Source organism: Veillonella sp. ICM51a (genome assembly GCF_000524355.1).
In the GTDB taxonomy this organism is placed as follows: Bacteria; Bacillota; Negativicutes; order Veillonellales; family Veillonellaceae; genus Veillonella; species Veillonella atypica.
In genome coordinates this window covers 1-57,671 of sequence record NZ_JAPX01000045.1, presented here as the reverse complement: position 1 = coordinate 57,671, position 57,671 = coordinate 1, and the positions used below count along the sequence as shown (strand labels likewise).

Here is a 57,671-nt window from a genome sequence, read left to right as displayed (position 1 = left end):
AAGACATATAATACACCTTATAGGGAATACCATTGTAAATACCGCTTGTATTAGTACTCAATGTATCTACATTTTCTCTCTTCTGAACATTTCTAATACGAATATTCTCTACGTTTGAGGTTTTTATAGATACAGGTGAATAAAATGGATCTTTACATGATTCATCTAATTGGATGAGTGTATCATCTATATAAGCACCATCCATATCAACAATATGAACAATCCTATCTATGTCTGACTTCTTAAATTTATCTTTTGTAATCCATGATTTAACCTTATTTCCCAAGTGTGCTTTTATTTTTGATTGATCAATATTTTTATCAGTAGTAATATCACCATGTATTATCTTTGTTACAATACGATCACTATCAAAATATTTAACAAAATACCGTTCTAATGCAGAAGCATCTGATGGACCTTCTACGATTACTAGCACTATTTTTTTTCGTGCCACTTATATCCACCAGCTTTCTTGAAAGCATATGAAATTTCAGCATTTTGTGTTGGTTTATAAACTTCTTCTGCTTGCTCACCTAATGTAATATCCCGATAATAAAAATCTCTTAAATTATTAGATGGTTTCACATTTTTAGGCCGAATATAACGATTAGTTGGATTTGTTGTAGTAAAGGCAATACATTCCTTATCTAAGGTTTCTAAAGGACGCAAATTATGAGATGTAAAAATCAATTGACCTTTACCTTTTTCAGCTATAATTCGAAGTAGTTCCCCTAGCAAATATTCAAAAATACCTGCATCTAATTCATCAACAGCAATGGTAACAGATGGACGATTATATACAGCAATTAATAGGCTTAAAATAGAAATAATTTTACGTATACCTTCTGACTCATATTTTAAAGGTATACTTTTATCATTTTTATTAGAAACTAGCATTAAACGTTTACCGTTTTCACCATTTTCTAATAATTCAACGCCTAAATCAGAAGCTGAAATCCGTAAGCCTGGAATAATTTCAGATAAAACTAAATTCATCATACTAATAATATTATGAATTTCATCAACAATAGGTATTGGTAATGTGATTGGTTTATCTAAAGGTAAAGTAATAGTACCGATTCGTCCCATATCATCTTGTTGTACATTTATTTCTAATGGTAATACATTAAGACCGTGTAGACCACTATGAGAGGTTAATACGACAAATAAATCATGATTGCCATATTTCACTAACATATGTATAATCATAAAAATATAATTATACTCACTAGTATTTTCAATAAATTCCTGTCTAGAATTAAGCCGTTTCAAAAATAGTGAAGAAAATAAAAAGGATCTGGATGTAGCTTGGCAAAGCCGTTTATCTACAAGAAAATCAGTCATATCATCATAATGTTTACCAAATAAAATTTCAAATTTGCTTTTAGGTATAAATACTTCTGTAGTATCTGTATTAGCAATTATATTCTTCCTAATCGATGTAGTACTGTTTTCCATTCTATACTGTAATACTTCTTTTTTTACAATAGGTATAGTTTTTATAGAATCTATATTGTCTGTATTACTATCACTAGTAACCTTATTTCTAGCTAATTCTACATCGTAATATACATGTATATTATCATCATCAATTTGTATAGAAAATTCAAAAGAGAGTTCTGCCAAATCACTATTGATATTAATATAATCAACTAAATTATCTGGTAATCTCTGACCCATCAATAACTGTTTTAATATATCAATCGCATTAATCAAAACCGTTTTTCCTGATCCATTTTGTCCGTATAAACCTAATAAATTTGCCGAAGAACATTTCTTATCTACGTTCAATTTAATATGACCATATTCAACATTCTTTAGATTTTTAATTGTAATCTCTTCTAAACGAATAATGGGCGTATTCATAATTAATTCTCCTTTTCTTGTCAATAGTGTATCACAAACTTGACAAACAAAAAAGAAGAACTGTAAAAACAGAATAAAAAATTCCGTTTTTACAGTTCGTATATAAACTTATTCTATCAAGTTTAATTTAAAGCACTAACATCAATATAGGATCTGCAAAAGTTATATGTAATGGCTAATAAATTTTCAATATGTTGATTAAATTCTTTTTCCTTAATATCTTCGTTTATACTTATCTGGTTATGTACCTTATTTAAATATTTTAATAACACTTCTGCTGATTTAATATCTTGTAATCGTAATATTAAAGAATATCTACACTCAATCGCAGTGCTTCGATTAATTGTTAACTTTTCTAACTCATTTTTAAGCGTTATTTTTTCAAGTTCATTCGTTGTACTATTTAATTTATCTTGCAAATAAACTTGTCGCCTACAACCATAATAATATCCGGAAATATCTGTTATATATTTTGAAATCAAATCCATTATTTCTCTACTAAATAATTGTTGCTTTTCTTTTTTATATTCTAACTCATGTAAGCGTTGTATTTCATCAGTTTTACTAATACTTAATAGAACCGCAATTATAGTTCCTACACCACCAATAATTCCACTTGATATACTTCCAAATAAACTAATTATATCAGATTGATTAGGTATTAAAGAGAAAGTTTTAAAATAATATATAGACCAAGATAATATACCTCCAAAAATTAATGAAATAAATATTGTCAATAAAATATATATAATTAGTTTTCTATATTTATTCTTATATTCTAATAAATCATTATGCATAACCTTCCTACCCTCTTTATGGCAGTATAATATATTTTGTATAACCTGTTCTCAAACAATAAAAAAAGAACCTAGCTACTTTATGATTAAGTTACCAAGCAAAATCGTAGAAAGAAGGTTGATTCTCTATGTTTAGAGGTAACATAATCTCAGTTGATACTCCAGATAATCATTCAATTTTTATGGATTTACTTCGTAATGAGCTCGAAACGATGTTAAATACGCTGTTATTAGCTGAATTAACTGAATTAACTGAATTTTTATCCTATGACAAATACGATGTCAGTGGCTATAATACGGGGAATTCTCGAAATGGATATTATGAGCGCTCTTTACATACTATTTTCGATAATATTATAGTCAAAATTCCTCACGATTGATTAGGACAATTTCAAAATAAAATAGATTTTATCTACTATTGTTTCATACAATTTCTTAAATCTCGTGTAGCTTTTTGAATTTCCACATTGGGTAAAAATAATCCAGAAGACCCTACAACAAATAAATCAGCACCCGACTCCCGCATCAATGGCGCATTATTTAATGACACATTTCCATCTACTTCCACCATAATATGTTCATATCCCAAATTATCTAACATTGTTCGAGTATCTTTTATTTTCTGTAAGGTCATAGGTACCATTTTACGACCAGCAAAACCAGGATTTACAGCCATAACATTAACCATTTTAATATTGTCTAATAAATATCGAATAGACTCAATAGATGTAGCCGGACTCAATGCAATTCCTGGCAATGCACCCTTTTCCTCAATTAATTGTAAACTCCCCAATACATTAGAGGTAGATTCAAAATGAATAGAAACGATATCATTTGGTTTAATATCAAACCAATCGAGTTTCCGCTCTGGATTAGTAATCATTAAATGAATATCAAATGGTAAAGTTGTTATGGATCTAACAGCTTTTAAAAATAAATTATTTAACATTAAATTTGGTACAAACACCCCATCCATAATATCCATATGCAAATATTCAATACCTGATTTTTCTAGTTCCCTAATATCCTTTTCGATTTCAAGTAAATTAGCACACATTAAAGATGCAGATAGTTTAACTGGTAACATAATTTCTCCCGAATTTATTCATTAATAAACATGACTTTACATACATGTTCTTGTTTTTCACGAAGCTTATTAAAAGCAACTTGATATTCACTAAAATCATAGCGATGTGTAATTAATGATTTTCCATCTATTGTATTATCATACAAACCTTTAATAGCTGTTTGCCAATCATCTATATGCTGATTATGACTACTATTCCAAGTACCGCACACATGTAGTTGTTTACGCAAAATAGCCCAATACTGTTGTTGAGATAATTCAATATTCCCCTGTGGATTTCCCATGACTAAAACAGTTCTTTCTGCATTACAAGCTAATAAAGCTTGTCCTAAAGGTTCAGATGCCCCTGTTCCTTCAATACAACAATCGACCCCATTCTCTCTAGTTAACTCTTTAATAGTTTCTACAACATCTACTTTTTCACTATTAATTAAATCTATAAACCCTAACGACTTAGCAAAAGCTAGCTTTCGTTCATCTCTAGCAATACCAATAACACGAGCGCCAAATGCTCTAGCCCACATAGCACAAAGCAATCCAATAGGGCCTAATCCCCATATAGCAATAGTATCTAATCCCTTAACACCTGTAAGTCGAATAGCATGTAATGCTACTGCTGCCGGCTCTGCTAGAGCGGCTAGAGACAAATCCATATCATCTGGTAAAAAAACAAGATTTCTTAATTTTACGTTTAACTGCTCAGAAAAACCGCCATCGCGGCGAGAACCGTAATAGTCATAATTATTACAGAGTTCGTATTTACCTATTTCACAAAATTCACACCGTTGGCAAGGAATAAGTGGAAAAATAGCTACTTTTTTTCCAATCAAGGTTTCATCATCAGCATCAGTAATAACACCTGCGAATTCATGTCCTGGTACTGTCGGAAAGTGGTATGTTCCTTTTGTAAATACACGAGGAACATCACTACCACAAATACCGGCAGCCTTAATCGTTACAATCACTTCATCAGATTTTCGTTGTGGTAATTGTATATCTTCATATCGTAAATCACCAATTTTATGCAATACTAAAGCCTTCATTTTTTATCTCCTATTAGATAAAATTGTTTTAAATAACATTATATCTTCTTGAGTAGTTATTTTTAGATTATTAGAGGAACCTAAAGATTTACCAACAGGTTGATTATAGTACATTAATAAATTAGTAGGTGAATCAATATAATTGCAATCTCCTTCTGCTAATTTATAGATCTTATTAGCAATAGATATCTTCATGGACTCCGGTGTTTGACCTCGAAACAATTTTTCTCTAGGGTATACACCATCAATCATATCACCATCTTCACTAATAAACATCGTATCAAAACATGGTGCAACTGCCAAAGCCGCACCAAGTTGACGGGTTACAAAAATACTACTGTTAATTTGATTAGATGTAACACAGGGACGTACTGCATCATGAATGATAACTATATCATTATTAGTAGTAGCAATCTTATTAGCTTCTTGAATTCCTTTATTAATAGACTCAAATCGAGAATTCCCCCCCGTAATAATAGATACAAGCTTAGTAATGTTAAATTTACTTTTTAAACGATCGATATAATCTTCCCAGCTCGCAACACAAACGACAATGATTACATCTATCTCCATAGATTGTTCAAAAGTCTCCAATGTATATGCCATTATAGGTTTATGATTTACCTCTACAAATTGTTTTGGAATATCAGCACCAAAGCGACTACCAACACCACCAGCTATAATCAATGCAATATTCATTTTATTCCCCCTACAGCCTACCTATTAGTCAGTCATATTATGAAGTGTATAAGCAAGTGATGCAAATGGTGCAATATCACTCGGAATAATACGATGAGATTTAGGTACATAAATCATGTCACCATCTTCAAGAGCAATATTCTGTTTAATATCTTGCTTCTTAATGAAAGTTTCCATATCTACCTCGCGTACGTATACTGTATCGTCGATAACACGTACTACTTGAATATGACGTGGTCTAGCTTTTCTAGCAGTACCTTGTGCACTGGAAAGAGCAGCAAATACATTCATATAATCAGCACCTAAACGATAAATCCCAGGCTTTGGCACTTCACCCATTACATAAACTTGACGACCACCATATTCAGATACATTAATCGTAATGTCTGGATCATGTACATATCTAGAGAATTTTTGATTTAATACAACCGTCGCTTCTTCTAAAGTAAGACCAGATAGTTTAACAACACCTGTATAAGGTGTATTAACACGACCATCTGGACCAATCATGAGTGTAATACCAGATTTACTAGTTGCATCGCCACCACCAGAGAACCCAAGTTCACCATTGCTATAGCCTAGCATATGAAGATTAATTTTATCATACTTGGATAAACGATATTCACCAATATCTGTACGAGCAAGTGAAAATACACTATCTTTAGGATTAATGTACTCTCCATTCTCTAATACCATTGTTAATTTTTGTTCTTTTGTAGGATGTTTCGTTTTAAATATAACAACCTCTTTACCATTAACAGGACTACTTACAACAGAAACATCTTGCACATCTTGATTATAAGAAGTGGAAATACTACCCATATACTCAACACCAGCTGCATTTACCATAACTACACTACCTAGCAAGCAAGCCCCTACAACAGACATTAATAACTTATGTTTGTTCATGTTTATCTCCTTAATATTACCCTTTCTTTAATCTCAATTTAACCAAAACTGAGTCAGTTAACTGCTTTTCATAGGCATTAAAATTAATAACACGTTGAAGTCCAAAGTAGATAAAAGTGTATACTAACATACTAACCATTAAAATATAAATGGATTTGTTTAAATCAATATGCGGAACAATATATAATCCCACTATAGTTGCTACGATAGTAACGATAGATAAGCGGAAAATTTCTTTCCAGAAATGAATAATATTCAGCTTCATATAACGTTGGTAATATACATTCATAATAAATCCATTTCCTAGTAGCATAGAAAATCCCGTGGCTACTGCTCCACCAACAATGCCATATGAATCAATCCAGAAGTACGCAAGAACTATATTTAATGTACCAACGAGGACATAGACTACAGCGCGCACATGATACACATTACGAGCTTGCATAATAGCAAGGCCAACGTTCTGGATTAGGTCGATGGTGAATGGTGCGATGATGAGCAAGGTAATGACATATACCAAGTCAAAACCATCGCCAACCCAGTAATGTAGGAAACTATGTCCAAATACAATAAATCCGCTGAGGATTAAAGACAATAAATAAAATTGTAATCGCCCTATTTTAAGGAACAAATTCTGTAACTCTTCGTCGCTACAGCGGTTTGTGATCATAGCCGTAATCTTAGGCAACAATGTGCCAGATATAGCTAACGCAATATTCATATAGTTAATATAAATCTGACTCGCAATAGCATACACTGCAACAGATTCAGCGCCCATCTTCATACCCAATAAAAGCTGGTTACTTTGCCAAAATACTTGATCCACGATAGCAACTACAAATGTACTAAGGGATAAATTTCTCATAGCTAGAATTATCTCATTATCCCAGCCACGATATACCAATCTAGTACCTAATTTGTTATGACAGTACAAAACTTTTACAATCACCAATACCACATTAAAGATTGTTTGTACAAGAACAACACTCATTGCAGATGGATAAAATATAATCATAGCAATAATCGCAAAGGGTTGTAGCAATATTTGTAGTAAACTAATAGATCTGTGGAATATGAAATGCTCTTCAGAAATGATGACCGCATCAAAAACCTTAGAACCGAAGAGCACCATTAAGTTCAATAAGAGCAATAAGAAGATATTTTGAGCACTACCAATCATAGATGAATCCAAGGTAGCTCCAAAAATATATGGAATACATAAATAGAATATGAGACCTATAAGACTAAGGAGTACCCCAATACCTACGTAAAGAATGAGGGACATTGTTAATAGCTTGTCAATTTTCTCTTGGTCTTGCAAAGTCTTATATTTTACTAAAAATCGGGTAATCGTTGCAGATAACCCGAAATCTAATACGTTAAAATAAGCAATAATAGATCCAAGCAATCGATACAAACCGAACTCAGCAACGCCAATAAAAGATAGTAGAATCGGTACATAGGCTAAGTTAACAATCGTATTGCCTAGTAAGAGTGCGTAGGACAACAAGGTGCCAACCTTTCGCTGTGTAGAAAAGTTCTGAGCCATATTATTTCTCCTACTCTACCGATCAAAAATCTTAAAGTTAAATTGATAATCGATATTCATACTTGAAGGATATGGGTTACGCCAATTTGAATAATAATCTTGTGGAATCCCAGACATCATATTCAAGAAGGTATACATATAGAACAACAATATAATATATCCCCATTTAAAGTTGTAGATTTTATCTTTCACTTGCAATAGAAAGTTGGAATTCAAGTATTGAATCGTATAAGGCATGATAAGAATAATAAAATACTCAAAATATTTTGTTAAACGTGTAATCGGCAATGAGAAAGCGAACAAGAAGTGTCCTAGAATTCCTAAGAACCAAATATTTAACAAACCTTTATACTTTGGCTTGAGCTCCATAATCGCTATACGAGCAATAGAGAACAAACCAAACTGTACAAACATGTATAACCCCGTCATATTAACAGAGTCTACATCAGAGAGGTAGTTTAAATAACGGCCATCTACTTGTAAGATACCAAAAATCGTAGACAAAACACTTAATACGATATTTAGCTTAAATATAAGGAATGTCAAAATAAATACGATTGCGTACTTGTACCAAGAGAATACTCTAGTAGGCACAAAGTATAGTATGACAGCTACGACAGCACTATAGTGCATAGATGCAGCAAAGGCCACCACTAATAAATATTTCCACAAGCTACGCTCTAAACAGTAACGGTAGCCCCAGAAGATAAGAACCATACTGAGGCCTTGGCGAATACCATTCAATGAGAAGAAATATTGTAAACAGTAATACAATGCGATGATTAAAATCTGGATTTCCGTATCTTTTGTATAATACCTAATACTGCTCCATAAGATTAACATAATTGGAAGCTCATAAGCGATGAACAGCATTTGATAAGAGAAGTGAAATTGATGTAAGAATTCAACTAACAACAAAAACGTGGGTTCCGGATAGAGATCATCGATTTTAACTGTATCAAATAGCACTATATACCAGTCATAATCAGTGCCAATTTCATATCTAAATAAGCCAAAGAAAGTTATAACACAAATCACGAAGATAGGCATAAACTTTTTATACTTTGGTGGAAGTAAACGTTCCGTCACAATAGATGCTAATATAAATATGGCCAGACCAATCCAAAAAGCCATAGGATCACCTAGTCTTTCATTCCACTCATGCGTCTTGTGTATTGAACGTAAATAAACGCACCCGCAATCACTAAATATAATAAGCCACCAGCAACCATTACATATAATTTTCGTGGCCAAGAATGTTTCAATGGCAATGTAGGCTCATTGATAACACGCATATCCATACCATCGATATTTTCTTTAATTTTTAATTCTTCCAAGCTCTTTGTTAACAAGTTGTAAGTATCCGCAGATACTTTGGCATTACGTTGTAATTCTAGGAACTTAACGGATTTTTGAGATAATTGATTAGATTGTTCTACGTTTTCTTGACTCAATGTATCAAGTTGAGCAAGAGCTGCTTGTGCTGCTTCAATATTATTCTTGGCAACTACGCGTTTTTGTAATAAATCCATTTGAACTGGGCTGATTGTTACATTTTCAGAAGCGATGGATTTTGCTACAGTTTTGGATAATTCGCCTTCTAGATAAGCGATATTTTCTTTAACTTTTACAACTTCTGGATAATCATCAGTGAATTTGAATTGTAATTTCGCTAATTTTTCATTTTCACTGAATAATTCTTTACGGATGGATTGAATTTCAGAATTATCAGCCATTTGAGAATCTACTAATTTTTGATTTTGGCTATCGATTTGAGCTTCAATAGAGCCTAATACAGCATTATTAGTATTAATTTTTACGGTTTCTTCTGCTTTCGCTTTTTCGTAACCAGAAGTACGTTCTAACAAGATTTTCTCTTGCTCAGTTGGAGAAAATACTCCATTTTCTTGTTTATATTTTTCAAGAGCAGCTACGTCTGCATCCATTTTTTGTTTAGCTGCTTCGTTTTTCTTTTCCAAGATGTTAACTAATGTTGAATCTTGCGTAGAGCTCACATCAGCAATAGCATTTTTCAAAGATTCTACTACATCACCAGCAATGCGTTGTGCATTTTCAGGAGAATCTGCGGTAATAGTAAAAGACAAAATCGATGTACCACGAGGGTTATCTACTTGCATGTATTTTTTTATGAAATCATCCGCATCGAAGTTTTCTTTTTCTGCATCTTCATTGCCTAATTTTTTGATAACAGGATTAATAACCTTATCACTCTTAAGAACAGACATGTAGTCCAATACAGAGTCACCACTAGAAATACCTGCTAGTGTTAATAATGCAGTGTTATTTGCCATAGCACCCAAGGCACCTGCTTTGGGTTTTACTTGGATCATTACACTAGACTGATACTGCTTTGGCAGCAAGAATGCTAATAAAAGGAATATTACAAAGATGCCTCCCATTAAAACAAGGAGTAATTTCTTATACTCTTTAATGATATCCTTTATAAGCTGATAGGAAATAACTTTCGGTCCCATACTAATCCTTTCTTTGATAATACTTGAACAATCTAATTCTGCCTATTCTTGTAACGATAGTAGACGACTACTACCCAGTAAAGCTTCATTTGCAACAAGCGCACAATGAGTTGCTTCTTTTTGCCTAAACTTGGATCTACTACTAAAGGATGTAATGTAGCCAATCGCTTCACACGATCATAGTACGATAATGCTCTAGAGTCACCTTGCAACGCGGTATACTTATTGAGCAAACCAATGACTTGGTGAATGTAAATCATATTGTAACTATTTGGACAATACTCCTTTAAAAATGTATATTCTATATCCATCTTGAACACATCATTAGAAAAGGTTTTTTCTGTATATAAGGTGCTCAATGATATTTTTGTATCATAGTGAAAGTATTGATATAGACTTCTTTCTTCTATTTTATAAGATATGACGTATCTATAATAGGAAAAATTAAAAACTTGGTCCTCTGCAACAGATAAATTCTCATCAAATCGTAAATGATGCTCATCGATTATAGCTTTTCGATAGAGCTTCGCTACAGGACCACGAATCCAATCAATAAGATCGTAATACTCTTCGGCTAAAATACCTTGTGCAGGTGCCTTGTGGACACGTAAATCAGGTTTATAAATTTTGCCAGTACCATCTACGTACACATCTTCGATAGAGCCGATGACAAGGTCCGTATCACGACTAGCCACAATAAAGGATTCCACATAGTTTTGAGAAATCATATCGTCACAATCGACGAAGACAATAAATTCCCCTCCTGCTTCCTCAAGGCCTCTATTGCGAGCCGTGCTAACACCGCCATTCTCTTTATGGATGACGCGTATGTTTTCGCTTTTTTGTGAAAGCTCATCACATAGCTCCGATGACCCATCAGAGCTACCATCATCAATCAAAAGCAGCTCAAAGTGTTTATAACTTTGGTCCAATATAGATTGAACACAAGCCTCTAAGTGAGCCTTTGCGTTATAGACAGGAATGATGATACTAACGAGCGATTGTTCCATAGTATTCATTATTTGTTTTTCCAATACACATTAAAATTATGATGGCTTACGCGACGATCCTCAGGAGGTGGCGTCATATAGTCGCCAAAGGTATTTTCTAAATACTCGATATAACCTTGAGGTGCGTAGAACTCAGTGTCTTCGAAGGGTAATTTCACATAGCCATCGATGGACGTTTTTTTCAAGCTTTCAAAATCCCAGTTCCAAACATAGACGGTCAAGCCAACAATATCAGATTCGCTAATGCGGTATTTTGTAGCGATAGAATTTACAAGAGAAAATACCTTTTGTGTATTAAAACCAGCACATACTGTAATAAATGCGTATTTAATAAAGGTTCTGATTTTATTCTTTAATTCAACATTGTTCTCTTTAGAGTCTGCAAAATGTTTACTTGGCGTATAGGTGAAAGCGGAGGCATTACCAATAACGCCTAATGTTTTTTGAGTAAACAATAATAAACGTTCTTTCCAAGAGCAAGATGGAATTCCATCTACTGGGAAAACATCGATAAAGGCATGGTATTCTTTATATTTCTCTTTCAACGTATGCTCGTATAAAACGGTTGCAGTGTCACCAACACGGCCAAAGGACATATGCCAATTTGGATTGTTCTCCAAAGAGTCTGCATGATAACGAGTATTAGAACTATTATATAGTTTGAAGAATCGCTCATAATCTTCTCTCGGCATAGCGATATCGATATCATCATCCCATGGAATGAACCCTTTGTGTCTTATCGCACCTAGCAATGTACCACCACATAAGAAGTACTTAATATCGTGCTTTTCACAGAATTTAGCAACATCCTTTAGAATATTAAGTTCTACTGCTTTCAATTCTTCTATGGTTAATTCTTTCACTGTTAAATCATTCATTACTCTATTCCATTTTCTTTCAGATATTGATTGTATAAAGAAATAAACTGACTATTTTCCTTAGAGTCATTAGACATTGGCGTGATCATAATAGTATTGTGAAATAAGCAGTAATATCTAGGCAATTTATTTGCTGCTTCTGTAAACACATTGAGTAGTGCTACTCTAATATCCAATAAAGAAGTATCTATCGCTTGTAAAGCGCCCATAATCGATATAACAGAACCACCAGTATCTACAGAATCATCAACGATTAAGATTTTTTTTGCTTTAGATACTTTTTCAATGATAACATCATTAGGGAAGGAAACCTGTCGCTCTTTAATAGTGTTATGAACACCAGATTTTATCTCCATTTCGCGAAGCATAACCTTCACTGACTTAGGCAATAATTTTAAAAATGGCGCTATTGCAGTCTTTAGACTACTCGCTTGGCGTTCTGCATAAACAGGAACGATAGGTACCCCGAGTATATCACCTAAATGTTTACCAATTAAATAACCACCTTTAGCGATAAAGATGATTAAATCCGGCTCATAATTTTCTTTAACAAGGTCAGCTAATTCATAGCTTCTTTTTTGTAAGTCTTTTAACGATAATTCGATACAATCCATAAAAATCTCCCCGTTGAATAAACGATAACATACGATCTAAAATGGTGAATTTATGGGCTACTGGAATACATGGTGAACTAGTGAATGTAGCATTTTCTATGGCTGCAATAAAAGTTTCTGGAGTTTCTGGAGCTATATCTGTTTCTATATAGTCCTTACCGATTTCAATCCACGTGTGAATGTCGCCACCGATAACTTTACGCAAATTATATTTCTCCGCTATTTTATTTTGTTTTATATCATAGTCAGTGCTAATATTCCGACCATTATGAATCTCGATACAGTCAATTTGAGACTGTAACTTTTCAATATATGATTCTTTTAAAACAGTTTTATATCGCTTCTCATCATAAGGGTGTGGAACGTAGACGATACCACCTTGTCGCTTGATTTCAGCGACCGTTTCCTCTGGTGACATACCACTCTTTATATGTTCATTAATATACAAACCTATAATTTCCCCTGCTGTAGTCATAACCTCTTCCCCTAGGATGACATAAAGCTTATTCCCTTTTCGTTCACAATACTCTTTAAAGGCCAATGCCCCTTTTAAATTGTTATGCTCTGTAATGGTAATATGCGTAATCCCTTTATTGAGGCAACGTATATAAAGTAACCAAAACGGTAGCATACTATCATGTGAATATTTAGTGTGAGCATGACAAACTAATTTCATAGAAATCAAGCTCCTTTTACTTAATTATATTAGCTATAAAATCAGCTATAGTTGGACAAGCTTGTCCTTTTTCAAATATGCCTAAACGCTCTTGATGAGCATGTAGTCTTTTGACATACTTATCTTTATCATACTCTTTGATAAGCTGTCCTAGTGCTTCATTGGTCAAAGCAAATGGATATGGCCACTCTTCTAACGGTATACAGTAATTCGTAACAGACTCATACGCCACCTTATCAGGCGTATAGAGAAAACAAGGACGTTCTAATAGACCAAAGTCCCATACAGAGCTAGAGTAATCCGTAATGAGTACGTCTGTAACGAGCAATACCTCTTGCATATCATCATGACTGGATACATTAATGACATAGTCTGGTATATCGCTGTCATTTTCCAAATAGTAATGGCCGCGATACAAGATTTTCCACTCGCCACCGAACTTGTCTTCTAAGTTTTGTTTTAGCTCAGAAAAATCAATATCGTAGGTGCTACTGCCTTGGAACTCACGGTACGTAGGGGCATATAAGACATAGTTATAGTTTGATTCTAATTTGATTTTTGAAAGTATATCCAATCGCTTAATGTCCATAATAGTACTATCAGCGAGGAGTATATCATTCCGAGGCAAACCAGAGTCAATAAATTGTTTCTCTTGTACATCAAAGGATTGTGCTGCATAGTACGTATAGAGCTTACAAGAAGATAAGAAATAGTTAAATTTATGTGTCATATGGTAGCGTATACGCCCCATCCAATTCCAATCTAACAACATACCCCACTTCTTATAGGCACCGCCTCCATGCCAGGTATTAATATACACTTGATTCTCTGTAGTCGGCAAAAAAGCTTCCAATAGGTCATTAAAAACGATAATCTTAGAGGACAAATAATAGTAAAAATACTTTAGTGATCCTTGTTTTACAGTGATAATGCCTTGTCGGCGTAAATCATCATAAGGTTCAGGATTATTGAAAGACCATACGATTTCATACGTATCGTCGTTCTTCATGTACTCGCTAATATATTTAGGGCTGCAAGTGTAACCTCGACCTTCGTAAGATCTAAAGAGAATACGGTTCTTCTTTACAGGAATAAAGAAGGCAATTCCTCGAAAAAAAGTTCTAGCTGCTACTTGGGCACATAGGCCACCAAAATTAATGGCTAGATACACCACTTTCACCTTGCGAAGTTTATTCTTTAATTCTCGTAAATCCATGATTATACTACTTATCTAATTCCAATAAAGCTTCAATAAATAATTCCATATATTTAACATCACCAGTTGTTACACGAATATAGTTTTTTAGAATATCGTAACCAGAAGTTTTAATGGATATCTTCTTTTCAGTTAATAATCGTTCTGCTACTGTTTTAGAATCTGTTTGCACCTTAATCGTAACATAGTTACCGCCTTGATATACATATTCGTAGCCAGCTTTAACCAACTCAGCCATGAGATACTCACGGCCTTCTAACTCTGTAGCAATAAGCTTTTGTGTAAGCTCTTTATTGTTAATAAGTTCATTAGCAAACAATAACGCAATAGCATTTGTATCAAAAGTTGGTCTCGCATTATTAATCATTTTAATAATTTTAGCAGAAGATATAGCATATCCAATACGGCATGCTGCAATAGAAAATAATTTAGAGAAGGTACGAGTTACAATAATGTGATCGTATTCTTTTAACAATGACATCTGTGTACCCTCATAAAAGTAGTGATATGCTTCATCAATAATCAATAGCGAACCCGTAGATTTTGTTTTTTCTGCTACAAGACGGAATTCATCATCTGTATAAGGACGCCCTACAGGATTATTAGGGTTCAATAAGGACACAATGCTTGTATTTCCATCGATACACTCAAACAATTGATCTACATCAATATTAAAGTCTTTAGTTACATCTATCTTTTTATGGTTCAAACCATACATATTTGCATATACGCCGTACATTTCAAAAGTCGGGAATACACTAACAAAGTTGGAGCCAGGTTTACCAAAAACCTCAAAGATATATTTCAAAGCCATTTCTGAACCATCAGTAATAGCAATATTATCTGTAAATACACCATGAAACTTTGCCAAAGAGTTAATAAGAGGAGTTTTATCTGGATATGTAGAGAAAAATTCTGGTGTCAATTTACTTTTAACAGACTCTACTACCTCTAGTGGCAAACCACCAGGATTTTCATTCATATCTAAGCGTAAAATACCTTCACGGTTACCATCTGGATATTTACGTTCTAATTGTTCAATTAATGGATTAATATACATAGTACTACTCCTACTAGCTATTAAAAAGTAACCTTATTCGCTACGTTAAATTGATTAATCATATTCGTAATAGTTCTTATTTCCTCGATTGTTAATAGGATAGAGTTCTTATGATTCAAAATACACTGAATGAATTCAGATATTTCATAGCGTAGACCTTCACCATCAAATTTATAAAAGTACTTACGGTTCATATTGATGTCTTCAAAACGAACTTCAAAATATTCTGTTTTCCACCAAGGAGCAGGAACGTAAATATATCCTTTATCACCAGAGATAACCATATCCCCTTCGCTCTTACCACTGATGGCTACATTAGAGGTAGCAACAGTCTTCTCGTAAGAAATCAACATCTTAGTAAACATATCAATACCATTGTCATCCCGACTGAAGAATTGAATGTTTTTATAATCTAACCCTAAAAGCTTAACAAAAGCCAAGAATGGATAGGAGGCTAATGCATGTACACTTCCTCCATCAACTAAGCGAATTTGCTCTCCTAGTTGTTTACCTAAGATTTGAGTAAAGTTAGCATCTACACTCAAAATATTACCGATAATACCGCTCTTAGCCAAGGCAATCAATTTACCAAAAGCCGGCGTATACGCTGTTTTCAAACCTTCCATAAAAACACAGTTATTAGCATCTGCCAATTCTATAATTTCTTGTAATTGCTCATCTGTTACGAGTATCGGAAACTCCACAAGTACATGTTTTTTATGTTTTAAAGCATGCATAATCGCTTGAAATTGATACTTTGGTTCTACTACGATATATGCTGCATCAATAGCCTCATAGAACTCTTGTTGATATTTATAAACCTTGAAATCATATTGTTCTTTAAGTTGCTCAAGATATCCAGACTCGTTATCTACGTAAATAGCCTCTATATTAACACCAGATACATATTTAGACTCTTCCAAAAAGCGTGTTGTTACCGATTCAACACCGTAACAACCCAATTTGATAGTATTGGTATTTCTAATGTCTGTACTAGAAATACCTTTAGTTCTATCTAAATAAATAACTTCACAATATTCATTCAGATAGTCAAAATGACCTCTCCAATCTGAACCTACTGTAAATATATCAACATCATATTTTTTTATATCATCAATCTTTTGACCAAAATATTCTTCTATGACAATTTCATCAGCAAAACCCGTTTCTTCAACATGTTTAATGCGTGTCATTAAAGAATCACGAACGTTTAACTTACCTCTATTTTTATCAAAATCACCTGATGTAACCCCTACAATCAAGTAATCTCCTAACTCTTTCGCTCTTTTTAAAAGGTTATAATGGCCCTCATGAAATAAATCATACGTACCATATGTAATAACTTTTTTCATATTTATACCTTTATACTTAATATGCACCCTTACCCTTAAAAACAGTCAATACTGTTTTCAATAGATATACAATATCAATCCACACAGACCAGTTATGAACATACCAAGAGTCCATTAATACGCGTTCTTCATAGGTAGTATCGCTACGACCACTGACTTGCCATACACCGGTAATCCCTGGTGGTACAAGGTAAAAGTCGTTGATATAGTCGCCGTATTTTACGATTTCATCACTCACAATAGGACGTGGCCCTACAAGACTCATATCCCCAACGAGAACATTCCACAATTGTGGCAATTCATCAAGACTCGTTTTACGAAGGAATTTACCAATTCTTGTAACGCGAGGATCATCTTTCAATTTGAAATCTCGTTCCCATTCCTCACGAGCTACAGGATTTTCTTTCAAATATATCTCCAATGCCTCTTGTGCATTGGGCACCATGGAGCGGAATTTATAGCACGGGAACTCTTTACCACCTTGGCCAACGCGCTTGTGACCAAATACAATAGGACCTGGAGAATCTAGATAAATTAATATAGCTACGATGGCGAAAACTGGTAAAATCAAGATGCCACCACATACAGTAGCTATAATATCAAATAGACGTTTAAATAAACGATTTCTTCTTTGAGCTAGATTGTTTTTAACCTCTAAAATTAATGTCTGTTCATTCATCAAGCCACGTGCTGTAATATTAGCTGCTGGAATGCCAAAAAGTTCAGGTACAAATGTCACCTTTTCCACAAGAGTTTGTAATTTATTAATCAATGATACTAATTTAGTAGGTTCTAAACCTGGTGCGCATACCAGTACATTAGGGATATTATAATGTTTAATAACTGCTTCTGCATCGCTAAATCTACCTAGACATTTATATTTATTTGCAAGTATAGAGGATTTAGGATTATCGTCTACAAATCCTATAATTTGATACATAGCAAGTGGCATTTTGCTAAAATGAGTATCCACAAGTTCTGCCGTTTTACCTGCTCCTACAAGCAATACAGGAATAGCTAACACTTTCAATTTAATAAGTATACGAGCTAAAATATATCGGAAGAAAATAACATATAATAATATAAACCCATATGATAAAATGACGAACAAACGAGATACATTATTTAATATATGACCGGCGTACATCAACACGATAGATAGTACAATACCTATTGTGATACTACGAAAAATAATTTTTATCTTTTCCCAGTATGCTATATCAATTCTATACCCATGATTTAGAAAGAGAACTATAATAAAAACTAAGGGTATGATAATATATGAATACCAACCATCAATATGTAATATCATATTATGCCCGTTAAAAGGCAAAAGTAATCGTAAATTATAAGCAGATACGATACCACATATAACGGAAATATAATCAATAAAGACCATTAAGGCCTTAACAATAACATTAGAGTTAACATATTTTCTTTCCATATATACTCCCTCATAATTAATAGGTCTGACTATTTCAGAATGCAGCTAGCTTTCTAACTTATAATTTATTGATATAAAATCGAATATAATACACTAAGAGGTTATAGGTAATGAAAAAAACGATTAGTGCAATAATCATTATCTTAATTATTGCTTTTATATGGGGTAATTCCTATCAATCTAAATCTGATACAACTCATTTCAGTATGTTCTTTACTACACATATACAGATTTTATTAATAAAAATCGGTCTCCATCCAAATTTGAACATTATGAATACTTATGTACGTAAACTTGCTCATCTTACAGAATTTATGGCACTAGGTGCTATTATCTATTATACGTTCAAACAGTTTTTTAAAACGCATATAGGGAAAAAAAGTATTCTACTAGCAATCTGTATTGCTACACTAGATGAAATGATTCAAATCTATATACCAGGTCGGACCTCATCAGGTATTGACGTTTTGATTGATACTACAGGATCTATAATTGGTATATTAATTATAAAGGGACTTCTTAAGCTAAAACTGCATTAGTTATAATTTAAGACTTCTAATCCCCCAATAAATAACAAAATATTTAACAATCTCAATATTTATATTATATTCTATAATTGTAAAATATTTGTAGAGAACGATTAAATCGTCCATAAATTATTCATATTTAACCACAGAAATTCCTTGCAAACTATAGATAAAATTACTATGCTTTTAGAATTAATAAATAATACTCATGAAATAAAGGTGTACAAGGAAAACAACCTCATTTTGTCCAATAATTACAATGGTGAACTGATGTTTTCACTCACACTTCTTTCCCACCAGCAAACTTCTTCAGAAAAGATTAAACCCTTATAACACTAGATATTTACTAATGTTATAAGGGTTTTCACACACACTTTTTACCCTATAAGCCCTGATTAAGCATTCGTATATAATTCAGAAAATCTGAAAGATTACTTTGTCTTAATCCTAAATGTTCACTTTTCAAAGTATAATGTTTTCCTGGTATAGATTTTCGATAATATACTTTGTCACTATTGGCTAATTGTACTGCGGTATTAAAATTATCATTATGCTCTCTAAAAAAAAGTAATTACATAATCTCCTTTTCTATATCCCATCGATACTAAATCATCCATTGTATAGCGCTCCTGACCTATTGAGCAAGCCATCCAATATTCTATATCTGGATTAGATAAAAAATCGTATTTTGCTTATTCAATTTATGGAGATACGCAATAAGACCATTTAATAAATGATATCCATTAGAGGTTTTTCCTGTTTGCGGATCTGGCTGTGCTTTATCTAAATCAGCAACAACTAAAAATACCTTAAATAAATTTTCATTGCTTTCAATGTAATTCTTAAACTTCCCATATCCAGCGCCATCAATAGAAACAATCTCAATATTAGAGATATCACCTAATAAATCTTTTATATAGGTACTTTCGGTCAAACCTTCACAAACAATTAAAATTTTTACACTCGTCTTAATATTTTTTGCTACTCGTTTTCTTACAAACTTTTTAGAGCTTGCCATATTAGATTACCTCAAATGAACCTTGTAAAAAATCTAATGCTAAACGCTTTTTATTAGTCCTCAATTGAAAATCTACTAAAGAATTAACAATTGTAAATAACGAATGATTTTTGGAAACAATATATATTTGTTGCGGTGCAAATAACGATAAATCAAATAACTCTAAATTATGTGATGTTACAATCAATTGACCTCTTTTATTCTTAGATGAGTTAATAATTTCATTAAATAATAGGATGAGGGATTTTGTACTAATAAATGCATCAAGCTCATCAACTAGAATACTTTTACCTATATGTACCTCTAACAAATTAGTTAACAAGAAAACGATTCTATTAATTCCTTTTGACTCAAATGCCAAAAGAAATCTTACAGTCCGCTTATGCTCATCTAGCCTTATGATCTTGACATTATAACTAAGCGTATCTGAATCATCAGAAATACATTCTTCAAACTCAATATCTTTAATAGTAGGGTCAACCTGTTTCAAAATCTGTATTGCTAACTCTTTATTATTTTGGATTAACTCTTTATGTTTATTAGAGAATGTGATATTAAACCATTTGACATCAGAATTTAAAAACAGGTCTGTTACTATAGAAATATTATTAATAGTGGAAATAAATTCATTATAGATATCTATTATAAAATCCTTTAATTTTGATAAAAGAGTCGAAGTAGATTCTCGAGAGTAAATCTCTTGTATCTTATCATCTAATAAATCACTATATAATACATTATTAGAAAATTCGAAAATAATATCTTGATTTTTAATAAGCTTTTCAACTATAATTTGTTCATTTTTATTGACCTGAATAGTATACTCGAAGCTATTACCTTTATCAGACTCAACTATTATCTCAAAAGAAATGGTATCAGATAAGCGATTAAAAACTCTTTCATTTTTAATTGGCATCCCTGTAGAAATCATTTGTTGTAAACCTAATAAAGCATATAGAATATTAGTTTTACCTACAGCATTATTACCAAAAATAACGCTAGATTTAGTAGATCTGTTTACACTAGATAGAATATAATTTTGTTCATATTTTATTGATAAAATTTTTTATCCTTTAAAAGTAGAAAAATTTCCCCTATTATACCATCGCAAATAATCTTAATAAAAAATAGTTTATCTTTTTAATAAATACAAATTTTTATAATTTAGATATCAATATTTCTGGATGCCGTACAACCCAAGCTGTTAACTCTACATAAGCTTGCTTGATTTCTACAAAATCATGACGTTCTACATGTGTTATAGGTGTATCTTGATCTTTAGAATCTCGCCAATTAATATTTTCTGCTGTATAGTTACCATAAAAACCGATTTCAGATTGTGTCATCCAATGGTATGGAGTTACAATATATTTTTGCGGTTCAAATAAAGAAGGCATTAAGGAATAATATTCAAAATCTTTTGGTGCTATAAGTTCAAAAATAGTAGGCATAATTTGCATATGATCACCAATACTATTTTTATTAATCCAATTAGTATCAATATCCTTATGATACATGGCAAAATATGTACAAAATGATTCTCTAATAGTTTGCTTTCTATATGAAAGCAGAGAATCCGCAATGCCACAGGAATGATCACCTGTGACTATGATAAGGCTATCCTCAAAATGTTCCTTCATAGCATCAACAAAATTAAATAATGCTTGTTCCGCATACCAATAAGTACCTAAAGCTGCTACTTTACTCTTATTATCTCTCACCTCTCTAGGAATATTTCCCAAAATCGTATCTGCATCCCATCCATATCGTTCAATAGGAATTGTACTTGGTGAGTGATTCGATGTTGTATAAATAAAATGCATAGTTGGCTCATCATCAACTGCCAGTATACGTTTTTTTACCTCATCTAGAAACAAATGATCATACACACCTAACCATGTAGCAGGTGCATCTTCACCACAAATATCTGGGCCACCGATACATTCATCAAAGCCCATTGATGAAGCAAATAAACCTAAGCTAGCCCAAGAAATACTACCCCCATACCAAAGTTTAGTTTTATAACCTAACCTCTTAATTTGTTCTGGCAGAGAAGTAATTATAGTATGTTCCCAAAATTGTGTTTTCTCATTAATTTCCAAATTAGAATCATAAATTCCTGAAATGAGACTTGTAATAGCCGGTTGAGAAATCATACCTGCAGGCAAAAAATTATCCATAGAAATAGTATTCTTTTGTGCTTTAAACTGCTTTCCTGCATCGGCAATATGATAATCTGAATAAATATCATCCGTCACAGATTGTGTAAGACTTTCACCAACAAGAATAAAAATATGCTTAGGCTTTGAAATTCGTGGACCTTCAGCTTTTTTTCGTAAAAGCTCTAATGGATTTACTCCTATCTTTATATCTTTAAATTCTGGAATAATATGCAAATTTTTAATCGCCGTGTTATCATCGTGATTCAAAACTTCATTAACATTATGTTTATGCACTAATTCCAATGCAATCAAATCATCAATAACGGCTTTAGCTAAAAATATATCATTTTTAATAATAGCTGGTACAAAATCCCACTCCGGTTTATTACGATGATTCAATGTACCACCATAACGTAACCAATAGAAAACCACTACCGTAAGAATAACTGATATAATTGTTCCCACTACTTGTCCTACAAATGGAAATGTAGGTATCAACAATACCGGCGTTAATAAAGTTGCATAAATTCCTAATGCTGTAATTACTGCAAAAGGAATAAAACCAAGTAATATCCATAATCCATGATTTTCATTAAAAAATATATCTAATAGATTCTTTTTATCAGCATTTCCACCCAAACGAACTAATTCATTATAAGTATCTTTAAAATGATAATAATATATTAATTTTCCCATAAATGCAGCATATAATACCATCAAATACAATGTTAAAAGTATGGTTCTTACAATATTACCTACCGCGAAATAAGAGGATATAAATGCACCCGGTAAAGAGATAGCTAAAAAGGAAACTAATAATACATAAGCATGAAAATCGAGTCCCCACCAAAATCCATAACTAAAGGTTTTAACTAGTTTTTTCTTATCCACATTCCAATGATATGAAGGTCCATATAGTTTAATAAAAATAAATCTAAAGATAGCACTGATTATAGGTGCCCATATAAAGATTTTTAAATCCTGTTGTAATCCTATTAGTAGTGACTCAAGCATATTTTACCTCTGATGATAGTTATCATTTTATATAATCTACTGAGAACGTAAATATTTTATCCATACATCTTAGTATACAATAATAACAAATAAAATATACAAGTAATATGACAAAACCAGTGAAGTACTAAATAATTACTCCACTGGTTTTTATAATTTATTTAGTTTTACTTGTAGTCTTCAACAATTCCTCCCACTGTCCCCAAATGGATTCAGGGCTGAATTGTTTCATACGATCACGTCCGGCTTGGCCCATGGTAGCGCGAAAGTTTTGATCTTGCATCAATCGTTCCAAGGCCTCCGTCAATGATGTTACCCCATCATCACATAAGATGCCTGTTTCCCCATCGATGATAAGTTCATTAACAGCAGAGCAAGATTTATAGCCAATTGCTGGCAAACCCATGCTCATCGCTTCCCCCAGTGAAAGCCCAAATCCTTCATAGGCGCTTGGAAAGGCAAATATATCTGCCTTAACGAGTACACTTGGTACATCGGTTGTCGTCCCCATAAAATGAACACGGTCTCCAAGTCCCGCCTTGGATACGATCATATCCAACTCTTTCTTGTAAATCTTGCGGTCCTCTTGGCCCCATAACTCGATATCCCAATTAGGATACTTCCCGGCCAATGGGGCAAATGCCTCAATTAACAAATGTGGTCGTTTATGATTCTTATCGAGTCGCGCTACAAATACGATTTTGTAACGGTCTTTTACCTGTGAAAGCTCCGCCTGCTCTGCATATTGTGGAATGGCATTACCAATAACGACAGTCTTAGCCTCTGGTAGATGATTTTTAATATGAGATTCAAAGGATGGCAATAATACTTGATTTACCGTACTCTTTGCAACCGCCTCAACCTCCTCTACAGGATAGGTATGAAAATAATCCTCAGGATCACCATGGCTCATAGTGATAACAGGAATATTTGTTTTCAAATCTAGCAATAACGCCTTTGAGGCTGCCGGTTGATATGACACGATTACGTCCGGCTTAGTTCGATCTAATACAGACTGAAGGTGACCTAATAGATATTTTTTGGTAAACTCATTATTTACACCACGTGCTTTACGCTTGTCAAAGGCACGCAAAATCTCCCGTTTTGCCTTATACCAAAGAGGAATAGAATAACTTTCACCCTCATAATGACATAAATCATATGCCTCGATGCCCGCATCAAGAGGATAGTAGAAATCCCCCGTTTGCACATCGCTATACACAAGACTCACCTCGTGGCCACGGCGCTGCATCTCATTGGCAAACGCAGCCGTCACCTTAGCAAGGCCGCCCGTATCGCCTACCATCTTTGTTAAATTTGCTAATAAAATACGCATAACACTCACCTTTTTACTACTTCTATTTTTTATCTAAATATTAACTTGTTGGCATAAAACAAAGATATTCAATAGAATATCTCAAATTCAACTCTCCATTCTCTTAGATATTTATAATAATAAAAGAACATTCGTTTTTTATAGTATATCAAAATATAGAACTTTTAGAGTCAAATAATATTATAAAAAAATCTCTTATCACTTAAATTAGTAAAGTAATAAGAGATTTCTTAAAATAAATTATAAGCTTAGTTAGCTAATTATCCTTTTGGTGGATGCGAATCTTTCCCATGACTATCTTTTTGTGCTATTTTACCATTTTTATTATGAATAATTAATTCACTACCTTGATTTTGGCTAATTTTTCGTGCATAATCCGTAGCTGATTGTTTAGTGTCAAAGTGCTTTGTTATCTTTGAATTTCCAGCACCTTTAACATTCCAACCACCATTCTTATCATGAACAACATGCTGATTTTTTCCCATGTAAACAGCCCCCTTTGAATACAGAAATAATAGGTTTTACAATAATATTACTATATACTTATCTCCTATTACCCTATATAGATACATAATATAGTTATAACTACTTTTTTATTCTATCTAATAATTTATTATAACTACAAGATCAATAATAAATTTTGGAGTTATTTATAATAAATATAGCTTATTAATTGAATTATATAATATTTCTTTTTATACATCAAATTAAATACTACAATCTATATTTTCAAATGATAACTAATCTACCACATATTTATCATTATTAACCTCATGTATTTTTACAACCATATCAACAGTTTCATCTTCCAAGTATTCAAAAGCTATTACTTCATTAAGTTCCATAGTAATAATGCTTTCTACAACATTCATTTATATCTAATCATAATTTATATTCTTTCATATATTTTTGTGGTTTAAATAATTTATATCCCCATCGTCTCAAACGATTAGAATGATGCTTATGCATACGCCATAATAGATCTTTTAAACCTAAATTATACTTTCTATAAAAATCATAATGTTTCGTATAAATAGCTAAAAAGCTTTTATCCATCTCATCTAAAGTTGCAGAATCAGACTTAGACGAACAATCAGCCCTTTTTCTATAGAAAAATAACAGCTCTGGTATACGATATACTTTTCCGCCATTTTTAATCATGTTAATAAAGCATTCCCAATCCTCCATTTGTGAAATAGACATATCAAATCCACCAACTGAATCAAATAATGATTTTCGAATAAGTTCAGATACATAAATACAATTCGAGCATAAAAAGTCTAATAAATTAAACTCTGGTAAATATAGCTCTCCAGATTTTCGTCCAAAAAATTGTACTTTTGTATATACAATATCATATCCTTGCCTAGCAATAGATATACATTTTTCTATATATATAGGAGATATAATATCATCAGAATCTAAAAATAAAAGATATTCTCCCTTAGCTAATTTAGCACCTTCCATTCTAGCTTTAGATGAACCGCCATTTTGTATTTTTATTACTTTTAAACGATTATCTATATCTTTATAACTATCAATAATAGAAAAAGTATCATCAGTAGAGCCATCATCAACGGCAATAATTTCAATATTTTTAAATGTTTGACTAGAAACACTCTGCAAAGTTTCTTCTACATACTTAACTGCATTATAACAAGGTATAATTACAGAGACTTTGATATCATTATGTGCTTCCATACAACAATATAACACTCCTTTTTATAATCACTTTACTGAGCATTTACAAATTCAATAACCTTACCAGCAATCATTTTCACATCATCTTTTGTTAAATACATATGAAGTGGCATTGTGATAATTCTATTAGACATTATATGCGCATTAGGGCATTTACCATTATCATAAGAATACATTTCATACTCTGTATTATCACGATAGTGAACACCAGGGTAAATATCATTTTCTTGTAAATATTCTAGTAAACTATCTCGATTATCTACGGCAATCTCATAGATATGATAAGAGCATTCATCTGCGTGTGGTGCACCAATGATTTGAATTTTATGCTCATTTTTAAACATCTCATTATAGCATCTAGCTAACTCACGACGATATTCATTTGTTTCATCCAAATATTTAAGCTCTACTAAACCAATAGCAGCCATAATAGAATTACCATGATCTTTATAACCAAGGTACTCTACATCATATTTCCATTTATAAGAACCTTTCGTACCACTATTACGTGCATACGTATCCTTATTAATACCTAACCAAGTCAATTTACGGCAAATTTCATCATACTTTTTATTTTGGAAACAAATCATACCACTATCAGCAGTTGGTAGATTTTTAACAGCCTGGAATGAATAGACAGCCACATCTACGCCATCCCATGTACCTGGCATTTGTCCATTCACACGAGTACCGGCCATGTGTGCCGCATCAAGAATTAGTTTTAGATTATGTTCTTTACAGATCTTAATAATTTTATCTAATTGACCAACACGTCCACCATAACCAACAAAAATAACAGCTCTAGTTTTATCATTAATTTTACGTTTTACATCTTCAGGATCTAAACAAAGGTATTCATCTACATCAGCAAAACGAGGTACTAATTTCTCATATAAAACAGCATGATTTGTAGATACAAAAGTAATTGGTGTTGTTATAATCTCATCACCATTTTCCCAACCATTTTCCTTTTTTAAGATTTCTACTGCTAAATGTAAACCAACAGTAGCAGAATTTAAGAAATGGGCATTCTCATGACCAGTATATTCTTTCCATTTATTTTCAAATTCTACTGTTTTAAAACCAAGACCAGTCCAACCAATTTCAAGGCACTCTCTGATTTCATTTAAACATTCTTCTACATGATATTTAGGTTTTAATACTTGAATCGTCATAACTATACCCCCTCTATAGATATAATTCCATTTTTATAATAATTCTATTATCTAAACTAGCTCTATCATATTCTTTAAATCCACACTGTTCATATATTTTTAGTGCTGGAATATTATCAGCAAAAACTTCTAACTTTAACTTTTGTAAATAAAATTTATCTCTAGCAACATTAATCAAATATTTTAAAATAAATTTTCCTAAGCCAGGTTGATTATATTTATCTTTATCAACTATAAGTCGACCAAATTCAGCCTCATTATTATTGATATCATAAATAGCAGCAAAACCAATTATATTATCATCATATTTACGAACTACAGAATACATATAATCTTGAAAGTTTTTTAAATACGAATTAAACCATATCTGTTGACTTTCATAAGAAATTTCCTTTTGATAGATAAAATTTTTACGATTAACACTCCTGTTTCGTAAAACACGTAAAATTTCTATATCATCTTTCAGCAATTCTCTTATATAAATACTATCATTCATAGCTATATTACAAGACATTTATATTCCCCACTAATTATATGTTCCCACCATTCTTGATTATCCATATACCATTGAATGGTTTTCTTTATTCCCTCATCAAAAGATGTTTTCGGTAACCAGCCTAATTCATTATTAACTTTAGTAGGATCAATAGCATACCGTTGGTCATGCCCTGGTCGATCTGTAACATAAGTAATTAACGATTCATCTTTTCCCAATGCAGATAAAATCGTTTTTACTACGTCAATATTAGCACGTTCATTATGACCACCAATATTATAAACCTCTCCTACACGACCATTTCTAACAATTAAATCAATGGCTTCACAATGGTCCTCTACATATAACCAATCGCGCACATTCTTTCCATCCCCATATACAGGTAATTGTTTATTATTGAAAGCATTAATAATCATCAATGGAATCAATTTTTCTGGAAAATGATACGGCCCATAGTTATTTGAACAACGAGAAATTGTTACAGGTAAGCCATACGTTCTATGGTAGGCCAATACTAATAAATCAGCAGATGCTTTAGATGATGAATATGGACTCGATGTATGAATCGGTGTCTCTTCTGTAAAGAATAAATCTGGTCGATTTAGTGGTAAATCACCGTACACTTCATCTGTGGATACTTGATGGTATCGCTGAATCCCATATTTACGACAAGCATCCATTAATACAGCAGTTCCCATAATATTCGTACACAAGAACACTTCTGGATTCTCAATGCTTCTATCTACATGAGACTCAGCTGCAAAGTTAATAACTATATCTGGCTTATATTGCTCAAATATTTTATAAATAGCTTGTCTATCTGCAATGTCTGCTTTCACGAAAGAAAAATTAGACTTATCTTTCACAGGTTCTAGCGTTTCTAAATTACCTGCATAGGTTAGCGCATCAACGCATATGATATGGTCCTCTGGGTACTTAGCTACCATCATATGTACAAAGTTACCACCGATAAACCCAGCACCACCGGTTACAATAATATTCATATGTTCACCACCCTATTGTCCACTATCAGCCATTGTAAAGGATATCTTATTCTCTAATTCATCAAAGAATGGAGATTTGCTATCCTTCTCAGATAGGATAGGATTTGCTATACCCCAATTAATAGCTAATATGGGATCATTCCATCGAATACCACCATCTGATTCTGGTGCGTAATAGTTATCTGCTTTATACATAAACTCAACATGATCTGTTAGGGTTACAAAACCATGTCCAAAGCCACGAGGAATTAAAAATTGTTTTTGATTTTCTTCACTAAGTTCAATAGCAAACCATTGCTTATATGTAGGACTATCCTTACGAAGATCAACTGCTACATCAAGTACTGCACCACGGACACATCGTACTAATTTAGCTTGTGATTTATGCCCATATTGAAAGTGGATGCCACGCAATGTGCCTTTTACAGTAGATGATGAATGATTATCTTGTACGAAATTATAAAATAAGCCAGCTTCTTCCATAGTTCGCTTATTCCATGATTCCATAAAGAATCCTCGATGATCACCAAAGACTTGTGGCTCAATAATCACAAGGCCTAGTATACCTGTTTCTATAACCTTAATTCCCATACTATACAACCCCTATCCTTGTATTTGCCCCTCTGCTACACGCTGTAAATGTTTACCATATGGTGATTTGCCATATAGCTTTGCACTCTCTAGTAATTGTTCTTTACTAATCCAATTATTACGATAAGCAATTTCTTCTAATGCAGATATTTCAATACCAGAACGTGTTTGGATAACTCGTACAAATTCAGACGCCTCATTTAAAGAGTCTACCGTACCCGTATCTAACCAGGAATATCCACGCCCCAATGTTTTTACTCGTAAATCACCACGTTCTAAATACATCTTATTTAAATCGGTAATTTCTAATTCTCCACGATCAGATGGTGTTACCTTTTTAGCCAATTCACAAACGTCTTTATCATAGAAATATAGACCTGTAACGGCATAATTTGATTTTGGGTGTTCTGGTTTTTCTTCAATAGATTTAACTAATCCATTTTCATCAAATTCAACAACACCAAAGCGTTCTGGATCTTCTACATGATAACCAAATACGGTAGCACCACTTGTAGCCTGTGCAGCTTCTTGTAGTTGTTTTCTCATACCAGCACCGTAAAAAATATTATCACCCAAAATCATGGCACAAGAATCTCCATTAATAAATTCTTCGCCAATAATAAAGGCTTGTGCTAATCCATCTGGAGATGGTTGCTCTTTATATTGTAAATTAATACCATACCGAGAACCATCACCTAATAAACGTTCAAAATTAGGTAGATCCTGTGGTGTTGATATAATCAAAATATCCTTAATACCTGCTAACATAAGCATAGATAATGGATAAAAAATCATTGGTTTATCATAAATAGGCAATAACTGCTTAGATGTTACTAATGTTAGTGGATATAGACGTGTCCCTGATCCACCGGCTAAAATAATCCCCTTCATAAAACTTTTCCCTCACTACGAATAGTTAAAATATGTAATTTATTATATATTAATTATTCAAATACTTGTTTAATAAAGTGCTCTATTTTATATATTGAACGAACCTGTTCTCCACCAGATTTAGCTATTAAATTTCGTTCATCTTCGTAATTTATATAATAATCAATTAATTCAATAAATTCATCATCTGTTCTATATGTAGCAAAATGAAGTCCTGATACTAATTTAAGATTAACTTCTTTTTGTTTACTAGATAATAAAAAATTATTATTTCCCATAATATCAAAGGTTCTACAATTATAACTTCCATGTTCCTTAATATGTATATTAAGATTAATTTTTGTATTTCTATAAATTTCAACAGCTTCCTCTGGTTGTATAAATCGGTTTTCTACATATTGTGCTAAAACTGGGTATCGTAATCTAAATTTAATTTTCCCTATCACTCGTTGATACCAATTATTCCAATGCCAAAAATGACCATATAATTTTAGATTATATCCTTTTTCCTTACAATGTATTGCTAATCGATTCAATAATTGTAATCGATAACTATTTTTAGGAACTAAACCAATAAAAGAAATATCAATTGGTCGATTCTGATTAATTTTTACTGGATTTAAACAAAAACTATCTCCAGCTACTAACGGCACATAATCAATATCTATTCCAAATGTAGACTTTGCGTATTTCACATCATCTATTTCAAAAGAAGATACCTTCATATATTTAAATAACCGGTCTTTTTTTAACTCAATACGATGCATAGAATCCCAAAACCACAAATAACATTTATATTTCTCAAAAAAAGATTCTTTAAAAAAATACTCATTTTTATTTTTAAAATCATTAATAACAAGAACCGTATCTACCTGATTCTTTGACATAAATGATTCAAACTTATCTTGTAATGATTTAGTAACCTTATCATTTGGTACAATAAATGGAATCAATTCAATACCTACATGTTTCCCTGCGGTTACTAAATTAGAAGCAAATATTTGAAATGCTGCCTCCATTAATACTACAACACGCATCAATAAACATCCCCTATACTTTATTAAATATTCTCTCTATTTACCTTTCTTACAAAAATCGCGATATTTCTACTTTAAATACGCCCTCAAATTCTCACTAATTTGTTCTTGATATCCATCAAGTAATTCATATCTCTTCCGATATTGGCTACGTTTTTGTGATTTGATTTCTTCAATCGGTTTTCTGTATTCTTCCAATGGTATTTTAAAGAATCGTGGATCTTGTGTAACTGTACCGCCAATGTCTTCCCACAATGGATCGAGTTCAGCTACTTTTGCCTTATGGCCACGCACCATGTGTGTATTGGCGTAGAAACCTTCGTCAGATACAGCATACATGGATTGCACTTTACAGTATTTAGCGAGTTCCCGAATCAAAAATACGATAAAGTTTTTTGGCCGATAGCCGAACATTTTTTTTGTAATATGTTTCGCATTATCAAGGCCATCCTTGTACCCTTGGATGGTGCCAATCCACAATGCTGGTTCCCCTTCTAAACCTTTGCCGAGGCGGATGTTCGCATGATATACGCCTTGGTCGCCTAGTTGCAACAGAATGGTAAATAAACCTTCCTTACGTTGACCAGTCATAAAGTTAAGGTGTGCCGTCATATTTAAATCAGCATCTTCCCATAGTAGAATGCCTTGTTTTAATCCTTCCGGTTTTAGTTCATCCGGATTATATAGCATTTCGATGGTCTCTGGCGTAAATACGTCTTCTAAGGCTGTAAAGTGATTCTTTACTGCATCAATGCGTTCACGCAAGGTAGATTCTTTAAACAAGAATATACGGCTCATCAACTCATAGAGACCTTCTTGTTTATCTAAAATATGTTGATCTGGTGCGTAGCTTTCAAAAAAAGACTTATATTCCATCATCTCTTGCTTGTGGCCTACAGTTCGCAAGAAATGCAAGACTACGCGTCGTGTTTCACGCCATGATTTTTTCCCATAAATAGCTCGACCATTAGCCCATTGGTCCTTTATATATTGAAACATACACTCTCCTTACTTATTCTATACATTAATAATCGAATCCATCATCCGTTTATGTCCAAAGTCTTCATTGGCTTGTACCAAACCCGCCTCATATATATCTGGATGTTCAATCATTTTGTTTACGAATTGTTCTAATCCAGCACGAATCGTATCTACTGAGGATATATCTAAGCTTTCACCAACATGGTAATCTCGAAGCACCTCAGGATTGATTTCAGGCGATACCAAGGCCGGTTTATAGAACCCAATAGCCGTATAAAGCATGGCGCTCCAGTGATAGCGATACCGTTCAGCACCATATGGCATCAAGATGGCATCTACGTCTAGTAAAGCCTTATCCCAATCGGAACCGATAAGGTTCGCATGTAGGAATGAAAGCCCTGGCACGTTCTTGTATTCGTCAGCAATGGCATCGAATAGTTCGCCGTCCTCAGGTTTTGCTGTCGCCCCTTGTACCAAGAGTTCTACGGGACCCGTAAAAGCAGCTGTTTTGAAAGCATCCAATAACGGGATAATATTCTTTTCTTTGCGGAATTGACCGAAAAAGCCAAGACGAAGTGGCATATGTGTAGAGAAGGTTGGTGTTTCGCCTGTGGATGGCGTAAACACAGGAGGTAAGATAGGACGTACGCGCGGTAGATCACTGCGCAGCATATCGTCGCGCAAGGTAATGACATCTAGGTAAATATTCGGATATCGATTGGCACGTTCCGCTTGTTTCAAGAACCGTACATTTTCACCCTTGCCAATGCCATGGAAAATAAAGTGAACTGGTACCTTTGCATGTTTTAAAGGCGTATCTAATAGTGCTTTTATATAGCGATACGTGGAGGTAGGAATAATCAAAGCATCACAATGATGTTCCTCTAATTTCTTGGCAGCCGAAGTAAACCATGCGCGGCGGCGGCGTTCGCGTAATATAGATAAGAACGGCTTTTTCCATTTCGAAGCGCCTGCATAGGTCACTACCTCTCCGCCCTCAAGATAGATAACGTCAACGCCATAATCAACCTTAAAGGTAAAATTCTCCGGCACCATCAATACCGGTTCATGACCTTGGCGTTTTAATTCATTGATGATCATGCGGTCAAATTCTACCTCATGACCGGCGGGCATAATGATGCTTTCCAAAATGGCTACGCGCATTGTGGTCCTTCCTTTCTCTACTAACACTCATCTGTTATCTAGAATCTATTATCTAGATCTGTTATAGTTTCCCATTGGATTTCAATAAATAATATAGCTTTACGTACTTAATCATGGTATAGAAATAATGGTTCACGGATAGGATAAATCCCATTTTTCCATCTAAAAAACCTCTATCTAAAATGTACACCTTGAAAAAAGCCCAACTTGGACGGATAAGAATATCCTTTACAAAGGAACAGGATTTTCCGTTTTCCTTATATTTCTTAGCCGCCAATGTCGTATAATTATTGAATTTATTAAAATACTGATGCCAATTATCGTAAGTATAATGATACATTTTGCCATGTAATTTGGCCTCAGGATAGGTGCTGGATATAGTTTCGTGTACAAATCCTTCTATATTCGTGCCTTCTTTTGGCATAAATCGCAACACGTAATCAGGACGCAACACACCATAAGTGGCCTTATTGTGATGGAACACATTGGACCGTTCAATCCAGTATGCTTTTTTCTCATTCTTAGCCAGCACATCTTGTACTTCTCGTTGTAATTCTGGCGAAATGCGTTCATCTGCATCGAGGAAGAAAATCCATTCGGACCGAGCCTCTTCGACAGCAAAACGTCGTTGTTGAGACCAATCGCCATTCATAGCATGATGTACAACGCGAGCCCCCATAGATTCAGCAATCTCTACCGTTTTATCCGTGCTGCCGTCGTCGATAAGAAGTACCTCATCAGCAAATTGTGCAGATGCGATACAGTCTTTCATATGTTGTTCTTCATTTCTAGCCAAAATAATGACCGTTACTGTTGCCATGTATGTCTCCCCTATTGTACATTAGCATAAAATTTCATCATCCACTTTATTTTATAAATTAATAATAGATTCAACCATTTTTTCAATTGTAAACATAGAAATAACCCTCTCATATCCATTACTTATAATTGTTTGATACTCTAATGGATTATCCATTAAATAAGTAATAGAATCAGCTATATGTTTATAATCTACAGTATCTATAATAATTCCATTTTCACCATTCGTAATAATCTCTTCTTGTGCTCCTGAATTACTTGTTATAACTGGTGTTTTACAATACATAGATTCACAAATAACAAGACCAAAGGCTTCTTTTATTTTAGATGGTGCTACTAAACAATGAACTGATTTATAAAATTGATTCATATTATTTTGAAAGCCTAAAATCTTCACATATGATTCCATATGATTATCACGCATATGTGTATATATTATATTTTCTGAATTTCCTGATACTTCACCACACATATATAATTCAATAGGCTTTCCTAATTCATACAAATATTTAATAGCATCTAATAACTCTATGATACCTTTATCTAATCCAATTCTACCTGCATATCCAACAATAAAAGTATCCTTTTTTTTCTCTATTTTTATATCTGGAAATCTATACGTATTTATTCCATTATGAACGAGATGATATTTATGCTCTTTACCTTTTATTACTTGTGCATCATATACACATTTTGAAACACAAACAAAAGCATCTACTTGATTTTGTATCCATCTATGATAAATATCAGTCTTAGCAGGTAATACATTATGTTTAAAAAACACAACTTTGGCGCCTGTCATTTTCTTCAATAATATAGCTAAAAAAATGTATTTTCCTGTATGACATAAAATAGTATCAATATGATGCTGACGAATTAAAGCAGCCATTTTATGAATCGAGTAAAAGCCTTTATTTTTACGAATCTTAAAAGAGAAAACTGTTGCAACTTCACTATATTTAGAAATAAAGTCAGGTTTCCAGATATCAGTTAATACAAAAGGGGCAATACCTTGTCGTTCTAATTCTTCACTCATATCATATACATATTGCTCCATACCTCCCCATACAGAACTTTCCATAATATTAAGGATTCCCCTTTTATTTGTAGTCATCTGTAAACTCCTTATTCAACAGCTACAACTATAAATTTAATTCCTATAACAACACTATTTATATTTCCTACACCGCGGCCCCTTGCACCGCTTGCATTTTCCACAGCCCTTATCCGTAGTTTTCTGGCCGTGGTCATTTATAAAATCTACGGTTAGTCCTTTTTTGTGGACTTTTTGGACTCCTTCTTCAAGGCTTTTTCTAATTTTTTAGCCTTTTTATCCTTCTTAGCATCCTTGTCTTTTTTAGCTTTTTTAGAATCCTTATCCTTCTTGCTCTTTTTGGACTCTTTGTCCTTCTTGGACTTCTTAGATTCCTTTACAAGCTCGAGTTCTTTCTTAGACTGCTTGTCTTTCTTGTCCTTTTTTTTATCTTTATCTTTCTTTTTCTTATCTTTTTTATCCTTTTTACCTGAAAGCTTCGCCCATTCTTCTTCTACGCGTTTCAGTTGTTTTTTAATAAGTTTGTCGATTTCCTTTTGTTGTTTAGTTTTATCCTTATCGCCCGTGGATTGTTTAGAATACAACAAGGAATTTACCATATCATAAGGATCTAAAGATGTATGAATATCTCGGTCTAGGATACTTTCATCATCAATATCTTCGATGTCATGATCTACATCGTGCAACTTAACTTGCTCCATCGCATAATCTAAGTTGTCTTGATTAGACGCACCATAACCCATCGGTTTATCAAAAGAAAGAACATCACCAAACAAATCACGTTCCAAGCTTTCATAAGAATTAAGCATGCTCATTCGATCCTGAACGGCCTCAATTTGATTCCACAATTCCATCAAATTCGCCGTATATTGCATGCGTTCCTTAACCTCTAAATAGGCTTGGTGAATAACAAACAGTTCTTTTTCATTAAGACCTTCTTCAGCACCAATTTCTTCAATCATTTGCTGAATCTCTTGATCGCGATTATAACGCTCTACTAAGGCACTGCGAATTTCTTCAATAAGACTTGCTGACACGCGTTCCATACGTTCCTCCTTTATGGTATATACTCAGCCCTAATCACTACGATTAATCATTACGAATCAATACATACCATGGTGAATAGAAAAAATAAATTTTTATACTCTCTAATCTATTATTATATCAGAAAATATGCGGATTTTCTGCGTGTTTTAGTGAAAGTACGTAAAATTTGACTATCCTTTTATATCATGCTATTCTATGAGTAACAAAGGAAATTAGTATGAGGCAATGTTTTCATACGAAAAAATAGCAGGGTGGCAGCCCTGCTATTTTTTATTGTGCTGGTTACTAACTAAACTATCTATCCAGCCACTTGCAAATATAATATGCAACTATACTTGCTATGATAGATAAAAAAAAGGAAATTAATATCTCCGGCAATGTTTTCACCTCCTTTCTGTTACCAGAATGGAGTAGTAACAATTAGATTATATAATGTCTATATATACTTTTCTATAAGAATAGATAAAACGAAATATAGAGATAAATTAATTTACTAAAACACATTCACTCTATATACCAATATGCATTCTTTGTCGTCAGTTTTTCGAAATAAATCGCCGCATTGTATTGATTCTTCTGCTTCGAGGCGCACATGGTTATTTAGGAAATTCTCTACTTCTTCGTTAACATAATAGAAGAATAGTAGAATTTCTCTTGGATGATGATATAAAGAATCAAAGATATTACCTAGTACGCGTTTAATGGTATGAAGTGCAAAGGGGTTAAAGAAAAAGCATCGATCTGCATTGTCTGGTAATGTATAGGTAGCAGCATCGCCTAGGACAAAGGATACGCGGTTCTTGGCAGCTGGGCTTTCACCATTTACGATGGCCCGTTCATACAAACGTTCATCGTATTCGATACCAATGGAATGGCACCGCGTCTGATTAGCCATAAATATGCTAACGCGCCCCTTGCCACTGCCGTAATCAATGAGGGTATTTTGTTTCGTAATATAACCGCTATTGGCAAGGCGCTCAAGAACGCAATAGTCCGTTGGCTCATACGGATGATGCTCTGCATCCGAACGACTATCATCACGACCTGCTGTCTTTATTTGTAATATACTTTCCCATTCTTGGTCGGCTACCATTGATACACTCCCAACTATCGTATTTTAGTTACTTTATATATTCTTGTATATACCTACTCGATTATATCTATAGCAATTGTTGTTTTAATTATACTATCTTACAAAATCTACTACTAATTTCCTACTACATTATATTTCTCTATCAATACATAAAGATTACCTATCCAATGTATGTAATTATAAATTACACGATTTCCAATAAATTGCACTAAATTTAATTTTATTATATAATTTAATCAATATTTTGATAAACGCTATAAAATAAGGAGATATGATGAATAAAATCTTATTAATGGCTCTTGTGCTAGGCACACTTTCTACAACAAATGTACTAGCTGCAACGGACATGGCTACTACTATTTCTAGTACAAGCTCTGCCACTGCTACCTCTGAAGCTAAGACTCATCAAACAGAAGCGTACGGCATGCAATCTGTAACGGCAGTGCCAAAAATTTATGGTGATGGTGAAAAAATAGCGGCTATCATCATCAAATATCCAGAAGCAATCCAAGAAAGTGCACTAGCGCTCAATACTTTCACAGTAGAAGGCAAAACAATCAACAATATCTATACTAATTCTGTGCCTGAACTGAAAGAAAATTACAAATCTACAGCTAAAGGTTTGCACAATGATGCCCCTCAAATAGATGCAACAGTAGGACAAACAAATACGGTCAAAGTTAGTAAAAAAGACAAAAACTCTAAAGCTACAGCAGCTGATCAATACGTTGTAGTGGAATTTGAATATGAAAACTCTACACCATTCGTATTAGCACCACGCCCTAATAAACCAAAAAATAATGGTGCTGTAGGCGTCGATGCACCGATGCGTTCTGATCGTAAATTGCCTGATTTAAACGTTACAGTCACACAAGTTCAACCGGTAGTGACAAAAACAGGTACTATATACGGCCCTTCACAAACGAGCGTAATCAATACATCTACGGCATCTACTATTATGGATGAGTTTAAAACATATATTTACACAGATTCAACTACGGGTAATAGCATTCCTTACAATGTATTTTTACCGAAAAACTATGATGCATCAAAACAATATCCTCTATACTTCTTCATAGCTGACTCCAGTGCCAATATCAATGATAATCGCACGGTACTATTCCAAGGTAATGGTGCTACTGTTTTCGCTAGCCCTGAGGAACAAGCAAAACATGAAGCCATCATCGTTGCCCCTCAATACACTCAAGATTTAGTAGATACACTTGGTATGATGACTACCGATAAAAATGAATGGACTCCAGGTCTTACCTTAGTAGATAATCTATTACATCATGTCATCGCTACGTATCCAATTGATAAGAACCGAATTTACGGTTCTGGGCAGTCTCAAGGTGGTATGGCAAACATCGCCATTAGCGACAAACATCCTGATTTGTTTACTGCTCAATTCCTCGTAGCATGCCAATGGAATACGGAGAAAATGAAAGTATTAAAGGATAAAAAATTGTGGATACTCGTATCCGAAGGCGATGATAAAGCATATCCTGGCATGAATACAGCTACTAAAAATTGGGCTGACTTAGGCACTAAAATTGCAACCTCTCCTATGTGGGATAGCCATTCTACACCGGAACAATTCGACGCATTGGTGAAAGCTACAGTCGATCAAAAGGCTCCTATTAATTACACGGTATTTAAAGATGGCAACCACATGTACACATGGTCTGTAGCTTATAATATCGAAGGCATTAGAGACTGGTTATTCAGCCAAACTAAGGAAAAATAGACCCTAAAAAAAGCAGGGTTGCCATCCTGCTTTTTATAACAATTACTGACCATTTACAAATAATGGTAAATTGTGTAATATAATATTAGATGAAGAAATAAGTATTTTGCAAACATTTTAATGCACGCAAAACAAAAGAGGAGGGTGGCACCCCTCCTCTTTTTGTGCTAGTTACCGGCCTAATATCTATCTAGCCACTTGCAGATATAATAGCACGTTATACCTGCTACGATAGATATTGTGAAAGAAATAAGTATTTCGAACATTTTAATACACCCCCTTTCTGTTACCAGTATGGGGCGGTAACATTTATAGTATATAACATATACTTATATAACTAAAGAATTAAGATATGGTACCATTTACAAACATTAGATAATCATGTAATATATAAAAAAGGAAATCAATATGTGACACGTTTTCACGCAAACAAAAAAGGAGGGGTGCTACCCTCCTTTTTTTGTGCTATTTACCATATATGATTCGAATATGGTATACTAAAAAGTAATATTTCAATTTTTCTCATGTGCAGAATTCTATCTCATAAAAAGGAGTATTTACTTACATGGACAGTGATCTGACCTTAGATTTTATAATTATTATAATATTAATCATCGCCAATGGCTTATTTTCCATGACAGAGTTAGCCATCGTCAATGCTAAAAAACGCCGTCTCGAAGAGATGGGTGAAGCAGGTAATGAACGGGCTAAAAAAGCCTTTGAATTAGCAGAAAAACCTAATAATATGTTTTCTACCATTCAAATTGGTATTACTCTCGTTGGTATTTTAACAGGCTTGTATTCCGGTGCGACATTTTCCGCTCCATTAGAGGAATTTTTAGTAGCTCATGTTCCAAGTATTGAACCGTATGCTACATCCTTTAGCTCATTTATCATCGTTGCGATTATTACCTATTTATCCCTCGTTATCGGTGAACTTGTGCCAAAACGCTTGGCTTTAAATAGTCCTGAAAGTATCGCAGTAGTGGTAGCAAAACCAATTTACTGGCTATCAGTAGCACTAAAACCAATTGTTAGCTTCCTCGGTATTTCTACGGAATTTTTATTAAAATTACTAGGCGTTACCATAAAAGAAGAGGCTCCTGTTACAGAGTCTGAAATCAACAAAATGCTCACTGAAGGTGTTGCTATGGGTGCTTATGAAGAAGAAGAACCTATCCTCGTAGAAAACATTTTCCATCTAGCCGATATGAACGCAGGCGATGTCATGACACCGCGAACACAGCTAAAATGGATTGATTTAAATTCTTCAGAAGAAGAAATCATGGAAGTGCTAAAAACAGCAAATCAATATCGTATTCCTGTAGGTGAAGACTCTCTCGATGAATTACGAGGTATGATCAATGTAACCGATGTTATGGTCCAATGCTTACAAGGAGAAAAATCCTTACATCATGTGATTCATTCTTGCTTGAAAGAACCATTGCTCGTACCTGAGTCCATTTCTCTTATGAAATTGCTCAATACATTGCGTAACGAAGGTGTTCATGAAACTATCGTTCTCGACGAATACGGTGGCTTTAGCGGCCTCGTTACCTTGCATGACATCATGGAAGAAATCGTTGGCCTCATGCCATCCGGCGAAGAAGAGCGCCAAGAAGAAGAAAACCGCATCGTCGAACGCGAAGACGGCACTTGGCTCGTAGACGGTCTACTCGACGTAGACGAATTTAAAGAATTTTTCCACATCGACAAAGAACTACCACGCGAAGAAGACGACCTCTACAAAACACTGGGTGGCCTCATGAACCTTCTATTCGGTAGAATCCCACGCGAAGGCGACAAAACCACCTGGGACGGATACACATTCGAAATCGTGGACATGGATAATACACGGATAGACAAAATTTTGGTTAGTTATGTTGAACCAGTTGTGGAACAAACAGAAGAATAAAATTTGAGCACATATCGTCATAAATACTAATATAAAAAAATAGACTCCCAAAAACTCCACCGGCCGGGTCTGACTCCGGCCTACGGCCTCCGCAGGGCCAAAGTCGTTTTTGGAAGTCTATTTTTTTATTACTAATATCCTATGATCCTACGTGCTCAAATTTTCATTTCTACTGTAATTCACACAACTGATTAAACATAATCTATGAGAGAAACACGCTAAAGCGGGACCCGAAGTCGTTTTGGTAGCACCATGTGCCTTTTTCACTCTTACTGTAGTTCGCACAACTGGTTAAACATAATCTATGAGAGAGACACGCTATGCGGAGCCCGAAGTCGTTTTCAGGAGGGGTTCTCTCTTCTTCTATTCTACGTTTGTTGAACAACTTGGTTAACTTAATCATCTAAAGCTCTTTTTAGTTCTTCTAACGTTTTATAACTAGGGTATTTCAAATCTCTAGCTATTTTCTTTGCTTCTTTCATTGCTTCTAATGTTTTTTGATTATATACTTCTCTGTCTTTTTCTTGTTTCATAATTCCACCAACCTTTATCAAAACTATTATAACCTAAATTTCTCCCCGAAGGTCCCCTCCTCCTAATATTAGAAAATATATATGTTTGTATTTTTCAAATTCAGATTTGCAGTAAAAAAGGACTGGCTTGTCCCAAAACGACTTCGGGCTCCGCGAAGCGCAGTAGCGTGTCGGCTTTGGGGCGAGCCAGTCCTTTGATATTGCTAAGCTATATTCTTCAAGCCATCAGGCGCAGACCGTTAAGGTAGCTGGAGGTTTTAGGAAGGTGCCTCGTAGTTACTAAAATCAGAAAACATATATATTTTCTAATGTACTTATAGAATTTTTATCTAATATATAGTATTATTTAATTGTATAAAATATATATTTTATAGTAGTTATTGCTTTTACAATAATCTCTATTACGTGTGTGAAGGAGAGGATTATGAATCGTAGTGTATTAGGTTTGACCACGGCTCTGTTGATGAGTGCACTCATCATCGGCGGTTGTGGGTCGAATCAAGATGATCATGATACGAGCCTCAAGGTACGGACGATTACGATTGGCGAAGAGGCTGGAACGACGAGTGCTGGGTATTCGGGAACCATCAAGAATCGGACGGAAACGAATCTGGCGTTCCAGGTAGGCGGCCGCGTGATTAATAAGTTTGTCAGTGTGGGCACTGCTGTGCAGGCCGGTCAAGTGATTGCCCAAATTAACGGCGCTGACACGGCGAGTCAGGTGCAAAATGCGCAAGGTGCTGTTACGGCGGCGCAATCGGCCTATGATTTAGCTAGTACGAATGCTGAAAGATACCGCGCTTTGTACGCTGAGCAGGCTATCAGCAAATTGCAATTGGATCAGGCTGAAAATCAACTGAATGCGGCGAAAGCTCAGTTGCAACAGGCCCAAGCAAGTCTCAATTTGAGTAACAATCAAAATAGTTATACTACTTTGGTTGCTCCAGATAGTGGTATTATCACGGCCCTCAATGTCGAGGCCGGTCAGGTCGTGGCAGCAGGCCAGGCTATAGGTACCTTGGCGGCCGGTCATGAACCTGAGGCAGTCATCGCGTTGCCAGAACAGGAAATGAGCAAAATTCACCCTGGTAGTACGGCAACCATCACATTTTGGGCTTTGCCTGATGTGAAAGTACAAGGTATTGTCCGCGAAATTTCACCGGTTCCAGACCCTGTAGCGCGAACATATACGGTCAAAATTACCTTGCAAAACCCTCCAAAAGAGGTGCAGCTCGGTATGACCATCAACGCCATCCTCAATCAAACGGATACAGCGGATATTTCCATACCGTTGACGGCGTTGGTGAAAGACAAACAAGGTAATAACGCAGTCTATATCATTCGAAACAAGAAAGCACATCTCGTTCCTATTCAAACCGGCGAATTTGGTAATAATTCGGTAATTGTTAAAAATGGCCTTGCTAAAGGGGATATTGTCATCACCGCAGGGACCCAACAATTACAAGAAGGAACGGCGGTGCATGAATGAAGAAGTTTAACTTAGCAGATTGGGCTCTGCGCCATAAATCTATCATCTACTACTTCATCGCCGTACTCCTCACCTTTGGTATATTCTCGTTCACCCATATGGGACGCATGGAAGACCCAGACTTTACGATGCGTACCATGGTCGTCGGTGTCTCTTGGCCCGGTGCTTCACCTCAACAAATGTCGGACCAAGTAACGGATAAGCTGGAAGAAAAACTACGAGATTTGCCAGGTGTAGATTATACGAAGTCTTTCACAGACGGTAGTAAATCGGTTATTTATATCAATCTGAAAGAAGATTTACCATCGAACAAAATTCGTCCCGCTTGGGAAGAAGCGCGGAATATGATCAATGATGAATGGAAATCTTTGCCATCTGGCGTGCAAGGCCCGTCCATCAACGATCGATTCGATGATGTGTACGGCACAATTTATGCGCTTTCAGGTGACGAATTCTCGTACGAAGAGAAACGGCAACAGGCAGAAGATTTAAAACGGCAATTGTTATCCGTTCCGAATGTTAAGAAAATTACTCTCATTGGTGTTCAAGATAAGTCCTTGGATGTAACGATTAACAAGGACAAGCTCGCATCGTATCAGGTGAGCACACAACAATTATTGACCGCCCTTAAACAGCAAAGCGCGATGGTGCCAGCGGGCATGGTCAATACGGATACGAATAATGTATATTTACGCATTAACGGTGTCTTTGATAGCGTGGATGCGGTCAAAAATATGCCGGTTCGCATCAATAACCAAACGATTCGCCTCGGCGATATTGCGGACGTAACGATGACCTATAAGGATCCTTCCAGTCCTCAATTCTACTACGAAGGCAAGCCGGCCATTGGCATCGCCATTTCCATGGATGCGGGCGCCAATAATATCGAGTTTGGTAAGGCTATCGATACGAAACTGAAAGAGCTAAAAACGACGATTCCTGCAGGCTTAAGCCTCGACCAAGTATCGAATCAGCCTCACATTGTTAAGGAATCCATTGGCGATTTCTCGCAATCTTTATTCGAAGCTATCGCCATCGTATTGCTCGTCAGCTTTGCGTCCCTCGGTATCCGTACGGGTATCGTGGTGGCCCTCACCATTCCGGTCGTCGTGTCTACAACGTTTGTACTGATGTATGAAAATGGCATTTATTTGCATAAGGTTAGCCTTGGTGCCCTTATCTTGGCACTGGGCCTGCTCGTAGATGACGCCATCATCGTCGTTGAAATGATGAGCGTTAAGCTCGAAGAAGGCTTTAACCACTGGCGCGCCGCAACGTTCGCCTATGAATCAACGGCCTTTCCAATGCTGTCCGGCACGCTCATTACCTGTGCCGGCTTCTTACCTCTCGCCTTGGCGGAGGGCATGGTTGCGGAATTCACGAAATCCCTGTCCATCGTTGTCTTTATGGCTCTCATCCTATCCTGGATTGCGTCCGTTCTGGTCAGTCCGGTGCTAGGCTATAAAATCATCGAAAACAAGGATGAAAAACCCGAGTCGGAATGGACTCGTCGCGATCATATCATGCATCGTTTGAAAACCGTTTTTTATGCTCGTTTTGAAAGCCTCCTTCACTGGGCACTAGGTCATCATAAGGCCGTATTACTCCTAACATTAGGGGCTTTCATCCTGTCCTTGCTTTCATTCCCTCTCATCAAACAGGAATTTTTCCCATCGTCGACACGGAATGAAATCATCGTATCCATGCAATTTCCTCAAAGCTCATCCATCGATTATACCCAAAACCAAGCTAAATCATTGGATGCTTTGTTAAAGGATAATGAACATATCGACCATTTCACCACCTATGTAGGCGAAGGGTCACCGCGATTTGTATTGACCTTAGAACCAGAATTGCCACGTGCTAATTTCATGCAAACCATCATCGTTACCAAATCCTTAGAGGATCGAGATGCGTTGTTCAAGGATTTACAAGATCAACTAAACGATCAATATCCATCGGCGCTCATCAATATGCAATTCGTCCAAATCGGACCGCCGTCCAAATACCCTGTTATGCTCCGCGTATCAGGTCCTGATGCATCTGAGGTTAAAACGATTGCAAACGATGTGAAAGCCAAAATGCAGGAGGATAAAGATTTACATAATATCGCCTTCGATTGGCCGGATACAGAGCCAGTTGCTCAAATCCACATCGACCCAGATAAAGCGCGTATGCTAGGCATTAATAGTTATGCCGTATCGCTTCATCTACAAAGTTTATTATCCGGTACAAAATCCGGTGAATACTACGAAGGAAACCAAACCATTCCTGTTACTTTCAGATTAAGCGGCAATGAAAACCACAACTTGGCGGCACTTTCATCATTACCAATCCAAACAGGAAATGGTTCCTATGTACCGCTCAGCCAAATCGCAACGATTTCTATGAGCCAAGAGGAAGGCATTATTTGGCACCGCAACATGATGCCAACCATTAGCATTCATGCTAATGTAGGACCTGGCGTGCTCGGCAATGCTAAGACGAAAGAAATTTACAATAAACTTGCTGAATATCGTCAAGACTTACCAACTGGCTATACTATTGATCTCGATGGTTCTGCTGAAAAGAGCGTCACTGCTGTACAAAAATTGCTCATGCCAATGCCAATCATGCTCTTTGCAATCATGACGATTCTCATGTTCCAATTAAAGAGAATTGCCCTTATGTTTATGGCCCTATTTACAGCTCCGCTTGGACTCATCGGTGTTGTACTGGCCTTAAATATTACGCGTACACCACTTGGATTTATGGCCATACTCGGCATCATTGCCCTCTCCGGCATGATTATTCGTAACTCCATCATCCTGTTGGACCAAATCGAAATTCACCGCGCCGAAGGACAATCTGCCCGCGAAGCCATCATCAACTCCGCTACATTGCGTTTCAGACCAATCATGCTAACCGCCATCGCGGCCATCCTTGGTATGATACCACTCATGGGATCCGTATTCTGGAGTCCACTCGCCATCGCATTTAGCGGCGGTCTACTCGTAGCAACCATATTAACACTCATCGTATTACCAGTTATGTACGCAACATGGTATAAGGTTAAATAAGTAATATATAATAGATATCTATTATAATCTAATAATTGATTGACTACTAATTCTGATGATGTTAATATAACTTTGACAAGGGAAATAAATAAGTTGCAATGTATTCACGCAACAAAGAAAAAACAGCAGGGTGGCAGCCCTGCTGTTTTATATTGCCTTACATACATATCCCTATTTTAAAATAGAACAGGCCTGTTCTATTTTTTAAGAGCACCATACATACTTTTTTAAATTAGTACACACCTGTTCTATTTCTAAAAAGCACTATACACACCTTTCTTAAATTAGTACACGCCTGTTCTATTTCTAAAAAGCACCATACACACCTTTCTTAAATTAGAACACGCCTGTTCTATTTTTTAAGAACCCCATTATTGCACACTAAAAGGCAGCAGATTACAAAACTGCTGCCTCACACCCTACTTATGGCCCTTCTCACCAAAATCTAGCCGGTGGAATATTTAAGCAAAATAGGATAAGTAGTGTTTCCGAACGACTTTTTTCATTTAGCCTATTATATTTAATAAGAAAAGCTGAACATGACTTTTATGCGACTTTGGCCCTGCGGAGGCCGAAGGGCGTAGTCAGACCCGGCCGGTGGAGCAGAGAAGTCATGCTCAGCTTTTTCCCCTTATTAAATTACAACGGCCGTTCCATTACATGTCACCATAAGCATGCCGTTTTGTGCCCCTACGGTGCTGTATTGGAATGATACGCCAATAACGGCGTTAGCGCCAATTTTGCTAGCTCGTTTTGCCATTTCATCGATTGCTGCTTGGCGTGCACTCATTAAGGAATCTTCATAGCTTCCGCTGCGGCCACCAACGATGTCACGAATACCAGACATAAAATCTTTTACAAAGTTACGGCCTTCTACGACCTCACCAAATACGATACCTTTGTACTCTTGTACAGGTTTGTTTTCAATATGCATAGTTGTAGTAATAATCATAATTATATCCTCTCTAATTAACTACAATATATTTTGATTCATTATAGCAAGGCTTTTATAGAAAAACAATCTCATAATGATAGCTTTCATATAAAAACAATAACCTAATACTGCATATACAAAAAAAGACCTATTCACTACTTTCATAATGAACAGGTCTAGTTTTATTGCATTTTTATTTATCAAAATCGCGATCTAGGTTTACTTCTTTCAACGGAACGAGTTTAGTTTTGTTGATGTATTTGTAACCTAGGTAAACAGCGAAGAAGATAGGCAATCCGATGTACGCAACGGATACGCCGTACCAGTCGATGGTATCGCCTGTGAAAGCGGAGTAGTTTTGGCCACAGATGATGATGACGCATAGGATGAACGCCAAAATTGGACCAACAGGGAACAACCACGCTTTGTAAGGCAATTCTTTAAGGTCTCTGCCTTGTGCAATGAACGCACGGCGGAAGCGATAATGGGAAATGGCAATGCCTACCCATGCGATGAAACCGCAAAGGCCGGAGATGTTAACAATCCATGTATACGCTGTACCTTCGCCGATAAAGCTTGTAAGGAATGCAAACAAGCCAATGGCTGTAGTCAATATCAATGCAGGAACTGGAACGCCGCGTTTATTGAGTTTTGCAAAGATTTGTGGTGCTTGACCTTCCTTAGCGAGTGCGTAAAGCATACGCGTAGAGGAATAGAGGCCAGAGTTACCAGCACTCAATACGGCAGTTAAGATGATAGCATTGATAAAGCTAGCTGCAAACGCGAATCCAAAACGGTCAAATACGAGTGTAAATGGAGAAATGGATACGTTTTCTACACTGGAATTCAATAGGTTTGGATCAGTGTAAGGAATGAGGAAACCGATAACTATGAAAGCCCCAATATAGAACAATAGGATGCGCCAGAAGATGGAGTTAATCGCTTTAGGCACGTTCTTTTCAGGGTCTTCTGCTTCCCCAGCGGCTACGCCGATAAGCTCAGTACCTTGGAAGGAGAAACCAGCCACCATGAAGATAGCAAGGATGGATTCCCAACCTCCTACGAATGGTGCTTCCCCTACTGTCCAATTCTCAAATCCAGGAGATGTACCGCCGATACCAAAGATGAGCATAAAGCCACAGAATAGGAATACGAAAACGGTAATAACCTTGATGGACGAGAATACGTACTCGCTTTCACCAAAGGAACGAGTGGACAAATAGTTAAGCCCAAATAGAATTAACAGGAATAATGCGGACCAAACGATGGCCGGTATGTCAGGGAACCAATATTTCATGATGAGCGCCCCTGCCAATACTTCGGCAGCCAATGTAATAGCCCAGTTAAACCAGTAGTTCCAACCTAAGGCAAAGCCAAAGGCAGGGTCTACATAGCGTTTTGCGTAGGTTCCGAAAGAACCTGGAATCGGCAAGTACGTCGCCATTTCCCCAAGGGATGTCATGAGGAAATATACCATGATGCCGATGAGGCCATAGGCCACAAGCGCACCACCAGGACCAGCCGTACTTACTACTTCACCACCGGCTACGAATAAGCCCGTACCGATGGCACCACCCAAGGCGATCATATTCATATGACGCGCTTTGAGGGATCGTTTTAAATGTTTTTGAGTATTAGAAGTATACTCTACATTAGTATTCTGATTATCTGCCATGGGTCACCTCTTACAAATCTAGATTGCGCACATATTTTGCGTTGTCTTCAATAAATTTACGTCGAGGTTCAACCTTGTCGCCCATGAGCACCGTAAAGATTTTATCAGCTTCGATAGAATCCTCTAAGCTAACTTGTAAAATAGTACGATTTTCAGGGTTCATTGTTGTTTCCCATAATTGTTCAGGATTCATTTCACCTAAACCTTTGTAACGTTGGATTGTGATACCATCACGGCCTACTTCATCAAGCTTAGCTATAAGTTCTGCATCAGAGTACACATACCAATGAGATTTGCCTTTTTTGATTTGGTATAAAGGCGGTTGTGCGATGTAGATATGGCCTTCTTCTACTAATGGTTTCATATAGCGGTAGAAGAATGTGAGAAGCAATGTACGGATGTGAGCACCATCAACGTCCGCATCTGTCATAATGATGATCTTGTTATAACGGGATTTTGTAATATCGAATTCGTCGCCAATGCCTGTACCAAATGCAGTAATCATGGAACGAATTTCGTTATTCGCTAAAATCTTATCAAGACGCGCTTTTTCTACGTTAAGGATCTTACCACGCAATGGCAAAATCGCTTGGTAACGACGGTCGCGACCTTGTTTTGCAGAACCGCCCGCAGAATCACCTTCGACTAGATAAATTTCTGTCATAGATGTATCTTTTTCAGAGCAATCTGCTAATTTACCAGGAAGACTGGATACTTCCAACGCATTTTTACGGCGTGTCAAATCGCGGGCCTTACGAGCTGCCTCACGAGCACGGCTTGCCATCGTTGCTTTTTCGATGATTTTCTTCGCATCTTGTGGATGTTCTTCAAAGAATGTTTTAAGACCTTCAGATACGATAACATCGGTAATACCTTTAACTTCGCTATTGCCAAGTTTCGTTTTAGTTTGACCTTCGAACTGAGGTTCTAATACTTTCACAGACACAACCGCTGTCAAACCTTCACGTACATCCTCGCCGGAAAGATTGCTTTCATTTTCCTTGATCAAACCGAATTTACGGCCATAATCATTGAGGGTACGTGTCAAGGCAGCACGGAAACCGGATAAATGGGTACCGCCGTCAACAGTATTGATGTTGTTTACGAATGACAACAAGTTTTCGCTGTAACTATCATTGTATTGCAACGCCACGTCTACCACAACGTCATCCTTTGTATTTTCGATGTCTATAACAGTTGGGTTAACAACTTCCTTATTTTCGTTTAAGAATGTAATGAAAGAACTTAAACCACCTTCGTAATGGAAGCTTTCAATGCGAGGTTCCTCTTGGCGCAAATCGCTCAATGTGATGCGAAGGCCTTTGTTAAGGAATGCCAACTCTTGTAAACGAATTTTCAATGTATCGAAATTGAACACCGTCGTTTCAAAAATTTCAGAATCTGGTTTGAAAATAACAGTCGTACCAGTACCTTCTGCTTTGCCGATTTCATGCAATTCAGATGTTTTATGACCACGGGAAAAATCGATTTCTTGAATAATGCCATTTTGAGATACTTGAACCTTAGTCCATTCACTCAACGCATTGACTACGGAAATACCTACACCGTGAAGACCGCCGGACACCTTATAGCCGCCACCGCCGAATTTACCGCCAGCATGCAATTTTGTTAAAACTAACTCTACCGCAGACATGCCGGACTCATGCATTCCTGTTGGAATACCACGACCATCATCGACAACGGTAATACTATTATCTTCATTAATGGATACTTCGATATGCGTCGCATACCCTGCGAGCGCTTCGTCCACTGAATTATCTACTACTTCATAAACGAGGTGATGCAAACCGCGAATGGACGTACTACCAATGTACATCCCTGGGCGTTTACGGACCGCGTCTAGACCCTCAAGAACTTGTATATTCTGAGCGCCATAATTTTCTTCAGCCATTAAACAAACTCCTCCTAACGACATAAACCGCAATATGCTAATACACAACACATCTGCGGTGCTAAATTATCTCTTTATTATACTATAGATTGCTTATATCGTGAAAGCCCTATAATTTGCTACTTAAAAGCATATAAAACTCATCAATCCGTTTTTTAAGCGTTTTAAGTGATATACCAGATGCATACACACCATCATCTGTTACAATATACGTTTTTACCTTATCCTCGGGCACAATGTATATAACCTCTGCGTCATAATGAGAAATGCCCGTCCTATGATGCTTACCAGACTCCGCATGAATCATCGTAAGAATTGAATTCATAGGGATACTAAAATTATCGCCAATATGAAGATACATATTTCTCCTCTTATTTTCATCTAAGTAAGAATGCTAAATAAACTCCATTTTTCTCTGTCCTGCTATTGAATAGATGACCATTAATTTCGCAGCGACTTTGGCCCTGCGGAGCCCGAAGGGCGTAGTCAGACCCGGCCGGTGGAGCGAGAAATAATGGTCATCTATTCCAATATACCCCTAAGCATATTGAGCTCTTTTTGTTTTTCTTCGCTAAGGAATTTTGATCGGTATTTATTACACAAGTTGATAACGTGCTGGTCTGTCAGTTCTTCAAGCCGTTTATGGGTGATGAGCATGGTAGCCATGTACATATGGTTTCGGCTCGTAGACCCATGGTAGACCTTATCTAAATAAAAATAAATCAATTCTCGCATGGCTATGGAAAAGTCTTTAAAGGTGCATTTGATGTATTGTTGAGCTTCGCTATATTTTATATATGGACGTCTTCTAATTTGTGTTTTTATATCATTAATATGATTGCGATGCATTTCATATTCGCAGGACACACAATATTTTGTTTGCCGGCTCATCAACGTATGACAGCGCTCGCATCGATGATAGCCGTGTTCTAGCAAATAGACTTCCTTTTTTCGGCTGCTAATGAGCACCTTTCGAAACGGTTCTTTTAATGTATCTTCTACTAAGCTTTCAACCATAGCATCAATAGATTTCATATCATCATTGGACAAGACGATTTTCGACATGTCGATATAGCCATCGATGTCGGGCATGTCTATTTTCAAAATTTCAGTATTCACCGTTTCTTTCACATAGCTCTGCCGATGCATGATGAGGCCCATTTCAGTGATGATATCACTTTTGTAATAGTCATTAATGGCCTTGAGGATGCGTTTTTGGTTCATCTTAACCTCTTGCATCCACTGCGAATTATCCGCACTGAGCACAATTTTCGGAGGTTTGATGTCGATAATGCGCGTATGACCAGCATAAATGGGGCCCACCACATCACGCCAATGATGAATGAGTGTATTCAGTTTAAATTGTTCCAGTAAACCTAATTCATGTAGGCCACCAGCTAAGCACATTTCAAGGCTTTCCATAATGGATGTGCCCCTCCTGACATTGAATAAATTGAACACCTTGCATGTTTTCAAAATCATGTATATCCGTCGTGGTAATGACGGTTTGAATGCGTTTATGAATGAACTGCAACAAATTGTTCCGTCTCGCCTCGTCGAGCTCGCTCAACACATCGTCTAAGAGCAATACGGGATATTCGCCTACTTCGGATTTGATGAATTCTAATTCGCTCAGTTTTAGTGAAAGCACAGCCGTCCGCTGTTGCCCTTGGGATCCAAACTTTTTTAAATCGATAGCATCGGAAAAGAATCGTAAATCATCGCGATGAGGACCTACGCTTGTCGTCATGCGATGACGATCTTGAGGCAATGCCTCTTGCAGTAAATCGTAAAAGGCCTCCTTCGTGTACACCATATGACCCTCTTCCCCATATGGTTGTTCATAGCCTATGGTGAGATTTTCTAGGCCTCCCGTCAATTTACGATTCATCAAATCGATAAGCAAATTGATTTTCTTTAGACTTTCCATCCGTTTTTTGACGATGAAAGCCGCCATATCCGCTAGTTGTACATCCCATTCATCAAGAGGAATATTCTGTTTACCGCGATATTCCTTCAACAATGTATTCCGTTGTTGCAATAAACGATTATATTGCAATAATTGATGATAATAAGTAGCACTCGTTTGGGATATTTCCATATCTAAAAATCTGCGACGACCCGATGGACTGCCCTTGATAAGCTGTAAATCCTCTGGGCAGAAGATGACCGTATTTAAAGTACCAATCAATTCCTTTTGCGAAATCTTAGTATCATTTAAGCGGATATCCTTAGGACCTTGTCGAAATAGCTTGATATTAACCTTTTGCGGTGTCTCCTTTTTCTCAAAGTTCACCACAATGCCCGCCTCATCAGCATTAAACAAAAGCATATCCGACGTATCATTTGTGCGGTGGCTTTTACCAATGGTACCGACGTAAATAGCCTCTAAAATATTGGTTTTACCAGCCCCATTGGTGCCGTACAAGACGATGATTTCAGGCTGCAAATCAAGGGTTAAATCCTTATAGTTGCGAAATTGGAACAATTGCAGTGAGTTAATTCTCACCGATTATGCCTCCTCTTTGGTAACGATGAATTCCACATCGAGGCCTTCTACACCAATCACATCGCCAACGCGACATTTTTTGCGTTTTTCTGTAACCATATTGCCGTTTAATGTCAGCACTTGATCATCAATAAGGCCTTTTACTTGGCCCCCTGTTTCGATGACGCCTTCCAATTTAAGCAATTGATCGATTTGAATGTACTCCGTATGGATTGGTACAGGTTGTTGTTTCATAACGTCCTCCTATGGTGGACAAATTACAGAATTAAGAATTTGTACGAACAGGTGTTACTACGTACGTATAGTTCGGATTATTATCTTGGCGAATCACAACAGGACCATTTTGTTTTAAATACATGTGGATGTTGTCGCCTGTGCTGTGACGCAAAATATCGGAAATATAACGACCATTAAAGGAAATCGTGAATGGTGTGCCCTTAAATTCCACAGGAATTTCTTCCTTCGCCATACCAATTTCAGCATTTTGGCTGGATAAAGTCACTTGTTCTTCGGACCAGTCATAGCGAATTACGTTATAACTCATATCCTTTGCCAACAAGGATACGCGATCAACAGCGCCGGCAAAGTCCTTGCGGTCTACAACGGCACTGGAGTCGAATTGAGCAGGAATTACCTTTTCGTATTCTGGGTACGTGCCTTCGATTAAACGGGAAATGATATAGATGGATTCAAACATGAACACGATTTGTGTGCGGTTCCAAATGATTTTAATAATAGAAGGATTATCGGTTGGCAACAAACGAGATACTTCTGCCAAAGCCTTTGTTGGAATGATAACGCGCATAGGGGAGGTCGCAGGTTCATCGATAGTTACCTTTTTAACAGCCATACGATGAGTATCAGTAGCAACCATAGTCACTTCTTTGTCGTTTGCATCTTTGATTTCCAGCAAAGCACCAGCAAATACAGGGCGATCATCGTCGCTTGCTGCTGCATAGTTCGTAAGGTCGATAAGTTCTTTCATAGCTTGACTATCGATATTGACATAATCTTGGTCGTGAATTTGTTCTACTAAGGAGAAATCATCTGGATGCAAGGTTACTAAATTAAATTCAGAGGAACCGGATGTGATTTTTAGCGTATTGCCATCCTCAGGTTTGCTCAATTGAATCGTTTCACCTGGTAATTTGCGGATTAATTCTTGGAAGTAACGAGAAGCAACCACTAATGTACCTGGTTCTAAGATATCGGCGTCGATTGTTAATTTAATGCCCAATTCAAAATCGTTGCCTTGTAGTTCCACTTGATTGTTTTTTGTTGTTATATAAATGGAACCTGGTAGATTTGAACTTGTTTTATTTTGTGATACTTTTTGTAGAACGTTAATGGCTTTTTGGAGATTGGCCTTAGGGAATTTGATGTTCATAACGTAAATACTCTCCTTGTTTGTAATATTCGTTGTGCGATTTTCGTTGGTGCTCTATAGATAATCAACGATAGATCTGTTTTCTAATATGTTTTTGATTTGTTTGTTAGTTTAGTAGTATTTGTAGTAGGCGCTGTGAATGTGTGTACATGTGAAAGTTTTCTAGATTTCATGCGTTTCCACAGTTGTGGATAAGTATGTGTATACCTTGTTTTAGGTTATCCACATAATCACAGAAAATATTAAATTCCTCAATATCCACAGATTTATACACAACATATCCACAGAGTTATCCACACCCGTTTTAGTTGAGTGATGACAGTTTAGATTTGATGTCTAGGATAATCTGTTTCGTTTCTGGATTCTTGTCGATTTCTTTGCTAATCTTATCGTATGCATGCAAAATCGTCGTATGATCTCTGGAAAAAGCCGCTGCGATTTGTGGGTAGCTTTCATTAATCACATCGCGGCACAAATACATGGCAATTTGCCGTGGAAATGCGAACTGAGCCTTCCGTTTCTTGCCTAACAAATCTTGTTTCTTAATATTAAAATAGGTACTGATAAAGTCTTGAATGGACTCGATGTCGATAAGTGTTACCCGTTCCGTCGTGATGATATCGGATAATGTTTTCTTCGTGTACTCCAAATCGATGCTGCTGGTCCGTTGTTCTAAGGATGCAGTACCGATGAGTTTATTGAAAGCCCCTTGTAGTACGCGAATGTTTTCATCGAATTGCAACGCCACGTAGTTGATGGCATCGTTGTCGATAACGAGATTACGATTCTTGTTGTTTTCCTTTTCAACGAGGGCTTTCAAAATGGCGATACGCGTTTCCAAATCTGGATTTTCCATGGTCGCCACATAGCCCGCTTGGAATCTAGAACGTAAGCGTTCTTCGAATTGATCCATATCGTTTGGCATGGTATCGCTGGTGAGGACGATTTGCTTGTTATTGTCCAATAATTCATTGAAGGTGTTGAAAAACTCTGTTTTCGTGCCCTCTTTATTTTCCAAGAACTGAATATCATCGATGAGCAATACGTCGATGTTGCGGAACGTATTGCGGAACAACTCTCCTTGCCGCTTTCGTATGGATTCAATAAATAAATTCATGAACTTTTCGCTTGTTGTGCACATTACCTTGAGATTGGGATATCTTTCAACGATGGCATTGCCGATGGCGTGCATCAAATGCGTTTTACCGAGGCCCGATGGACCGTAAATAAAAAGCGGATTATAATCACCACCAGGATGTTCCGACACATTTTGGGCTGCTCCAAAAGGAATGCGGTTTGCATTGCCTGTAATATAATTATCAAATCGATACCCACTGTTGAGCTGTGATGATGACAAATCGATAGGAATATCCGTAGATTGCAACGTTTGCACCATTTGTGGCTGCTCTACAGGAAACATCGGTTTATCTGGAATTAACTCGTCCACCTCTTTACGCTGGATATACACAGGATCTGCGTACACCGGTGTGTAAAATTCCTCTTGATATGGAACCTCCTGCTTTGCAGGTTTTGAGGATTTTTTATCGATGTTGTCCGTGTCACTTACCACCGTATTTTCTATAGTGTTCGTACTAGTATTTTCTGCAGTATTCTCTGTGAAAGTATCTGCTACATGCGGTGCTGTTGGAACATCATCCTTTTGTGGAAACAAATCCAATAAAACCATATTTAATTCTTTGCCTGTCACTTGCTTGATGGCATCTGTTAACAACTTACTTACCGTTTGCTGAGATTCGATGACACTTTTTATAAAACTCTGCATAACCCCAATGTGTATAGAATTATTATCTATACTCATCGGTATGAGAGAAGTACTCAAACTTGAATAAATCGCAGGCGGCAGTGTTTGTTTTGCTACTTGTAATATACGTTCCCATATATCATTAATATCAGCTGCTTGCATTTTGTTCCTCTTGTGTATAACTTTTACTAAAAATGTGTATAACTTTCGTTATTATGTGTATAACTTATTCTAAAACTGTGGAAAAACCACAAATGCCTGTGAATAACCTGTGCACAACTTGTGAATAAGAGAAAATAAAATTCCCTTCCAACCTTATAAATACTGAGTTTATACTATTCACAGGTTAAAAGAGAAAAAATGTGGATAACTTTTCTAAACTATCCGAAAAAAACTTATAAAAATATATATTTTTTACTAATTTCAATTATGATTGTACCAAAAATGAGGAAGATTGTCATTCAATCTGTGGATAACTTTTATGGAATTTGTTTATTTTAGCATTTTATTTAGAATCCGGTTTGGTGGTCACTTTTTAGCTCCACCGGCCGGGTCTGTCTCCGGCCTATGGCCTTCGCAGGGCCAAAGTCGCGAAAAAGTGACCACCAAACCTACTTTAATCTAAAACTAGCTAAAATAAACAAATTTCATATGGGAATGGGGAACACCGGCCGGGTCTGACTCCGCCCTTCGGGCTTCGCAGGGCCAAAGTCGCGAAAAAGTAACCACCAAACCTACTTTCATCCAAAATTAGCTAAAATAAATAAATTCTATATGGGAATGAGGAAAATAGAACAGGCGTGTATTAATTCAAAATAGGTATGTGTATAGGGTGTTCTGAAAAATAGAACAGGCGTGTACTAATTTAAAATAGGTATGTGTATAGGGTGTTCTGAAAAAAAGAACAGGCATGTACTAATTCGAAATAGGTATGTGTATAGGGT

General features: G+C 35.8%; 53 protein-coding genes (1 of these 53 running past the window's edge). 6 read left to right on the top strand and 47 right to left on the bottom strand.

All coding sequences use genetic code 11. The features are described 5' to 3' along the window. The 3 genes from HMPREF1504_RS07995 to HMPREF1504_RS07985 all read right to left on the bottom strand — a co-directional run. Nucleotides 1-454: the 5' portion of a hypothetical protein gene (locus tag HMPREF1504_RS07995; protein ID WP_038124948.1), read on the bottom strand. The gene continues 239 nt to the left of window position 1, outside the view; the window shows 454 of its 693 coding nt (coding positions 1-454); the start codon lies at nucleotides 452-454; the stop codon falls past the left edge of the window. Then, the gene (locus HMPREF1504_RS07990; RefSeq protein WP_038124946.1) at nucleotides 436-1,866 is read right to left on the bottom strand and encodes an AAA family ATPase; all 1,431 of its coding nucleotides are present in this window, start codon (nucleotides 1,864-1,866) and stop codon (nucleotides 436-438) included. The genes HMPREF1504_RS07995 and HMPREF1504_RS07990 overlap by 19 nt, the downstream gene beginning before the upstream one ends. Before the next feature lie 122 nt (nucleotides 1,867-1,988). After that, the gene (locus tag HMPREF1504_RS07985; protein ID WP_038124944.1) at nucleotides 1,989-2,663 is read right to left on the bottom strand and encodes a hypothetical protein; all 675 of its coding nucleotides are present in this window, start codon (nucleotides 2,661-2,663) and stop codon (nucleotides 1,989-1,991) included. 128 nt (nucleotides 2,664-2,791) lie between these two features. Here HMPREF1504_RS07985 and HMPREF1504_RS10620 point away from each other — a divergent pair, with 128 nt between their 5' ends. Then, the gene (locus HMPREF1504_RS10620) at nucleotides 2,792-3,043 is read left to right on the top strand and encodes a transposase (RefSeq protein ID WP_051411700.1); all 252 of its coding nucleotides are present in this window, start codon (nucleotides 2,792-2,794) and stop codon (nucleotides 3,041-3,043) included. Between the two features lie 35 nt (nucleotides 3,044-3,078). On the opposite strand, the gene HMPREF1504_RS07975 is transcribed toward HMPREF1504_RS10620, so the two are convergent. Genes HMPREF1504_RS07975 through wbaP form a run of 15 tightly spaced genes read right to left on the bottom strand, consistent with a single transcriptional unit; the run spans nucleotide 3,079 to nucleotide 18,695 of the window. Next, nucleotides 3,079-3,750: a ribulose-phosphate 3-epimerase gene (locus HMPREF1504_RS07975; RefSeq protein WP_038124942.1), complete on the bottom strand. Its 672-nt coding sequence runs from the start codon at nucleotides 3,748-3,750 to the stop codon at nucleotides 3,079-3,081. A 14-nt stretch (nucleotides 3,751-3,764) separates the two neighbouring features. Beyond that, entirely contained in the window at nucleotides 3,765-4,793 is a 1,029-nt protein-coding gene (locus HMPREF1504_RS07970) for a galactitol-1-phosphate 5-dehydrogenase (RefSeq protein WP_038124940.1), read from the bottom strand. 3 nt (nucleotides 4,794-4,796) lie between these two features. Further along, on the bottom strand, nucleotides 4,797-5,492 hold the full coding sequence (locus HMPREF1504_RS07965; protein WP_038124939.1) for a 2-C-methyl-D-erythritol 4-phosphate cytidylyltransferase: 696 nt from the start codon (nucleotides 5,490-5,492) through the stop codon (nucleotides 4,797-4,799). A 24-nt stretch (nucleotides 5,493-5,516) separates the two neighbouring features. Continuing rightward, a complete protein-coding gene (locus HMPREF1504_RS07960; RefSeq protein ID WP_051411698.1) occupies nucleotides 5,517-6,401 on the bottom strand; it encodes a polysaccharide biosynthesis/export family protein in 885 nt (294 codons plus the stop codon). A gap of 16 nt (nucleotides 6,402-6,417) precedes the next feature. Then, nucleotides 6,418-7,950: a polysaccharide biosynthesis C-terminal domain-containing protein gene (locus tag HMPREF1504_RS07955; protein WP_038124934.1), complete on the bottom strand. Its 1,533-nt coding sequence runs from the start codon at nucleotides 7,948-7,950 to the stop codon at nucleotides 6,418-6,420. 15 nt (nucleotides 7,951-7,965) lie between these two features. After that, nucleotides 7,966-9,084, bottom strand: a complete 1,119-nt coding sequence (locus HMPREF1504_RS07950; RefSeq protein ID WP_038124933.1) for an EpsG family protein — start codon at nucleotides 9,082-9,084, stop codon at nucleotides 7,966-7,968. Between the two features lie 8 nt (nucleotides 9,085-9,092). Then, on the bottom strand, nucleotides 9,093-10,445 hold the full coding sequence (locus tag HMPREF1504_RS07945) for a GNVR domain-containing protein (protein ID WP_038124931.1): 1,353 nt from the start codon (nucleotides 10,443-10,445) through the stop codon (nucleotides 9,093-9,095). Between the two features lie 32 nt (nucleotides 10,446-10,477). After that, nucleotides 10,478-11,464 carry a glycosyltransferase gene (locus HMPREF1504_RS10120; protein ID WP_051411696.1) on the bottom strand — a complete coding sequence of 329 codons (987 nt, stop codon included), beginning with the start codon at nucleotides 11,462-11,464 and terminating at the stop codon, nucleotides 10,478-10,480. Beyond that, nucleotides 11,464-12,333 (bottom strand): phosphorylcholine transferase LicD, encoded by an 870-nt coding sequence (locus HMPREF1504_RS07935; RefSeq protein WP_038124929.1) that lies wholly within the window; start codon nucleotides 12,331-12,333, stop codon nucleotides 11,464-11,466. The genes HMPREF1504_RS10120 and HMPREF1504_RS07935 overlap by 1 nt, the downstream gene beginning before the upstream one ends. Beyond that, entirely contained in the window at nucleotides 12,333-12,947 is a 615-nt protein-coding gene (locus HMPREF1504_RS07930) for a phosphoribosyltransferase (RefSeq protein WP_038124927.1), read from the bottom strand. Before HMPREF1504_RS07930 ends, HMPREF1504_RS07935 begins: the two co-directional genes overlap by 1 nt. Next, complete coding sequence (locus tag HMPREF1504_RS07925; protein ID WP_084644758.1) at nucleotides 12,898-13,623, bottom strand: PHP domain-containing protein; 726 nt, start codon at nucleotides 13,621-13,623, stop codon at nucleotides 12,898-12,900. Before HMPREF1504_RS07925 ends, HMPREF1504_RS07930 begins: the two co-directional genes overlap by 50 nt. Nucleotides 13,624-13,639: 16 nt before the next feature. Next, nucleotides 13,640-14,839, bottom strand: a complete 1,200-nt coding sequence (locus HMPREF1504_RS07920) for a CDP-glycerol glycerophosphotransferase family protein (RefSeq protein ID WP_038124925.1) — start codon at nucleotides 14,837-14,839, stop codon at nucleotides 13,640-13,642. A gap of 7 nt (nucleotides 14,840-14,846) precedes the next feature. After that, nucleotides 14,847-15,899, bottom strand: coding sequence for a histidinol-phosphate transaminase (locus HMPREF1504_RS07915; protein ID WP_038124923.1), 1,053 nt, complete (start codon nucleotides 15,897-15,899; stop codon nucleotides 14,847-14,849). Between the two features lie 20 nt (nucleotides 15,900-15,919). After that, on the bottom strand, nucleotides 15,920-17,251 hold the full coding sequence (locus tag HMPREF1504_RS07910) for a Gfo/Idh/MocA family oxidoreductase (RefSeq protein WP_038124973.1): 1,332 nt from the start codon (nucleotides 17,249-17,251) through the stop codon (nucleotides 15,920-15,922). Nucleotides 17,252-17,267: 16 nt separating this feature from the next. Further along, nucleotides 17,268-18,695 carry an undecaprenyl-phosphate galactose phosphotransferase WbaP gene (gene wbaP, locus HMPREF1504_RS07905; protein ID WP_038124921.1) on the bottom strand — a complete coding sequence of 476 codons (1,428 nt, stop codon included), beginning with the start codon at nucleotides 18,693-18,695 and terminating at the stop codon, nucleotides 17,268-17,270. 110 nt (nucleotides 18,696-18,805) lie between these two features. Between wbaP and HMPREF1504_RS07900 the strand changes: the two genes are divergently transcribed. Further along, nucleotides 18,806-19,234 (top strand): VanZ family protein, encoded by a 429-nt coding sequence (locus HMPREF1504_RS07900; RefSeq protein ID WP_038124919.1) that lies wholly within the window; start codon nucleotides 18,806-18,808, stop codon nucleotides 19,232-19,234. Nucleotides 19,235-19,880: 646 nt separating this feature from the next. On the opposite strand, the gene HMPREF1504_RS07895 is transcribed toward HMPREF1504_RS07900, so the two are convergent. The 19 genes from HMPREF1504_RS07895 to HMPREF1504_RS07810 form a co-directional block, all read right to left on the bottom strand. Then, the gene (locus tag HMPREF1504_RS07895; RefSeq protein ID WP_038124917.1) at nucleotides 19,881-20,240 is read right to left on the bottom strand and encodes a hypothetical protein; all 360 of its coding nucleotides are present in this window, start codon (nucleotides 20,238-20,240) and stop codon (nucleotides 19,881-19,883) included. 1 nt (nucleotide 20,241) lies between these two features. After that, entirely contained in the window at nucleotides 20,242-21,234 is a 993-nt protein-coding gene (locus HMPREF1504_RS07890; protein WP_255326106.1) for an ATP/GTP-binding protein, read from the bottom strand. 163 nt (nucleotides 21,235-21,397) lie between these two features. Continuing rightward, entirely contained in the window at nucleotides 21,398-23,416 is a 2,019-nt protein-coding gene (locus HMPREF1504_RS07885) for an LTA synthase family protein (protein ID WP_038124912.1), read from the bottom strand. Nucleotides 23,417-23,573: 157 nt separating this feature from the next. After that, nucleotides 23,574-24,752: a glycosyltransferase gene (locus tag HMPREF1504_RS07880; RefSeq protein ID WP_038124911.1), complete on the bottom strand. Its 1,179-nt coding sequence runs from the start codon at nucleotides 24,750-24,752 to the stop codon at nucleotides 23,574-23,576. 260 nt (nucleotides 24,753-25,012) lie between these two features. After that, nucleotides 25,013-25,237 (bottom strand): DUF2188 domain-containing protein, encoded by a 225-nt coding sequence (locus tag HMPREF1504_RS07875; RefSeq protein ID WP_038124909.1) that lies wholly within the window; start codon nucleotides 25,235-25,237, stop codon nucleotides 25,013-25,015. Between the two features lie 255 nt (nucleotides 25,238-25,492). Next, nucleotides 25,493-25,624 carry a hypothetical protein gene (locus tag HMPREF1504_RS10615; RefSeq protein WP_255326105.1) on the bottom strand — a complete coding sequence of 44 codons (132 nt, stop codon included), beginning with the start codon at nucleotides 25,622-25,624 and terminating at the stop codon, nucleotides 25,493-25,495. Between the two features lie 10 nt (nucleotides 25,625-25,634). Continuing rightward, nucleotides 25,635-26,453, bottom strand: a complete 819-nt coding sequence (locus HMPREF1504_RS07870; protein ID WP_051411694.1) for a glycosyltransferase — start codon at nucleotides 26,451-26,453, stop codon at nucleotides 25,635-25,637. A 32-nt stretch (nucleotides 26,454-26,485) separates the two neighbouring features. Next, nucleotides 26,486-27,628 (bottom strand): DegT/DnrJ/EryC1/StrS aminotransferase family protein, encoded by a 1,143-nt coding sequence (locus tag HMPREF1504_RS07865; RefSeq protein WP_038124907.1) that lies wholly within the window; start codon nucleotides 27,626-27,628, stop codon nucleotides 26,486-26,488. Nucleotides 27,629-27,641: 13 nt separating this feature from the next. Continuing rightward, nucleotides 27,642-28,142: a GNAT family N-acetyltransferase gene (locus tag HMPREF1504_RS07860; protein WP_038124905.1), complete on the bottom strand. Its 501-nt coding sequence runs from the start codon at nucleotides 28,140-28,142 to the stop codon at nucleotides 27,642-27,644. Next, nucleotides 28,127-29,128, bottom strand: coding sequence for a dTDP-glucose 4,6-dehydratase (rfbB, locus tag HMPREF1504_RS07855; protein ID WP_038124904.1), 1,002 nt, complete (start codon nucleotides 29,126-29,128; stop codon nucleotides 28,127-28,129). The genes HMPREF1504_RS07860 and rfbB overlap by 16 nt, the downstream gene beginning before the upstream one ends. Nucleotides 29,129-29,140: 12 nt before the next feature. After that, nucleotides 29,141-29,719, bottom strand: a complete 579-nt coding sequence (gene rfbC / locus HMPREF1504_RS07850; protein WP_198017413.1) for a dTDP-4-dehydrorhamnose 3,5-epimerase — start codon at nucleotides 29,717-29,719, stop codon at nucleotides 29,141-29,143. Nucleotides 29,720-29,731: 12 nt separating this feature from the next. Then, nucleotides 29,732-30,610: a glucose-1-phosphate thymidylyltransferase RfbA gene (rfbA, locus tag HMPREF1504_RS07845; protein ID WP_038124902.1), complete on the bottom strand. Its 879-nt coding sequence runs from the start codon at nucleotides 30,608-30,610 to the stop codon at nucleotides 29,732-29,734. Between the two features lie 53 nt (nucleotides 30,611-30,663). Next, nucleotides 30,664-31,647, bottom strand: a complete 984-nt coding sequence (locus HMPREF1504_RS07840; RefSeq protein ID WP_038124900.1) for a glycosyltransferase — start codon at nucleotides 31,645-31,647, stop codon at nucleotides 30,664-30,666. 69 nt (nucleotides 31,648-31,716) lie between these two features. Then, nucleotides 31,717-32,646, bottom strand: coding sequence for a DUF535 family protein (locus HMPREF1504_RS07835; protein ID WP_038124898.1), 930 nt, complete (start codon nucleotides 32,644-32,646; stop codon nucleotides 31,717-31,719). An 18-nt stretch (nucleotides 32,647-32,664) separates the two neighbouring features. Continuing rightward, nucleotides 32,665-33,792, bottom strand: a complete 1,128-nt coding sequence (locus HMPREF1504_RS07830; RefSeq protein WP_038124896.1) for a glycosyltransferase family 1 protein — start codon at nucleotides 33,790-33,792, stop codon at nucleotides 32,665-32,667. Nucleotides 33,793-33,853: 61 nt separating this feature from the next. Further along, nucleotides 33,854-34,612: a glycosyltransferase family 2 protein gene (locus HMPREF1504_RS07825; RefSeq protein WP_038124894.1), complete on the bottom strand. Its 759-nt coding sequence runs from the start codon at nucleotides 34,610-34,612 to the stop codon at nucleotides 33,854-33,856. 51 nt (nucleotides 34,613-34,663) lie between these two features. Then, on the bottom strand, nucleotides 34,664-35,725 hold the full coding sequence (locus HMPREF1504_RS07820) for a glycosyltransferase family 4 protein (RefSeq protein WP_038124892.1): 1,062 nt from the start codon (nucleotides 35,723-35,725) through the stop codon (nucleotides 34,664-34,666). A gap of 152 nt (nucleotides 35,726-35,877) precedes the next feature. Then, on the bottom strand, nucleotides 35,878-36,711 hold the full coding sequence (locus HMPREF1504_RS07815; protein ID WP_038124890.1) for a hypothetical protein: 834 nt from the start codon (nucleotides 36,709-36,711) through the stop codon (nucleotides 35,878-35,880). 494 nt (nucleotides 36,712-37,205) lie between these two features. Further along, on the bottom strand, nucleotides 37,206-37,805 hold the full coding sequence (locus tag HMPREF1504_RS07810) for a class I SAM-dependent methyltransferase (RefSeq protein ID WP_038124888.1): 600 nt from the start codon (nucleotides 37,803-37,805) through the stop codon (nucleotides 37,206-37,208). A 271-nt stretch (nucleotides 37,806-38,076) separates the two neighbouring features. Here HMPREF1504_RS07810 and HMPREF1504_RS07805 point away from each other — a divergent pair, with 271 nt between their 5' ends. After that, entirely contained in the window at nucleotides 38,077-39,552 is a 1,476-nt protein-coding gene (locus HMPREF1504_RS07805) for an alpha/beta hydrolase-fold protein (RefSeq protein ID WP_038124886.1), read from the top strand. Between the two features lie 565 nt (nucleotides 39,553-40,117). Beyond that, nucleotides 40,118-41,467, top strand: coding sequence for a hemolysin family protein (locus tag HMPREF1504_RS07800; RefSeq protein WP_005383190.1), 1,350 nt, complete (start codon nucleotides 40,118-40,120; stop codon nucleotides 41,465-41,467). A gap of 395 nt (nucleotides 41,468-41,862) precedes the next feature. On the opposite strand, the gene HMPREF1504_RS10480 is transcribed toward HMPREF1504_RS07800, so the two are convergent. Beyond that, the gene (locus tag HMPREF1504_RS10480; RefSeq protein ID WP_005379737.1) at nucleotides 41,863-42,000 is read right to left on the bottom strand and encodes a hypothetical protein; all 138 of its coding nucleotides are present in this window, start codon (nucleotides 41,998-42,000) and stop codon (nucleotides 41,863-41,865) included. 424 nt (nucleotides 42,001-42,424) lie between these two features. On the opposite strand from HMPREF1504_RS10480, the gene HMPREF1504_RS07795 reads away from it, so the two are divergent. Both HMPREF1504_RS07795 and HMPREF1504_RS07790 read left to right on the top strand, forming a co-directional pair. Then, nucleotides 42,425-43,489 carry an efflux RND transporter periplasmic adaptor subunit gene (locus tag HMPREF1504_RS07795; protein ID WP_038124883.1) on the top strand — a complete coding sequence of 355 codons (1,065 nt, stop codon included), beginning with the start codon at nucleotides 42,425-42,427 and terminating at the stop codon, nucleotides 43,487-43,489. Further along, nucleotides 43,486-46,548 (top strand): efflux RND transporter permease subunit, encoded by a 3,063-nt coding sequence (locus tag HMPREF1504_RS07790; protein ID WP_038124882.1) that lies wholly within the window; start codon nucleotides 43,486-43,488, stop codon nucleotides 46,546-46,548. The genes HMPREF1504_RS07795 and HMPREF1504_RS07790 overlap by 4 nt, the downstream gene beginning before the upstream one ends. A gap of 634 nt (nucleotides 46,549-47,182) precedes the next feature. On the opposite strand, the gene HMPREF1504_RS07785 is transcribed toward HMPREF1504_RS07790, so the two are convergent. The 9 genes from HMPREF1504_RS07785 to dnaA form a co-directional block, all read right to left on the bottom strand. Then, nucleotides 47,183-47,500 (bottom strand): YbjQ family protein, encoded by a 318-nt coding sequence (locus tag HMPREF1504_RS07785; RefSeq protein WP_005375828.1) that lies wholly within the window; start codon nucleotides 47,498-47,500, stop codon nucleotides 47,183-47,185. A 175-nt stretch (nucleotides 47,501-47,675) separates the two neighbouring features. Further along, the gene (locus tag HMPREF1504_RS07780; protein WP_005380313.1) at nucleotides 47,676-49,157 is read right to left on the bottom strand and encodes an amino acid permease; all 1,482 of its coding nucleotides are present in this window, start codon (nucleotides 49,155-49,157) and stop codon (nucleotides 47,676-47,678) included. 10 nt (nucleotides 49,158-49,167) lie between these two features. Further along, entirely contained in the window at nucleotides 49,168-51,069 is a 1,902-nt protein-coding gene (gene gyrB / locus HMPREF1504_RS07775) for a DNA topoisomerase (ATP-hydrolyzing) subunit B (protein WP_038124880.1), read from the bottom strand. A 109-nt stretch (nucleotides 51,070-51,178) separates the two neighbouring features. Further along, nucleotides 51,179-51,430 carry an extracellular matrix regulator RemB gene (remB, locus tag HMPREF1504_RS07770; protein WP_005382941.1) on the bottom strand — a complete coding sequence of 84 codons (252 nt, stop codon included), beginning with the start codon at nucleotides 51,428-51,430 and terminating at the stop codon, nucleotides 51,179-51,181. A gap of 161 nt (nucleotides 51,431-51,591) precedes the next feature. Further along, nucleotides 51,592-52,491 carry a DUF721 domain-containing protein gene (locus HMPREF1504_RS07765; RefSeq protein WP_038124878.1) on the bottom strand — a complete coding sequence of 300 codons (900 nt, stop codon included), beginning with the start codon at nucleotides 52,489-52,491 and terminating at the stop codon, nucleotides 51,592-51,594. Further along, on the bottom strand, nucleotides 52,478-53,578 hold the full coding sequence (gene recF / locus HMPREF1504_RS07760) for a DNA replication/repair protein RecF (RefSeq protein WP_038124877.1): 1,101 nt from the start codon (nucleotides 53,576-53,578) through the stop codon (nucleotides 52,478-52,480). Before recF ends, HMPREF1504_RS07765 begins: the two co-directional genes overlap by 14 nt. Before the next feature lie 3 nt (nucleotides 53,579-53,581). After that, the gene (locus HMPREF1504_RS07755; protein ID WP_038124875.1) at nucleotides 53,582-53,812 is read right to left on the bottom strand and encodes an RNA-binding S4 domain-containing protein; all 231 of its coding nucleotides are present in this window, start codon (nucleotides 53,810-53,812) and stop codon (nucleotides 53,582-53,584) included. 31 nt (nucleotides 53,813-53,843) lie between these two features. Continuing rightward, nucleotides 53,844-54,965, bottom strand: coding sequence for a DNA polymerase III subunit beta (gene dnaN / locus HMPREF1504_RS07750; protein WP_005379445.1), 1,122 nt, complete (start codon nucleotides 54,963-54,965; stop codon nucleotides 53,844-53,846). A 304-nt stretch (nucleotides 54,966-55,269) separates the two neighbouring features. After that, nucleotides 55,270-56,889: a chromosomal replication initiator protein DnaA gene (dnaA, locus tag HMPREF1504_RS07745; protein ID WP_038124873.1), complete on the bottom strand. Its 1,620-nt coding sequence runs from the start codon at nucleotides 56,887-56,889 to the stop codon at nucleotides 55,270-55,272. Nucleotides 56,890-57,671 lie beyond the last annotated feature (782 nt).

Excerpts from the sequence above, each read along its gene's own strand:
- HMPREF1504_RS07965 (WP_038124939.1), bottom strand. The coding sequence starts at position 5,492 with ATGAATATTGCATTGATTATAGCTGGTGGTGTTGGTAGTCGCTTTGGT.
- rfbA (WP_038124902.1), bottom strand. The coding sequence starts at position 30,610 with ATGAAGGGGATTATTTTAGCCGGTGGATCAGGGACACGTCTATATCCA.
- HMPREF1504_RS07920 (WP_038124925.1), bottom strand. The coding sequence starts at position 14,839 with ATGGATTTACGAGAATTAAAGAATAAACTTCGCAAGGTGAAAGTGGTG.
- HMPREF1504_RS07895 (WP_038124917.1), bottom strand. The coding sequence starts at position 20,240 with ATGGCAAGCTCTAAAAAGTTTGTAAGAAAACGAGTAGCAAAAAATATT.
- HMPREF1504_RS07945 (WP_038124931.1), bottom strand. The coding sequence starts at position 10,445 with ATGGGACCGAAAGTTATTTCCTATCAGCTTATAAAGGATATCATTAAA.
- rfbB (WP_038124904.1), bottom strand. The coding sequence starts at position 29,128 with ATGAATATTATTGTAACCGGTGGTGCTGGGTTTATCGGTGGTAACTTT.
- HMPREF1504_RS07795 (WP_038124883.1), top strand. The coding sequence starts at position 42,425 with ATGAATCGTAGTGTATTAGGTTTGACCACGGCTCTGTTGATGAGTGCA.
- HMPREF1504_RS07785 (WP_005375828.1), bottom strand. The coding sequence starts at position 47,500 with ATGATTATTACTACAACTATGCATATTGAAAACAAACCTGTACAAGAG.
- remB (WP_005382941.1), bottom strand. The coding sequence starts at position 51,430 with ATGTATCTTCATATTGGCGATAATTTTAGTATCCCTATGAATTCAATT.
- HMPREF1504_RS07835 (WP_038124898.1), bottom strand. The coding sequence starts at position 32,646 with ATGTTTCAATATATAAAGGACCAATGGGCTAATGGTCGAGCTATTTAT.
- HMPREF1504_RS10120 (WP_051411696.1), bottom strand. The coding sequence starts at position 11,464 with ATGAATACTATGGAACAATCGCTCGTTAGTATCATCATTCCTGTCTAT.
- wbaP (WP_038124921.1), bottom strand. The coding sequence starts at position 18,695 with ATGGAAAGAAAATATGTTAACTCTAATGTTATTGTTAAGGCCTTAATG.
- HMPREF1504_RS07915 (WP_038124923.1), bottom strand. The coding sequence starts at position 15,899 with ATGTATATTAATCCATTAATTGAACAATTAGAACGTAAATATCCAGAT.
- HMPREF1504_RS07985 (WP_038124944.1), bottom strand. The coding sequence starts at position 2,663 with ATGCATAATGATTTATTAGAATATAAGAATAAATATAGAAAACTAATT.
- HMPREF1504_RS07935 (WP_038124929.1), bottom strand. The coding sequence starts at position 12,333 with ATGAATGATTTAACAGTGAAAGAATTAACCATAGAAGAATTGAAAGCA.
- HMPREF1504_RS07860 (WP_038124905.1), bottom strand. The coding sequence starts at position 28,142 with ATGTCTTGTAATATAGCTATGAATGATAGTATTTATATAAGAGAATTG.
- HMPREF1504_RS07780 (WP_005380313.1), bottom strand. The coding sequence starts at position 49,157 with ATGGCAGATAATCAGAATACTAATGTAGAGTATACTTCTAATACTCAA.
- HMPREF1504_RS07765 (WP_038124878.1), bottom strand. The coding sequence starts at position 52,491 with ATGGAAAGCCTTGAAATGTGCTTAGCTGGTGGCCTACATGAATTAGGT.
- HMPREF1504_RS07990 (WP_038124946.1), bottom strand. The coding sequence starts at position 1,866 with ATGAATACGCCCATTATTCGTTTAGAAGAGATTACAATTAAAAATCTA.
- HMPREF1504_RS07885 (WP_038124912.1), bottom strand. The coding sequence starts at position 23,416 with ATGCTTGAGTCACTACTAATAGGATTACAACAGGATTTAAAAATCTTT.
- HMPREF1504_RS07975 (WP_038124942.1), bottom strand. The coding sequence starts at position 3,750 with ATGTTACCAGTTAAACTATCTGCATCTTTAATGTGTGCTAATTTACTT.
- HMPREF1504_RS10620 (WP_051411700.1), top strand. The coding sequence starts at position 2,792 with ATGTTTAGAGGTAACATAATCTCAGTTGATACTCCAGATAATCATTCA.
- HMPREF1504_RS07815 (WP_038124890.1), bottom strand. The coding sequence starts at position 36,711 with ATGGAACGCGTGTCAGCAAGTCTTATTGAAGAAATTCGCAGTGCCTTA.
- gyrB (WP_038124880.1), bottom strand. The coding sequence starts at position 51,069 with ATGGCTGAAGAAAATTATGGCGCTCAGAATATACAAGTTCTTGAGGGT.
- HMPREF1504_RS10480 (WP_005379737.1), bottom strand. The coding sequence starts at position 42,000 with ATGAAACAAGAAAAAGACAGAGAAGTATATAATCAAAAAACATTAGAA.
- HMPREF1504_RS07925 (WP_084644758.1), bottom strand. The coding sequence starts at position 13,623 with ATGAAATTAGTTTGTCATGCTCACACTAAATATTCACATGATAGTATG.
- HMPREF1504_RS07810 (WP_038124888.1), bottom strand. The coding sequence starts at position 37,805 with ATGGTAGCCGACCAAGAATGGGAAAGTATATTACAAATAAAGACAGCA.
- HMPREF1504_RS07865 (WP_038124907.1), bottom strand. The coding sequence starts at position 27,628 with ATGACGATTCAAGTATTAAAACCTAAATATCATGTAGAAGAATGTTTA.
- HMPREF1504_RS07755 (WP_038124875.1), bottom strand. The coding sequence starts at position 53,812 with ATGAAACAACAACCTGTACCAATCCATACGGAGTACATTCAAATCGAT.
- HMPREF1504_RS07820 (WP_038124892.1), bottom strand. The coding sequence starts at position 35,725 with ATGACTACAAATAAAAGGGGAATCCTTAATATTATGGAAAGTTCTGTA.
- dnaN (WP_005379445.1), bottom strand. The coding sequence starts at position 54,965 with ATGAACATCAAATTCCCTAAGGCCAATCTCCAAAAAGCCATTAACGTT.
- HMPREF1504_RS07870 (WP_051411694.1), bottom strand. The coding sequence starts at position 26,453 with ATGGAAGCACATAATGATATCAAAGTCTCTGTAATTATACCTTGTTAT.
- HMPREF1504_RS07950 (WP_038124933.1), bottom strand. The coding sequence starts at position 9,084 with ATGGCTTTTTGGATTGGTCTGGCCATATTTATATTAGCATCTATTGTG.
- HMPREF1504_RS07910 (WP_038124973.1), bottom strand. The coding sequence starts at position 17,251 with ATGAAAAAAGTTATTACATATGGTACGTATGATTTATTTCATGAGGGC.
- rfbC (WP_198017413.1), bottom strand. The coding sequence starts at position 29,719 with ATGGGAATTAAGGTTATAGAAACAGGTATACTAGGCCTTGTGATTATT.
- dnaA (WP_038124873.1), bottom strand. The coding sequence starts at position 56,889 with ATGCAAGCAGCTGATATTAATGATATATGGGAACGTATATTACAAGTA.
- HMPREF1504_RS07900 (WP_038124919.1), top strand. The coding sequence starts at position 18,806 with ATGAAAAAAACGATTAGTGCAATAATCATTATCTTAATTATTGCTTTT.
- HMPREF1504_RS07970 (WP_038124940.1), bottom strand. The coding sequence starts at position 4,793 with ATGAAGGCTTTAGTATTGCATAAAATTGGTGATTTACGATATGAAGAT.
- HMPREF1504_RS07930 (WP_038124927.1), bottom strand. The coding sequence starts at position 12,947 with ATGGATTGTATCGAATTATCGTTAAAAGACTTACAAAAAAGAAGCTAT.
- HMPREF1504_RS07955 (WP_038124934.1), bottom strand. The coding sequence starts at position 7,950 with ATGGCTCAGAACTTTTCTACACAGCGAAAGGTTGGCACCTTGTTGTCC.
- HMPREF1504_RS07960 (WP_051411698.1), bottom strand. The coding sequence starts at position 6,401 with ATGAACAAACATAAGTTATTAATGTCTGTTGTAGGGGCTTGCTTGCTA.
- HMPREF1504_RS07800 (WP_005383190.1), top strand. The coding sequence starts at position 40,118 with ATGGACAGTGATCTGACCTTAGATTTTATAATTATTATAATATTAATC.
- HMPREF1504_RS07840 (WP_038124900.1), bottom strand. The coding sequence starts at position 31,647 with ATGCGTGTTGTAGTATTAATGGAGGCAGCATTTCAAATATTTGCTTCT.
- HMPREF1504_RS07825 (WP_038124894.1), bottom strand. The coding sequence starts at position 34,612 with ATGGCAACAGTAACGGTCATTATTTTGGCTAGAAATGAAGAACAACAT.
- HMPREF1504_RS07830 (WP_038124896.1), bottom strand. The coding sequence starts at position 33,792 with ATGCGCGTAGCCATTTTGGAAAGCATCATTATGCCCGCCGGTCATGAG.
- HMPREF1504_RS10615 (WP_255326105.1), bottom strand. The coding sequence starts at position 25,624 with ATGAATGTTGTAGAAAGCATTATTACTATGGAACTTAATGAAGTAATA.
- HMPREF1504_RS07805 (WP_038124886.1), top strand. The coding sequence starts at position 38,077 with ATGATGAATAAAATCTTATTAATGGCTCTTGTGCTAGGCACACTTTCT.
- HMPREF1504_RS07880 (WP_038124911.1), bottom strand. The coding sequence starts at position 24,752 with ATGCGTATTTTATTAGCAAATTTAACAAAGATGGTAGGCGATACGGGC.
- HMPREF1504_RS07790 (WP_038124882.1), top strand. The coding sequence starts at position 43,486 with ATGAAGAAGTTTAACTTAGCAGATTGGGCTCTGCGCCATAAATCTATC.
- HMPREF1504_RS07875 (WP_038124909.1), bottom strand. The coding sequence starts at position 25,237 with ATGGGAAAAAATCAGCATGTTGTTCATGATAAGAATGGTGGTTGGAAT.